We start from the raw sequence: 55,654 nt of genomic DNA, 5'->3' as shown, positions 1-55,654 counted from the left end.
GAACTGCGGCCGATACCCGCTGGAGACCGGAGTCGTACGCCCGCCCTCCCGCGCGGACAGCACATACACCTGCGCGGTGAACCGACGACTGGGCACGACACTCCCCGGCGCGGCGACCACATGCCCCCGCCGGACGACATCCCGTGCCACCCCTCGCAGCAGCAACGCCACGTTGTCCCCGGCCTGCGCCTCCTCCATCGGCCTGCCGAAGGTCTCAAGGCCCGTGACCACCGTCTCGACGGAGGCCCCGAGCACCTCGACCCGGTCCCCGACCCGCACCGTGCCCCGCTCCACCGCACCGGTCACCACGGTCCCCCGCCCGGTGATGGTCAGCACGTTCTCCACGGACAGCAGGAACGGCGCGTCCAGATACCGCTCCGGCATCGGCACATACGTGTCGACCGCGTCGAGCAGCGCCTCGACGGACGCCGTCCAGCGCGGGTCCCCCGCCAGCGCCTTCAGACCCGAGACGCGCACGACGGGTACGGAGTCACCGCCGTAGCCGTGCGCGGTGAGCAGGTCGCGTACCTCCAGCTCGACCAGGTCGGTCAGCTCCTCGTCACCCGCGTCGGCCTTGTTGAGGGCGACGACGATGTGGTCGACGCCCACCTGCCGGGCGAGCAGCACGTGTTCGGCGGTCTGCGGCATGATCCCGTCGAGCGCGGAGACGACGAGGATCGCCCCGTCGAGCTGCGCGGCGCCGGTGACCATGTTCTTGACGTAGTCGGCATGGCCCGGCATGTCGACATGCGCGTAGTGCCGTGTGTCGGTCTCGTACTCCACGTGCGCGATGTTGATGGTGATGCCGCGCGCCGCCTCCTCGGGCGCCCGGTCGATCCGGTCGAACGGCACGAACGCGCCGTTGCCGCGGTCGGCGAGGACCTTGGTGATGGCGGCGGTCAGGGTGGTCTTGCCGTGGTCGACATGACCCATCGTGCCGATGTTGAGATGCGGTTTCGTACGGACGTAGGCCGTCTTGGACATGGCTGTACCTCGAAGCGTCTAGTCATGAAGTGGGACCCCGAGGACCTGCCCGACCCTCCCCTTGCGGGGTCCGACCGGACGAACCGGAGAGGGTCAGCTTCGGGCGCCGTCTGCAACGGCTGTGGGAGCTACGACGGCAGCCTTCGGGGCATCCGTGACCACGGATGCTGCGAGGGTGAAGGCCTGCCGGAACATGACGTCGATCCTTGCCGACGCTTTACCGCACGTCGAATGGTTTTCGGGGGGCCGCACGCAAGGAAGCGTTCAACTGCCTGTGACGCTGGTGAGACGAACCATACGGCGATCACACACATTTGTCGGTTAGTGTCGCCGGATGCTCGATGCCACCACCCGCTCTGGGGGCACCGCCACGGCCTCTCCCCGGGCCAGCACCGCGGAGCTCGCCGTCGCCGCTTCCCCGGCAACGACCGCCTCGTCCGCTGTACCGACCCATTTCGCCGCTCGCTGCACGAGAGTGCTGCTCTCCCCGTGGTCGCGGCTTTCCCTGCTCGTCGCCCTGCTCGCCGGGGGCGCGTGCGCCGTGCTGCTCTTCGAGCCGCAGCGGCTGCTGACGGAGGGCTGGCCGCCGCAGCTCGGCGGAGCCGCGGCGGCGGTGGTGTTCGCGGTGGCGTACGGCGTGTGCACCGTGGCGTTCGTGCCGAGGCCGCTGCTGAACCTCGCCGCGGGTGCGCTGTTCGGCTCCCAGCTGGGCACCGGCACGGCTCTGGCGGGCACGGTGCTGGGCGCCGGCATCGCCTTCTGCCTGGGCCGGGCGCTGGGCCAGGACGCCCTGCGGCCGTTGTTGCGCGGGCGCTGGCTGAAGGCGGTCGACGGCCAGCTCAGCCGGCACGGCTTCCGCTCGATGCTGGCGGTGCGGCTCTTCCCCGGCGTGCCGTTCTGGGCCGCGAACTACTGCGCCTCCTTCTCCCGTATGGGCCTGCTGCCGTTCCTGCTGGCGACGGGCCTCGGCTCGATCCCGAACACCGCCGCCTATGTCGTCGCCGGCGCCCGTGCCTCCACGCCGACGTCCCCCGCCTTCCTGATCGCCCTGGCGTGCATCGCCGTGCCCGCGCTTGCGGGCGTGGTGCTTGCGTGGCGCAAGCGGCACCAGCTGCGCCGCCTCTGACGAACCGTTACGCCGAACCGAACCGAACCGAACCGAGCCGGGGCCGGGCCCCGGTCACACCCGTTCGAGCACCATGGCGTTGGCGAGCCCGCCCGCCTCGCACATCGTCTGGAGCCCGTACCGGGCGCCCCGTTCCCTCATCGCGTGCACGAGCGTCGTCGTCAGACGGGTCCCGCTCGCGCCGAGGGGATGGCCGAGGGCGATGGCGCCGCCGTGCACATTGACCCGGGCGAGGTCGGCGCCGGTCTCCTGCTGCCAGGCCAGTACGACACTGGAGAACGCCTCGTTGACCTCGAACAGGTCGATGTCGTCGAGGGTCAGCGACGCCCTGCGCAGCACCTTCTCGGTCGCCGGTACGACGCCGGTCAGCATCAGCAGCGGGTCGGAGCCGGTGACGGCGAAGCTGTGCAGCCGGGCCAGCGGGCGCAGACCGAGCCGGGCGGCCGTCTCGCTCGACGTGATCAGCACCGCCGAGGCACCGTCGTTGACCGGGCTTGCGTTGCCCGCCGTGACGTTCCACTCGATCTGCGGGAAGCGTTCGGCGAAGCCGGGGTCGTAGTAGGCGGGCTTGAGCCCGGCGAGGATCTCGGTGGTGCTGCCGGGCCGTACGCACTCGTCGCGTGTGACTCCCTCCAGCGGTGCGGTCTCGGCGTCGAAGAGCCCGTTCTCCCAGGCCGCTGCGGCCTTCCGATGGGAGGAGACCGCGAAGGCGTCCATCCGCTCGCGGCCGATCGACCACTTGGCGGCGATCAGCTCGGCGCTGACGCCCTGCGGGACGAGCCCCTCGGGGTAGCGCTCGGCCACGCCGGGGCCGAAGGGATCCTTGCCGGCGGGCACGTTCGACCACATCGGCACCCGGCTCATCGACTCGACCCCGCAGGCCACGACGAGGTCGTAGGCGCCCGAGAGCACGCCCTGCGCCGCGAAGTGCACGGCCTGCTGCGAGGAGCCGCACTGACGGTCCACGGTGGTCGCGGGCACCGACTCCGGGAAGCCCGCCGAGAGGACGGCGTAGCGGGTGGTGTTCATGGCCTGCTCGCCGACCTGGTCGACGGTGCCGCCGATGACGTCGTCGATCAGTGCCGGGTCGACGCCTGACCTTTCGACGAGGGTGCGCAGGGTGTGGGCGAGCAGCTCCACGGGGTGGACGTGCGCGAGGGCGCCGTTCTCCTTGCCCTTGCCGATCGGGGTGCGTACGGCTTCGACGATGACTGCGTCACGCATGGTGCGGGCCTCCATGGCTGCCGGGAACCACCAGGGTCTACTAGTGAGTAGGAAATCCGAACTCACCGTAGCCTGGGGAGTTGGAAAATCCAACCCTCTTCTAGACTGGGCTTCATGGCCGCCAGCAAAGACCCGCGCCCCTGCTCCATCGCCGACACCCTCGCGCTCGTGGGCGAGAAGTACTCCCTGCTCGTACTGCGGGAGGTGTGCCTCGGCAACGGCCGTTTCGACCAGCTGGTGCGCAACATCGGCGCCCCGCGCGACATCCTCGCCACCCGGCTGCGCCGGCTCGTCGACGCCGGGATCCTGACCAAGCAGCCCTACAGCGAGCGCCCGCAGCGCTTCGAGTACCGGCCCACTCAGGCCGGACTGGAGCTGGAGCCCGTGCTGATGACCCTCATGGCGTGGGGCGACCGCCATCTGCGGACGGACGGCGACCGCCCGATGGTCATCGAGCACTCCTGCGGCCGGGCCCTCGCCCCGGCCGTCACCTGCCGGGCCTGCGGAGACGAGGTCCGCCACGAGGACCTAACGGCCCGCCCCCAGGCGCCCGGCTGGACGGTGACCGGCCCGACGGCGGCCTGATCCGGCCACCCCGGGGACCGCCTTCCAAACCCCTGTGTCCCAGGGGTCATCCGGGGACGCTACGCTTCCCCCTCGGCACACCTGATCCCACGGTCATCTCATATGGCGGCCCGGTGTGCCCGTCGTCCGTCCCACACCGGCACTTGGACTCCGCTACCTCATGTCTTGGTTCGAATCACTCATCCTCGGACTCGTCCAGGGGCTGACCGAGTTCCTCCCCGTCTCCTCCAGCGCGCATCTGCGGCTGACAGCGGCCTTCTCGGGCTGGAAGGACCCGGGTGCGGCCTTCACGGCGATCACCCAGATCGGCACCGAGGCCGCCGTGCTGATCTACTTCCGCAAGGACATCGGGCGGATCCTGTCCGCGTGGACGCGCTCGCTGACCGACAAGGCGCTGCGCAGTGACCCCGACGCCCGGATGGGCTGGCTCGTCATCGTCGGCTCGATCCCGATCGGCGTGCTCGGCGTGACGCTGAAGGACCAGATCGAGGGACCGTTCCGCGACCTGCGGCTCACGGCGACGATGCTGATCGGCATGGGCATCGTCCTGGGCGTCGCCGACCGCCTCGCGGCCCGGGACGAGAAGAGCGGCCGCCACCGCGCGCCCAAGCAGCGCAAGGCCCTGGAGGACCTGGGCGTCCGGGACGGACTGATCTACGGCGCCTGCCAGGCCATGGCCCTGATCCCGGGTGTCTCCCGCTCCGGCGCCACCATCAGCGGCGGCCTGTTCATGGGCTACACACGCGAGGCCGCGGCCCGCTACTCCTTCCTGCTGGCCATCCCGGCGGTGCTCGCCTCCGGCCTGTTCGAGCTCAAGGACGCGACGGAGGGCGGCCATGTCTCGTGGGGTCCGACGATCTTCGCGACGATCATCGCCTTCGCGGTCGGTTACGCGGTGATCGCGTGGTTCATGAAGTTCATCACCACCAAGAGCTTCATGCCGTTCGTCTACTACCGCATCGCGCTCGGCATCCTCATCATCGTCCTGGTGTCGATGGGTGAGCTGAGCCCGCACGCGGCCGAGTCGGCGGGCTGACCCCGCGGCCTGTGAGCCGCGTCTCGTGACCAACCGCATAGGGATCCCGTAGCCGTCCGGTAGCGGGCTGTCAGTGGGTGCCCCTAGGCTTGCCCGCATGTCCCCCGATTTCTCGACCCCTGGTTCCGTGCGGTCCGCCGCCGAGGTCAACGAGGAGATCCGTGCGCTCTGGCGGCGCACGGGCGGCAAGCTGTCCGCCGAGGAGCGCGCGGAGTACGAGTTCCTCGTCGTCGAGTGGGCGGCCGCGATCCGCGGCGAGGTCGTCGAAGCGGCCTGACGGCCCCCACCTCCGCCTCTCCTCCTCAACCACCCCTTTGCGTCACACCCCTTGGCTCCGCACCCTCCATGCCCAACACTGAGCCGATGACGCAGCGCGTGGAGCTCGCTACCGTGAGAGACCGGCTGGCCGTCGACGGGCTGATCACCGACTACGCGGTGGCGGTCGACGACGGCGACTGGGAGGCGTACCGGGGCCTGTTCGCCCCGCAGGGGCGGGCGGACTACCGCTCGGCCGGCGGCATCGAAGGGGAGGCCACGACGGTTGCCGCCTGGCTCGCCGAGAGCATGCGGCTGTTCACCATGCGGCAGCACCTGATCGTCAACCGGCGGGTGCGCTTCGGCATCTGGGAACAGGACACCGGCGACACGGCCCAGGTCCAGGCCGACTACGTCAACCCCATGGCCACCGCGGGCCCCGCACCCGACTTCGTGTGCGGCGGCCGGTACGCCTTCGCCCTGCTGCGCACGGACGACGGCTGGCGGCTGAGCGCGGTGGTGGTCCAGGAGAAGTGGCGGCGCCTTCCCGAGCGGCAGAAGGCACCTGTGATCAACTGACCCGGCGTCCTCTGTCCTAGATCGTCCGCAGGGCGCACACTGGAGGCACCCGCGGGGTAGGAGGCGCCTATGAAGACGCTGGGCCACTGGCTCGCCTCCCCGTGGCGGCGCTCGGCCGCCGCCGTGATCGCGGGCGCCCTTCCCGTGCTCGCCTACCCCGCCCCGTCCCTGTGGTGGTGCGCCTGGGTCGCGCTGGTCCCCTGGCTCCTGCTGCTGCGCACCGCACCGACCGGGAAGCGCGCGGCGTACGACGGCTGGTGGGGCGGCTTCGGCTTCATGCTGGCGATGCACCACTGGCTGCTGCCCTTCCTGCACGTCTTCACATTCGTCCTCGCCGCGCTGCTCGGCGCCCTGTGGGCCCTGTGGGGTTGGCTGGCGCACCGGCTGCTGGCAGGCGCGCCCTCGCGGCGGCGGATCGCGGCCGCCCTCCTCGTCCTGCCGTCCGGCTGGCTGGCCGTCGAGCTGATCCGCTCCTGGCAGGGCCTCGGCGGCCCCTGGGGCATGCTCGGCTCCAGCCAGTGGCAGGTGGAACCGGCACTGCGGCTCGCCTCGGTCGGCGGCGTGTGGCTGCTGAGCTTCCTGATCGTCGCCGTCAACGTCGCCGTCGCCGTCCTGGTGGCGATCCGCCGGGCCCGTGTGCCCGCCGTGGCCGGTCTCGTCGCCACGGCCGCCGCCACCTCGGCGGCCTGGGCCTTCTCGCCCCGCCCGGACGTCGACGGCGAGGTCAGGGTCGCCGTGGTCCAGCCGGGCGTCATCGACGGCGGCAAGAGCGCGGACCGCCGCTTCGACCGGGAGGAACAGCTCACCCGCCGGCTCGCCGGGCAGGACGTCGACCTGATCGTCTGGGGCGAGAGCAGCGTCGGCTTCGACCTCGGGGACCGGCCCGATCTCGCCCAGCGGCTCGCGGCACTGTCCCGCGCTACGGACGCCGGCATCCTGGTCAACGTGGACGCCCGGCGCTCCGACAAGCCCGGCATCTACAAGAGCTCGATCCTGGTCGGCCCGGACGGCCTTACCGGCGAGCGCTACGACAAGATGCGGCTCGTGCCGTTCGGCGAGTACATCCCGGCCCGCTCCCTGCTCGGCTGGGCCACCTCCGTCGGCAAGGCGGCGGGCGAGGACCGCAGGCGCGGCTCCCAGCCGGTCGTGATGAACGTGGGCAACGGACTGCGCGTCGGCCCGATGGTGTGCTTCGAGACCGCCTTCCCCGACATGACCCGCCACCTCACCCGGGAAGGCGCGGATGTGCTGGTCGGCCAGTCGTCCACGTCCACCTTCCAGCAGAGCTGGGCGCCCGAGCAGCACGCATCGCTGGCCGCGCTGCGTGCCGCCGAGACCGGCCGTCCCATGGTCCACGCGACGCTGACCGGTGTCTCGGCCGTCTACGGCCCGAGCGGACAGCGGATCGGACCGTGGCTCGGGACGGACGCGTCCGCCGCGCAGGTCTACGAGGTCCCCCTCGCCCACGGCACGACGCCGTACGTCCGCCACGGGGACTGGACGGTGCACGCGGCACTGCTGATCCTCGCCGCCTGGGCCGCCGGCGAGGGCGTACGGACCCTGCGGCTCAGGCGGTCCGCTCCTGAACCGCGCGTACGACCCGCTCGCACAGTTCATGGGTCTCCAGCGCGTCCCGGGCGCTGAGCACCTTCCCCGCACGGACCGCGTCCAGGAACGCCAGCACCGCCTGCTCGATCCCGCGCTGCCGGGCCACCGGCACCCAGTCCCCGCGCCGCCTGACGGTCGGCTGCCCCTTGTGGTCGACCACCTCGGCGAGGTTGATCACCTGTCGCTTGGTGTCCTGTCCGGACACCTCGAGGATCTCCTCGGCCGAACCGCTGAGCCGGTTCATCACACCCAGCGCGGTGAAGCCGTCCCCGGCGAGCTGGAGCACCAGGTGGTGCAGCAGACCGTCCCGGACGCGGGCGCGCACGGTCACGTCGTCGACCGCGCCGGGCGCCAGGAACCGCAGGGTGTCGACGACGTGGATGAAGTCGTCGAGGATCATCATGCGCGGCTCCTCCGGCAGCCCGATGCGGTTCTTCTGCATCAGGATCAGCTCGCGCGGATGGTCGGCGCACTGCGCGTAGCCGGGGGCGTAGCGCCGGTTGAACCCGACGGCGAGGCTCACGTCCCGCTCCTCGGCGAGCGCCACCAGCCGTGCGGAGTCGTCGAGTTCGTAGGCCAGCGGCTTGTCGACGTACGTCGGCACGCCCGCCTCCAGCAGCCGCGTCACGATCTCCGGGTGCACGAGCGTCGGCGCGTGCACGAAGGCGGCGTCGAGGCCCCGGTCCAGGAGGGAGTCGAGGGTGGTGTGCCGCCGCTCGCGCGGGACATGGAGGCCGTCGGCGACGCGGTCGAGCGTGGCGGGCGTACGGGTCTGCAGATGCAGTTCGATCCCGGGCTGGAAGGCGAGAACCGGGAGGTAGGCCTTCTGCGCGATGTCGCCGAGTCCGATGCAGCCGACCTTCACGGGGTACTCCTCCAACGGTTGCCTGCCGGGGTCTGCTCGGAAGCATACGGCCGCTGCGGGGCCACCACTCGGCGAAGCCTCATGAGGTCGAGCCGGGCCGCTGAAAACCCCTGGGCAGTCCGGGCGAGTTGGGAAAGGATGCGGGCATGACCATCGAGCGCACCGAACCCGCCACCGACGCCGCCGAACGCGCCATGCTGGAAGGCTGGCTGGACTACCACCGGCAGACCCTCGCCATGAAGTGCGAGGGCCTGAGCGACGAGCAGCTCAGGACCGCCTCCGTAGAGCCCTCCGTACTGTCCCTGATGGGGCTGGTGCGGCACATGGCGGATGTGGAGCGGGGCTGGTTCCGCAAGGTACTGACGAACGAGGACGCGCCGCCGATCTACTACAGCGACGAGAACCGGGACGGCGAGTTCCACCTGACCGAGGCGGACACCTATCAGGAGGCGTATGCCACCTGGCAGGCCCAGATCGAGACCGCCCGGCGCAACGCCGCCCGCTTCGCCCTGGACGACATCTCCGAGGGCAAGCACCACCGCACCGGCGAGCGGTTCAACCTGCGGTGGCTCTACACCCACATGATCGAGGAGTACGCGCGGCACAACGGCCACGCCGACCTGATCCGCGAGCGCCTCGACGGCTCGACCGGCGACTGACGTCACCCAGGACCCACCGGCGACCTCCGTACGGGGCGGGACATCACCCGTGCGGGGCATCCTCCGCCTTTCCGCTGTCCCACCAGGGGCCGGACGCACCAGAGTTGCGCGGGTGCATCGAACGACGACCACAGCGACGCTCCTGGTGACCGTGGCGGTCTCGGCCCTCTCCGGCTGTGTGACGGTCCAGGATCCCCCCGTTCCCGGACCGCCGGCGGCGCCGTCCCGGCCGCCGGCGCCCCGGCCGGAGGAGCAGGTCGTGCAGGCACCGGCCCGGGAGGCCCTGGAACTCATCGAGGGGTCCCGCCGCCCGCAGCCCACCGCGTCCGTGTCCCGACCGGCCACGCCCCCGGCGGCCTCGCCGCAGCGGGAACGGCAACCGTCCTCCGGCACCGGCCCGGGCGACGCTCGCCCCCGCCCCGCCCGCCCGGAACACCGGGCACCGGCCCCGCGCGGCCCGCAGCGGCCACCCGCGGGCCTTCCGGACGTCCCGGAGTCGGTACGGCAGGACGTCCACCAGAGCGTCCCGAAGAACGCGGATGTGTGCGCGCTCGGCAGGCGCTACGGCGGGTGGCGGCGGGACAGCCCCGAGGCGACGATCTGCCGCGACACGTACCGGCGTTGACCGACCCCTCAGGGCCGTTGCCGCGGCGGTGCCCACGTCCCGCCGCCGCCTTCTCCCAGCCGGGACTCCAGCCGTTCGATGGCGGCCCGTACGCCCTCGCCGTACCTGTCGTCGGCGAGGGCGACGGCGGATCCCCTGGCCCGTCGCAGATGGAGGCGGGCCGCGTCGCGCTGGCCGAGCTTGAGGTAGTCGTCGGCCAGATTCAGGTGGAGAGAGGGATAGAACGCGCGCACCGCCCCGCCCGAGGGGAGCCCGTCCTCGGAGATCTCCTCCGCCGCGGTCAACGCGCGCAGGTCCCAGGCCAGTTCGTCCCCGGGGTCGTCCTGGGTGTCGGCCAGGTAGTGCGCCAGGGTGCAGCGGTGCAGGGGGTCCCCGTGCTCCCCGATCTCCGCCCACAGGTCCAGGAACCGGTGCCGGGCCTCCTCCCGGTCCCCCGCGTGGTGCAGCATGACGACCTGCCCGATCCGCGTCAGCACGGTGTCCGGCGCCGTCTGCTCCCGTCGCTCCATCGCCACGCCCTCCGCGCACTCGCCGGCTGATCTTCCGACGCTAACCGGAGAGGGAGGCGATCCGGCTCAGGCCGGTCCGTACGCACGGGGCCTTCCGGGACGAAGACCCCGCCGTGCGCCGCTCCGTCCTCAGCCCAGGTTCGGAATCGTCCAGTCGATCGGCTCGTGCCCCTGCGCCGCCACCGCCGCGTCGATCCGCGTGAACGGACGCGAGCCGAAGAACTTCTTCGCCGACAGCGGCGACGGATGCGCGCCCTTGACCACCACATGCCGCGACTCGTCGATCAGCGGGAGCTTCTTCTGCGCGTAGTTCCCCCACAGCACGAACACCGCCGGGTCGGGCCGCCCGGCGACCGCGCGGATCACGGCGTCGGTGAACCTCTCCCAGCCCCGGCCCTTGTGCGAGTTGGCCTCGCCGCCCCGGACCGTGAGCACCGCGTTGAGCAGCAGGACGCCCTGCTCGGCCCACGGCATCAGATAGCCGTTGTCCGGGATCGGCGCGCCCAGCTCCTCGTGCATCTCCTTGTAGATGTTCCGCAGGGACGGCGGAGTCCGCACACCGGGCCGGACCGAGAAGCACAGCCCGTGCCCCTGGCCCTCGCCGTGGTACGGGTCCTGGCCGAGGACCAGGACCTTCACCTTCTCGTACGGCGTCGCGTCCAGCGCGGCGAAGACCTCCTCGCGCGGCGGATACACCGGACCCTTCGCCCGCTCCTCCTCGACGAACTCCGTCAGCTCCTTGAAATAGGGCTGCTGCAGCTCGTCGCCCAGAACCCCGCGCCAGGACTCGGGCAGCATGGCGGTGTCGGTCACGTCAACGTCCTCACGATGTGCGGTCACTTCCAGGCCTCAGAACCTACAGGCGACCACTGACAACGTGCCCGGGAAAGCCCGCTGCCCGACCCGGCTACCAGGCGGTCTTGCGGTGCAGCTCCCACAACATCATGATCGTCGACGGGTCCAGGGCGCGCTCAGCGCCCGAGACGTCCCGGCTGGCGGCCACGTACTGCCTGCCCTGCCACAGCGGCAGCAGCCGCGCGTCGTCCACCAGGATCCGCTGGGCCTCCTCGAACTCCTTCTCCACGTTCGCGCGGTCGCTCTCGCGGCGCGACCGGGGCAGCAGGTCGCCGGTGATCTCGGGGGCCGGGTAGGGCGTACCGAGGGCGTTCTGCTCGCCGACGAACGGCGCGATGAAGTTCTCGGCGTCCGGGAAGTCGGGGAACCAGCCACGCCCGAACACCGGGTACTCGCCCTTCTGGTAGCCCTCGACGTAGGTCTTCCAGGGGCGGCTCTTCAGGGTGATCGTGAAGAGGCCGGAGTCCTCGAGCTGGCGCTTGAGCTCCTTGAACTCCTCGGCGGTCTCGGAGCCGTAGCGGTCGCTCGTGTACCAGAAGGTGAGCGGGACCCGCTGGTTGATGCCGGCGCCGTTGAGGATCTCGCGGGCCTTGTCGACGTCGGGGTCGCCGTAGTCGTCGAAGAAGCCCGTGGCGTGGCCGGTGAGGCCCTTGGGGACCATGGAGTACAGCGGGTCGACGGTGTCCTTGTAGACCTTGTGGGTGATCGCCGCCCGGTCGACGACCTGCGCGATGGCCTGGCGCACGGGCTTGCGCTTCGCCCAGGAGTCCTTCGGGTTGAACACCAGGTAGTTGATGTCCGTGCCGGTGCCCTCGACGAGCTGGATCTCCTCCTCGTTGGAGGACTTGCTCTGGAGGTCGACGACGTCGCCGGCGGCCAGACCGCGGTAGGTCACGTCGATCTGCTCGCCTCGCAGGGCCTTGACCATGGCGCCGGAGTCCTGGAAGTAGCGGATGGTCACCGCGTCGTTCCGGCGCTCCGCGTAGCCCTTGTAGCCGTCGTTGCGGACGAGGACGGCTTCCTTGCCGTCGCTGTACGAGTCGAGTGTGTAGGGCCCGGAGCCGACGGCGTCGCTGCCCTTGCGCAGGGAGTTCTCCGGGTAGGCCTCCGGGGAGACGATCGACATGGCGGGGGTGGCGAGCACGAACGGGAACGTGGCGTCGGGCTTGTTCAGGTGGAAGACCACCTCACGCTCGTTCGGCGCCTGGACCCGCTCCAGGCTGCCCAGCAGACCGGCGGGGCCGCCGTTGACGTTGATCTTGCGGATCCGGTCGAACGAGTACTTGACCGCCTGGGCGTTCAGCACGTCGCCGTTGGAGAACTTCAGGCCCTCGCGCAGTTCGCAGCGGTAGACCTGGTTCGAGGAGTCGCTGAAGCCGCACTGCTCGGCGGCGTCCGGCTGGGGCTCGCTCGCGCCCGTCGGATAGCTCAGCAGCGTCTGGTAGACGTTGCGGAACAGCTCCCAGGAGCTGTCCCACGACGCCGCGGGATCGAGCGTGCTGGGCGAACTGGTGGTGCCCACGACGATCGGCCCCTCGTCCTCCGGGGTGTCGGACGACAACACGCCACACCCGGCGAGAAGGGACGATATGGACGCGACGGCCGCCACCTGCCGCAGGCGTCGGTTCCGGTTGAACACGCGCACGCTCCTCGATCTGCCATACCAAGGGTCGGCAGACCATACCGCAGTGCCCGGCCCGCCGGCCCTCCCCGGTGCATGACTCCTTGATCGATAAACCTTTGACGACGTTGTCATCGCCCTTTGCGAGGGTTTTACGTCGGCACGGGCGCCACTCGCGTCCACGGGCGCCCGTGCCGAACCGCGTACGTCAGCCCGTGCCGGCGTTGAGGAAGATGCCGCCGTCCACGACGAGCGTCTGGCCGGTGACCCAGTCGGACTGGCCGGAGGTGAGGAACGCGGCCGCGCCGCCGATGTCGGAGGGCACGCCGAGCCGGCCGAGCGGGTAGGCAGCGGCGGCCTCCTCCTCCCGGCCCTCGTACAGGGCCTTCGCGAACTTGGTCTTCACCACGGCCGGGGCGATCGCGTTGACCCGCACCTTGGGCGCGTACTCGTGCGCGAGCTGCACCGTCAGGTTGATCATCGCCGCCTTGCTGATGCCGTAGGCACCGATGAACGGCGAGGGCGAGAGGCCGGCGACCGAGGCGATGTTGACGATGGCGCCGCCGTTGTCCTTCTGCCAGGCGTGCCAGGTCTTCTGGGCGAAGCCGAGCGCGGAGACCACATTGGTCTCGAAGACCTTGCGCGCGACGTCCAGGTCGAGGTCGGCGATCGGCCCGAACACCGGGTTGGTGCCGGCGTTGTTGACCAGGAAGTCGACGCGGCCGAAGGCCTCCATCGTGCGCGCGACGGTGGCGGCCTGGTGGGCCTCGTCGTGCGCCTTGCCCGCGACGTAGATCGCGCGGTCGGCGCCGAGCTGCTCGACGGCCTCCTTGAGGGAGTCCTCGTTGCGGCCGGTGAGGCACACGCGGTCGCCGCGCGCGACGAGCGCCTCGGCGACGCCGTAGCCGATGCCGCGGCTGCCGCCCGTGACGAGGGCGACCTTGCCGGAGAGTTCCACGGAAGTCATGTCAGTCGTCCTCTAGTCGAGCGGTCCGCCGGCCACGTACAGCACCTGGCCGGAGACGAATCCGGCCGCCTCGCCCGTGAAGAAGGCGATGGCGTTGGCGATGTCGTCCGGCTCGCCGACCCGGGCGACCGGGATCTGGGTGGCGGCGGCGGCCTTGAAGTCCTCGAAGCCCATGCCGACACGGTCGGCGGTGGCCTTGGTCATCTCGGTGGCGATGAAGCCGGGGGCGACGGCGTTGGCGGTCACGCCGAACTTGCCGAGTTCCTTGGCGAGGGTCTTGGTGAAGCCCTGCAGACCCGCCTTGGCCGCGGAGTAGTTCACCTGGCCGCGGTTGCCGAGCGCGGAGGACGAGGACAGGTTGACGATCCTGCCGAAGCCCGCGTCCACCATGTGCTTCTGACAGGCCTTGGACATCAGGAAGGCGCCGCGCAGGTGCACGTTCATGACGGTGTCCCAGTCGGAGACGCTCATCTTGAACAGCAGGTTGTCGCGCAGCACGCCCGCGTTGTTGACCAGGATCGTCGGCGCGCCGAGCTCCGCGGCGACGCGGGCGATCGCGGCCTCGACCTGGGCCTCGTCGGAGACGTCGGCGCCGACCGCGATGGCCTTGCCGCCCGCCGCGGTGATCTTCTCGACGGTGTCCTTGCAGGCGGCCTCGTCGAGGTCGATCACGGCGACCGCGCGGCCCTCTGCGGCCAGTCGTACGGCGGTGGCGGCACCGATACCGCGCGCGGCACCGGTGACTACCGCGACCCGCTGCTCAGTGGTGGACATGGCTGCTTCTCCTCAGGTGAGCGACCGCTTAGTACCTTCAGTGGGTGTGACGCTAGAAGCCCTGGCACGCGGTGTCAACGGCCAGGCGGGGGCATGTGATCCATTACCTGACCAGCAAGTCCAGCAAACGCTCCGTCTCCGCCGCCGGATCCGTGGTGAGCCCCGTGTGCACGGGGCCGGGCCGGACGATCGTCGAGCGGGGGGCGATGAGCCAGCGGAAACGGCGGCCCGGGTCGTCGGTCGCGGCCTGGCCGGCCGCGGGGCCGCCGGCGCAGATGCCCTCCACGGCGCGCAGCGCGGCCCGGACGCCTGCCACGTCCGCCCGGGGGTCGAGTGCCAGCAGCCGTGCCTCGTCGAGGTGGGTGCGCGCGCCGACGTAGGACTCGGCACGGCAGTAGACGAGGACTCCCGCGTTGATGCACTCGCCGCGCTCGACGCGCGGGACGACGCGCAGCACGGCGTACTCGTAGATCTGGCGGTCCCGCGTCCCGCCCCTGATGATGTGCCGGTCGCTCACTGCGCCCCCTGGATGCGGTCGTGGATGACGGCGGCCCGCGCGAGCAGCGGCCGCGCGTAGGCCTGCCTCAGGTCGTCCGGCGTGTCGAAGCCGGGCTCGCCGGCCAGCCAGGTGTCCGGGATCCGCGCGGTGACCTCGGCGAGCAGGTCCTCGGTGACCAGGGGGGCCAACTCGGCCGCGGCGGCGGCGACATCGGGCGTGAAGGGCGCCAGGGCGTGGTCGGAGGCGTCGTAGGGGCGGGCCGCCGAGGCCTGCGCGCCGGGCCAGTTGTGGTGCCAGATCATGGTCGCGCCGTGGTCGACGAGCCATACCTCGCCCCGCCACATCAGCAGGTTGGGGTTGCGCCAGGACCGGTCGACGTTGTTGACCAGCGCGTCGAACCAGACGATCCGCCCGGCCTCCTCGGGGCTCACCCGGAACGCGAGCGGGTCGAAGCCGAGTGCGCCGGAGAGGAAGTCCATGCCGAGGTTGGTGCCGCCGCTGGACCTGAGCAGGTTCTGCACCTCCTGGTCGGGCTCGCCCAGCCCCAGCTCCGGATCGAGCTCGACCGTGACCAGGCGCGGCACCCGCAGCCCCAGCCGGCGGGCGAGCTCCCCGCAGACCACCTCGGCGACGAGCGTCTTGCGGCCCTGTCCCGCGCCGCTGAACTTCAGGACGTACATCCCGTGGTCGTCGGCCTCGACGAGTCCCGGCAGCGAACCGCCCTCGCGCAGCGGCGCGATGAAACGGGTCGCGATCACTTCCTTGAGCATCGCCCCAGGTTACTGACGCGGACGGCGGTACGGACGACGGCCTCGCGGCGGCCGGCCGGAACCCGACAGCGAACCGACAGCTCCGCTTTACCCACGTCCTTCCGCGAACGAGTCAGGATCTCGGCATTGTCTGAACAGCCGGTCCTCAAGGGCCGTACCTCTCCGCAGATCACGAATCCCCGGAAGGAACGTCAGCATGACCAGCGAATCAGTTCAGCCGATGTCCGGACCGAGCCGCCGTGCCGTCGTGGCGGCGGCCGGCGCTGCGGGGCTCACCGTCGCGCTGACGGCGTGCGGATCCGACGACAAGGCGGACGGCTCGTCCACCGGACAGGGCGCCGGCGGGGGCGGCGCGACGAACGAAGGCGGCGGCTCGTCCCCCGAGGCGGGAGCCGGTGGCGCGGCACTCGCGAAGACCGCCGACATCCCCGAGGGAAGCGGCAAGATCTTCAAGGACGAGAAGGTCGTGGTCTCCCAGCCGGCCGCGGGCGACTACAAGGCCTTCTCGACGATCTGTACCCACCAGAACTGTCCGATGGTGGATCTCAAGGACGACATCATCTCCTGCACCTGCCACGGCAGTCAGTTCTCCGTCCTCGACGGCAGTGTGAAGAAGGGACCCGCCGTCAAGCCGCTGGAGGCGAAGCAGGTGACCGTGAACGGCGACTCCATCACGCTCGCCTGACCCCACGCGCACGCTCCAGACACGCCAGCACCTCGTCCGTGGTCGCGACCGTGGCGACCAACGCGAGGGTGTGGCGGATCATCGCGGGGGTGTAGTCGGACGGCACTCCCGCGATGGCGTCCGTCGGGACCACGGCGGTGTAGCCGCGGTTCACGGCGTCGAACACGGCGTTGGGCACGGCCACGTTGGCCGATACGCCGGTGACGATCAGGGTGCGGCAGCCGAGGTTGCGCAGCAGCGGGTCGACATCGGTGCCCTGGAGGGGCGACAGCCCGTGCAGGCGTCGTACGACGAGGTCCTCGTCGGCGACCTCGATCGGGGCGGCGACCCGCACCGCCGGTGTGCCGGACAGCTGCTGGACGGGCAGGCGTGCGGCGGCCCGGAAGAGGCGGGCGTTGCGGTTGGCGCCGCGGCCGTCGGGGCGGCGCTCGGCGACGGCGTGGACGACCTGGACGCCGCCTTCGTGGGCGGCGGCCACCAGGCGGGCGACATTGGCGAGCACACCACCGGAGCGGGCCTCGGCGGCGAGTTCGGGCAGTGCGCTGTCCGTTCCGACGACGCCCTCCTGGCATTCGACGGTGAGCAGCACGGTGGTCCGCGGATCGAGGAGTTCGCTGAGCTGTTCGTACGAGGGCACGGTTCCCCCTGGGCGCCGGCGGCGGGTCGGGCGAGCGTAGCCACCGTTGCTAACGGACGGAAGAGCACTCATTCTTTTCTGACGTGATGTCAGAGGATCTCCTCTGACACGACGTGAGAAGAAGAAAGAGGGGGAGCATGACCGTCACGCAGCAGCGCAGGGGCCGGAAGATCATGATGACGCCCGGCGAGCTGGACGATTTCCTCACCACGCAGCGCACCTGCCGGGTCGCCACGATCTCGGCCGACGGCGCTCCGCACGTGAGCACGCTGTGGTTCGCCTGGGACGGCACCTCGATGTGGCTGTACTCGGTCGTACGCAGCAAGCGGTGGACCGACCTGAGCCGCGACCCCCGGGTGGCGATCGTGGTGGACACCGGCGAGGAGTACGACGAACTGCGCGGCGCCGAGCTGTCGGGCGCCGTCGAGTTCGTGGGCGAGATCCCGCGCACCGGGGAGCTGCGCGCCGAACTCGACGTCCCGGAGACGCTGTTCGCCCGGAAGAACTTCCGCCTTGAGGAGATGCCGCACGACGGCCGGCACGCCTGGATACGCCTGACACCGCAGAAGATCGTCTCCTGGGACTTCCGCAAGCTCGGGCCTGCCTGAGGAGCGCGGTAACCCGCGCGGAGCGCTCAGGCGACGCTCTCCCCCGCTGCCCGCAGGGCCTTGACCGCGGCCCTGATCGACGGGCGGCGGTCGGCGTCCGCACGCCAGACGACGTACACATGCCGCCGGACCCGCTGCCTGACCGGGACGGTCACGACCCCGTCGGGCACCGGGTGGCGGCCGAGCAGCGGGGCGATGCACACCCCGAGGCCCGCGGCGACCAGCCCGAGCTGGGTATGGGTCTCGGCGGCGCGATGGCCGACGATCGGCTCGATGCCCTTCGAGCGGAGTGTGAACATCAGCCACTCGTGGCAGAACTCGCCCTCGCCCCAGGTGATCCACTCGTCTTCGGCGAACTCGGCGAGGTCCACCTCGTCCCGCCCCGCGAGCCGGTGGTCCACCGGCATGGCGACATCGGCGGGGTCGTCCAGGATCGGCGCCTTGACCAGGCCGGCGGGCAGCGCCATCGGCTTGTTGTACCAGTCGAGCACCACGGCGAGGTCGAGGTCCCCGCGGACGACTCCGGCGATGCCGCGCTCCGGTTCCAGCTCACAGGAGCGCAGCCGGAGCGCGGGATGCCGCTCGCGCAGCGCGGACAGGGCCTGGGGGAACAGGCCGCGGGCGGCCGTCGGGAACGCCGACAGCCTGAGCTCGCCGACGACCTCCCCGCGCTGCGCCTCCAGGTCGGACCGGGCGAGTTCCACCTGGGACAGGATGCGCGCGGCGTGCTCGGCGAGCAGCCGGCCCGCGTCGGTGAGCCGCACGCCCCGGCCGTTCTTGGCGAGGAGTTGCCGGCCGACCTCCCGCTCCAGCTTGGACATCTGCTGGGAGACGGCCGAGGTCGTGATGTGCAGGCCCGCGGCCGCGCCGCTGACCGAGCCGTGCCGCGCGAGGGCGTCGAGGGTGCGCAGGCGCTCCAGGTTCAACATATAAGCGATGCTACGCAATATCGCGTGCGAAATCTCGATTGTGCTACGAGGTTCCGCTCCAGCATCGTGGCTGCCATGACCACCGTCACCACCACACCCGGCCGGCTCACCACGGCCTCGCCCGCCCGGCCGCGGCGCCGTCTCGACTGGCGTCTCCGCTTCGCCGCGCTGTCCTTGATCTGGGGCTTCAGCTTCCTGCTCATCAAGGTCGGCACCCAGGGCTACGCGCCGTTCCAGGTCACCCTCGGCCGGCTGGTGTTCGGTACGGCGGTGCTAGCCGCCGCGATGGCGGTGCGCCGCGAGCGGCTGCCGCGCGGGGCACGCACCTGGGGGCATCTGACGGTCGCCGCGTTCCTGCTCAACGCCCTGCCGTTCTCGCTGTTCGCGTACGCCGAGCTGACCATCCCGTCCACTCTGGCGGGCATCTGCAACGCGACCTCGCCCCTGTGGGGCATGGCGCTGTCCCTGGTCGCCCTCTCGGAGGACCGCCCGACCCGGGTGCGGGTCGCGGGCCTCGGGCTCGGCTTCCTGGGGGTGCTCACGGTGCTGGGCGCCTGGCAGGGCTTCCACGGCCTGGACGCCACCGGCACGGCACTGGCCCTGCTGGCCTCCCTCAGCTACCCGATCGGCTGGATCTACATCCGCCGCACCCTGGCCGGCACGAGCCACTCGCACCTGTCGATGACCGGTGCGCAGCTGCTGCTCGCGACGGTCCAACTGGCCGTCGTCACCCCGCTGTTCACCACCCTGCCCAGCGCTCTGCCCATCGTGCCGCTGCTGGCGATCGCCGCCCTCGGCGCACTGGGCACGGGCCTCGCCGTGCTCCTCCAGTACGGCCTGGTCGCCGAGGTCGGCCCGACGACGGCCCAGATGGTCACCTACTTCATCCCGGTCATCGCCACGGCCGCGGGCGTGGCACTCCTCGGCGAGTCGCTCACCTGGTCGACACCGGTCGGCGCGGTGATCGTCCTGACGGGCGCGGCCCTCACGCAGGTCAGGCCGAAGCCCCGGACGCGGCCGGGGCCTCAGACGTAACCGCGCGCCGGGGCGGGGCCGAGCGCCGAGGCGATCGCGTCGGCCAGCATCTCGATCTCGCCCCCGCCCTCGCCGCCGTTCCCGTCCTCGGCGAGCGTCGAGACGGTGACCCGGATGCCGGGCGGTGCGCTCATCCGGAAGCGGGCGCCCGGGGCGACCGCCCAGCCGGCGTGCTGCAGCCGGGCGACGGCTCCGGTCTCGTCCGGGACGGGGACCCACACATTCATTCCGCTGCGCCCGTGTGCCGCGACCCCACGCCGGCCGAGCGCTTCGATCAGTGCGCCCCGGCGCCGTCCGTACGACGCCGCCACCGCGCGCGCGTCCACTGCCCCGTCGGCCCACAGCCGCACCAGGGCCCGCTGCGTCAGCCGGCTCACCCAGCCCGGCCCGAGGCGCTGCCGGCCACGGACCCGGTCGACGGTGACCGTGTCGCCGGTGAGCAGGGCGAGGCGCAGGTCGGGGCCGTAGGCCTTGGCGGCCGAGCGCACGAAGGCCCAGTGCCGGGTGACGCCGGCCAGGGGGTGGAGGGGGAGGTCGACGATGCCGTGGCCGTGGTCGTCCTCGATCAGCAGGGTCTCCCGGTACTCCCCGAGCACGGACCGCAGGGCACGCGCGCGTGCGGCACTCACCGCGGCGCCGGTCGGGTTCTGCGCCCGGTCCGTGACGATCAGGGCCCGGGCCCCGGCCTCCAGCGCCCGGCGCACGTCCTCGGCGTACGGTCCGTCGTCGTCGACGCCGACGGGGACGGTCCGGAGTCCGAGCGCCGGCACCAGGTCGAGGGTGCGACCCCAGCCGGGGTCCTCGACGGCGACGGTGTCGCCGGGCTTGAGGTGGGCCGCCAGCACGCGTTCGACGCCGTCGAGTGCGCCGGAGACCACCGCGAGCGGCCCGTCCGGCACCCCGTCGGCGTCGAGGCCGGCCCGCGCGATCCGGGCCAGCTCCGGCTCCACGGGGACCTCTCCGTAGAGCACGGGCGCTCGGTCGGCCTCGGCGGCCGCCGCCGCGAACGCGGTCGCGAGCGGCGGGAGCAACGCCGGGTCCGGATTGCCGGCCGCCACATCACGCACGCCTTCGGGGACGTCCACCCTGATCTGGTCCCGCCCGGTCGTCGCCGGCGCCGGCCGTACCCGGCTGCCGCGCCGGCCCGCGGTCTCGATGACCCCGCGCTCGCGCAGGGTCCGGTACGCGGCCGCGACCGTATTGGGATTCACCCCCAATCGCTCAGCCAACTCCCTCATGGGCGGCAGCAGTTGACCCGGCCGCAGCTCACCGGCCCCCACCGCCCGCTCGACGCTCGCGGAAATGTCCGCTGCGCGGCGCCCGCTGATCGGATACTCTCCTAGCACAAAGCTGATTATGCACTAGTGCAATGGAGAGCGCCCATGCAGGGGATCGCCCGGACGCCGTCGCAGCCCGCCACCGCCTACACCCCGACCGACCGCACCGTCCCCACGCGCTCCCCGGACCGGGCTTCGTACGACAGGGAGCTGGTGCACTCGATACTCGACGAGGCCTACGTCTGCCACCTCGGGTTCGTCCGGGAGGGCTCGCCGGTCGTGCTGCCCACGTTGTTCGCCCGGGTCGGCGAGCGTCTGTACGTGCACGGCTCGACGGGCTCGCGCCCGCTGCGGGCGGCCGGTCAGGCAGACCCGGGCCTCCCGGTCTGCCTGACCGTCACGCACGTCGACGGACTGGTCCTGGCCCGCTCGGCCTTCCACCACTCCATCAACTACCGCTCCGTGGTGGTGCACGGCGTCGCCCACGACGTGACGGACGCCGAGGAGAAGCGGCAGGCCCTGGACGCGCTGGTCGACCACGTCGTGCCGGGCCGCTCCGCCGACTCCCGCCCGGCCAACAAGAAGGAACTGGCCGCCACCGCCGTGCTCCGCCTGGACCTGGCCGAGGTCTCCGCCAAGCTCCGCACGGGCGGAGTGAACGACGAACCGGAGGACCTCGACCTCCCGCACTGGGCCGGCGTGGTCCCGGTCGCGAAGACCTACGGCACCCCGATCCCCGACCCGGGCTTGGCGCTGGGCACAGACCTTCCTGATTACCTGAAGGGCAACTGACCTTCAGGGGGCGCGGGGAACTGCGCGATCAACCGCGATCAACCAGACACAACCCGCAGCCCCCGTCAGACAAGTACTGGCCGCTCCTTGGGCACCCGCGCCTCCCCCACCGCAAGCCCCGCCACGGAGCCCAACAACAGCAAGGTTCCTGCCACTGTCGCCACCGTGAGCCGCTCCCCGAGCAGCACTACGGCCAGCCCCGCCGCACTCACCGGCTCGAGCAACATGATCACCGAGACGGTGGCCGACCGCACGACGGCCGCTCCGGCGAAGTACAGGCCGTAGGCGAGGGCCGTAGGCACGGCGGCGACATACACCAGCAGCACCAGAAGCCGCCCGGGCTCCTCCGTGTGCGGCAGCAGCCCTTCCGCCCAGGCGAACGGCAGCAGGCACAGGCTCGTGACAGCGAAGGCCCCGACGGTCGTGCGGGACGCGTCGGCCTCGCCGTCGCGTCCCCACCGGCGGGTGAGCAGCGTCATCGCGCTGTACCCGGCCGCCGACAGCAGCGCGAGCAGCACACCCCACGGGCGTACGGCGGTGCCCCCGCCGCCGAGGACGAGGACCGCGAGCCCCGCGAAGGCACCCGCGACGGCGACGGTTCCGCCCCGGCCCAGGCGTTCGGCCAGGGTCAGCCGGGCGCCGAGCGCGATGAGCACGGGCCCGGCGCCCAGGGTGACGACGGTGGCGACGGCGAGGCCGGTGGCGGAGACGGCCGCGAAGTAGGCCGTCTGGAAGACCGCGAGCCCGAGCCCGGTGACCCCGGACCGCAGCGCCCTGCGGCCGAGCGGCTCGCGTACGGCGGTCCCGGGGCGCGGCCGTACGAGGCGGACGGCGAGCAGCAGCACCAGACCGGCAGCGCAGCGCCAGAAGGAGAGGGCGACGGGCCCCATGTCACTGGCCCGGTAGACCAGGGAGGCGGCCGCGCCCGCGGTGCCCCAGGCGACACCGGCGACGATCAGATAGAGGAGGCCTCGCCCGATGGGCAGGCCGGAGGCGGTGTTCGACACGTGTTCTCTCCGCAGACGCGCACGGCGCGCCGCGCGGAACGAGCGGCGGCGGGTGCGCGGAAGTTCGGGAAGGACCCCCGATCAGCGGGGGTCCGCGGACTTCGTCTGCGGGCAGCACCGTCCGTCCCGGCGGCTACAGGCCGGGCACGGATTCCGGAGGGCCCGCCTCAGGCGGCCGGAGGCGGAAGAACGAGTGCGTCGGACGGCATGATCGGCACCCTATGCGGCCGTTCCCGGCCTGGACAACTCCCTTTCCGGGCCGCCGCCGGCCACCGGCCGTTCGGAGCCCTTCGCGGGCGTCGAGGACTGCGCGATGAACGCACCCAGCAGCACGATGACGCCACCGGCGATCTGCGGCGCCGACAGGTGCTCGCCGAGCAGGACCCAGGCCAGCACGGTCGCGATGACCGCTTCGAGGCAGGCCACGACGCCGGCGACCTGCGGGGAGAGCCGGCGCACGGAGACCACGCCGGTGACGTAGGCGACGACCGTGGCGACCAGGACGATCCAGGCCAGCAGGGCGACGGCGGCGACAGGTGTGCCGTCCATGTGCGCGGTGCCCGTGAGCACGGACCAGTCCATGGTCCAGGGCCTGGCGACGACGGTCAGCACGGCCGCGCCGACGAGCAGTCCGTAGGCGATGACGCCGAGCGGGTCGGGGGCCTCCTCGCCGGCGTCACTGCCCTGGTCGGAGAGGACGAAGTAGCCGACCTGGCAGCAGGCCGCGCCGAGCGCGAGCAGCAGCCCCAGGACGTCGAAGTCGAGGCCCGACCACACCTCGACGACGCACGCGAGACCTCCGACCGCGAGAACGACACCGACCGCGGCGGCACGTGTCACCGGCCGCCGCTGCACGAACCGCACCCAGCCGAGCACCAGCGCGGGCGCCAGGTACTCGATGAGCAGCGCCACCCCGACGGGGATACGGGAGAGCGCCGCGAAATAGCAGGCCTGGACACCGGCGACGGCCAGCAGCCCGAATCCCGCGAGGAGTCCGGGGCGGCGGCGCAGCAACCCGCGGTGGCGCACGGCGAGGGGCAGCATCACCAGGGCGGCCCCGGTCACGCGCAGCCACACCACGTGCAGCGGGTCCAGGCCCGCCTCGATCAGTGGCTTGGCCGCGACTCCGGATCCGCCGAAGGCGACCGCGGACAGCAGCGCGAGGCCGAGCCCCATGCCCCTGCCGCGCCTGCTCGGACTGCTCTCAGAGGTACGCACCGGCACATGATGACAGGCCCTGACAGGAGCGTCATCCCTTAAGGCACCTGTCTCACAGCCTGGACGGCGACGAACGCTCCGGGCAGGACCGGTCAGTACGTGGTCCCGCCGCCTCCGGCCCACTCGCCGGGCCTGCCGGGCCAATCGCCGGGGCTGCCGGGCCAGTCGCCGGGGCTGCCGGGCCAGTCGTCGAGCCGGGCGAGCACCTCGTGCGGGTCGATCCCGGCGCGGGCGAGCACCTCGACCGCGCGCGCCTGCGGGTCGACGACGATCGCCGCGAGCAGATCGATGCCGCGGGCCGGTCCGCCACGGCGTGCGGCGCGTTCGCAGGCGTACTCCATCGACGCCGCGGCCAGCGGCGAGAAGCCCGCGCTCTCCGTCACCACGGGGACGGCGCCCGAGTCCTCGACCCCGCTCTGCCAGCGCAGGCCGTAGCCGATGCTGCGCTGGACGAGATAGCCCAGCAGCCGCGCGATCCGCGGTCCCTCACCGAAGACCGCACGCGCCTCGGGGTCGGACTCCAGCAGCGAGTGCAGCAGATGGGCGGTGTCGATCTGCCGGTCCCCGTCCCGGACCGCCCGGCGACGGGCACCACCGAACACCGACGCCAGCTCGTCACTGAGCCTGGCATCGTTCTCTGCGCGGTGGATGCCGTGCTCAGGGGCCGACTGCCGGGGGGTACGGGGTTGCACATCCCCTACCCCATCAGCCCTGCGAGCCCGGGTCATCCACGAGAGGGAGCATTCTCGCGTCCCACGGGAAGTGGACTCCAGTGGCCGGAATCTCCTCCTTACGGAGGACATCAGGCTGTTCTGCCCGCGGACCCACCATGCCTGACTGTTCGTCAGTATTGAACATTGCGGCCCCCGCGGCTACGTTCCGCGACACCCGACACGAAGAGGTGGTCGCATGGCCGAAGTCAGCGCGGAGGCACGCATCGGAGCCCCGGCCGAGAAGGTGTGGGCCAGGCTCACGGACTGGTCCACGTACGGCGAGTGGAACGCGACCCACACCAGCTTCCCGTCGGGCGGCCCCAAGAGCCTGGAGGTGGGCGCGACCTTCCAGGAGAACATGCGGCTGATGAACTTCCCGGCCGAGGTGGAGTGGACCGTCGAGGAACTCGAACCGGCCACGGTCCTCGCCATCCGCGGCCAGGGCCCGATGGGTGTGACCGTCGCGACGCGCTACACCCTCACGCCCGACGGCGACGCGACGAAGGTCCGCATCGACGGCGAGTTCACGGGTGCTGCCGTGTCGTTGATGGCGGGCAAGCTCAGGGACTCGGCGACGGCGGCCCTGAACGAGTCGCTCCGCAAGCTGGACGGGCTGGTGACCTGACACCCCGGCACGAGGAAGCGCCCCCCGGATCACTCCAGGGGGCGCCTGTGCCGCGAAAAGCCGTACCTCAGTCCTCGTCGGCGAGGATCAGATAGAGCTTCTTGCGGGCTTCGTTGATGACGCCGAGCGCCTTCTCCTTCTGCTCCTTGTTGCCGGTCTTCCAGACCTGGCCGAAGGCCTCCATCAGCCCGAAGCCGGCCTGCCGGATCTCGCCGAGGGCCTCCCAGTCGACACCGCGGGAGGCTTCCTCCCAGGGAGCCTCGGGCCCCTCCTCGGCTGCCGTACGGCCCGCCTCGGTGAGCGAGAACAGCTTCTTGCCGCCCTCGGACTCGCTGATGATCAGACCCTCGTCCTCCAGCAGCTGAAGGGTGGGGTACACCGAACCCGGGCTGGGCTTCCACGCCCCGCCGCTGCGCTCGGCGATCTCCTGGATCATCTCGTAGCCGTGCATGGGCCGGTCCCTCAGCAGGGCGAGGATCGAGGCCCGTACGTCACCACGCCGCGCCCTTCCCCTCGGCCCGCCGCGCCCTCGTCCGCCCCAGGGGCCGGGGCCGAAGCCCGGACCACCGGGCCCTCCCCAGCCGGAACCACCAGGACCGCCGGGCCCGAACGGCCCGAAGGCCGCACGCAGTCCCTCGAAGCCGCCCCGGCCGTGACGCGGTCCGCCGTGGCCATGTCCGTGCTCGTAACCGTGGGTACGCATCGCAACCACTCTCCATTCCATCGTTGATCTGTCGCGATGCCTCAACGATATATCGGTAGCGTTCGTATGGCAAGGCCCTGCCGGCCCAGCGGATTCAGCGGGCGTCGCGAATCCCGAGAATGTACGTGGCCGTCAGTGCGACGACGCGGTCCTCGTCACGGGCCAGATCCGCGAGGGCACGGGACGCCGTGGAGCCCGGGATGTCCGCGAGCGCCTGGGCCAGCCGCCGACGCTCGGACGGTCCGGCGGTGCCATGGGCGAGGCGGTCGACGAGCCCGGTGGCGATTCGCTCCGCCGAGGCGGGATCACTCGCCAGCGCGCTCAGCGCATCGGCGGCACCGACGTCGTTCGTCTCCTCGACGACCATGTCGATGAGCGTCGGCACCGCGGCGGCCACTCCACGCGCGCCGAGCTCCAGAGCCGCGTAGCCGCGGACCACCGTGTCGGGATGCGCGAGCGCGTCCGTCAGCAGTGCGGTCGCCGCAGCGTCCGGCATTTCGACGAGGGACTGGACGGCCCGCTTCCGGACCTCGGCCACCGGTGAGCCGAGGCCCTCGGCGAGCAGGGCCGATCCGCCGTCGCCCGATTGCGCCAGAGCCCATCGAAGGGCTCCCGCGACGTTCGGGTCCGTCTCGCTCAACGCCGCCTCGACCAGGGCTTCCACTGGCCACGGAACCTCTTCGGCCGAGGACAGGGCCGCGCGTTGGCGCGTCCCGGCGCTCGTCGATCCCAACGCGTGGAGGAGACCGACGATCTGGAGGACGTCCTCCCAGCCGGCGGGTTCCGCGGCACCGATCCGCCGGAGCCGCGTGAGCAGCTCCGTCTCACTCGCGATGCGCTCTCGCGTCCGGCGGACGAGGTCGTCGACGAGCTCCGAGGGCCGGAAGCCGGGATCGTCCAGCGCACGCCCGACCTCACGCAGCGACAGCCCCAGGGAGCGCAGGCTCTCGATATGGAAGATCCGCCGGATGTCCTCGTCGGAGTAGGCGCGATAGCCGGCGTCGGTTCGGCCCGTCGGCCGCACCAGGCCGAGCGACTCGTAGTGCCTGAGCATGCGGGCACTCACTCCGGACCGTCGTGCCACCTCACCGATCAACACGGTCTGTCATCCCTCCCGGCGGGTCGAGCCGAGCGCCACGACACGCTTCGCCTCCTCGACCGCGAACCCGAATCCGGCATCCGGGTCGCGCCACAGCCGTTCCGTGGCGATCGCGTGCTCACGCACGCGAGGGTCGGGATCCGTCGTCGCGGCGCGCAGGGCCGGCGTGATCGCCTCTCCGAGCGCGATCAACGCCCGGCTGAGGCTCAGCCGCGTCTCGGGCTCGCCGCGTCCGAGCTGTGCCGCCAGCACTCCGGCCAGCCCGGCTTCTTCGCCTTCGGGCACCAGGACGACCGCCGCTCGCCAGGCGCTCCGCGCCACCTCGACGTCGGGGTCGGTCAGCAGCGCCCTGGTGATCGCCGGCCACGCTCGCCGATCCCCGATCTTGGACAGCGTGTGCAACGCCTGGCTTCGTGCTTGCGGACGCTCCGCGCGGAGTTCATCGATCAGCCTGGGGACCGTGAGGGACGACGGGTGGCGGGTGAGCGCCCACGTGAGCATGTCGCGCACGTGGAACTCGGGCTCGATCGCGCAGCGTTCGACGAGCTTGTCGATGAACCGCGGGTCGGGGGCCGTGCCGATCGCCAGCGCCGCTCGCAGCCGGACCGACGAATCACCGTTCTCCAGCTCCTGGAGAGCCCGCGTCGTGGTCGTGTCCTCTTTTTGCATGGTCATCGGAACCACCTCCTCGGCCACAGTGAAGACCTTGTCACCGTGTCAAGGTCAAGGTGAGGCCAGGACTCGTGAATTGGCCTTGGTCCACGGCCTGGAGGGGCCTCTAGCGTCGGGGCATGCGGATTCGAATCGTCGACGCCTTCACCGACCGTCCCTTCACCGGCAACCCGGCCGGGGTCATGCTCCTGAACGACGCGGACGCCTTCCCGGACGACAGTCGGCTGCAGAGCATCGCCCTGGAGGTCAACCACGCCGAGACGGCCTTCGCCCATCCCCTCCCCGAGGGCGGCGAGGCCGACTGGGCGCTGCGCTGGTTCACGCCAGCCGCCGAGGTCGCGATGTGCGGCCACGCGACCCTCGCCACCGCCCATGTCCTGCACACCACCGGCGCCCACGAGGGGCCGGTGCGGTTCGCGACCCGCAGCGGCGTTCTCATCGCCACGCCCGCGGTCGACGGCTCCGTCACGCTGGACTTCCCGACGGCTCCGCTCACCCGGGTCGACCCGCCCCACGGCCTCGCCGAGGCACTGGGTGCCGAGCCGCTGACGATCCTCGACACCGGTCCGAACGTCGGCGATCTGCTCGTCGAGCTCTCCGACGAGAAGACGGTGCACGGCCTCGCCCCCGACCTCAAGGCCCTCGCCGCCCACTCCGCACGCGGCGTCATCGCCACGGCCCGCGCGGAGGACCCGGCCCGGGGCTACGACTTCGTCTCGCGCTGCTTCTTCCCGAACGTCGGCATCGACGAGGACCCGGTGACCGGCAGCGCCCACACCGCGCTCGCCCCGTTCTGGTCCGAGCGCCTGGGCCGCCCCGGCCTCACGGGCCTCCAGGCCTCACGCCGCTCGGGCCGCGTCCGCACGGAACTGCGCGGCGAGCGCACCCTGCTGACGGGCCGGGCGGTGACGGTGATCGAGGGCGAGCTGCTGGCCTGATACGGCGGAGCTGTCCGTCACGCCGTCGGGAGCCACCCCACCTTGCCCGCCAGCAGCGCGTATCCGACGAACGCCCCGATGTCGAGCAGCGAGTGCGCCACCACGAGAGGACCGACACGGCCCCAGCGGCGGTACAGGTAGACGAAGACGACGCCCATGGCCAGGTTCCCGACGAAGCCGCCGATGCCCTGGTAGAGGTGGTACGAGCCGCGCAGCACCGAGCTGCCGACCAGCGCGGCCATCGGGGTCCAGCCCAGCTGCCCCAGGCGGCGCAGCAGATAGCCGACGACGATCACTTCCTCCAGCACCGCGTTCTGGATGGCGGAGAGGATCAGCACCGGGTACTTCCACCACACGCCGGGCAGCGCCTCCGGCACCACGGTGAGGTTGAAGCCGAGGCCACGGGCCGCCAGGTAGAAGGCGATGCCGGTGCTGCCGATGACCGCCGCGATCGCCGCGCCGCGGCCGAGGTCGGGCCAGGGACGGGTGCGGTCGAAGCCGATGGTGCGCAGGCTGGCGCCCTCGCGCAGCAGGAAGTGCGCGACAAGCGCGACGGGCACGAGCGCCGTGGTGATCCCGAAGAGCTGCCACGCCAGGTCGAGCCAGGGACGGCCGGGCGCGGCCGAGGCGTTCATCGTGGCGGCCTGGTCCTTGAGCCCGCCGGGCTTGGTGACGGAGCCGATGAAGCTGATCAGGGCGGAGACTCCGCTCGCCCCCAGCGAGAGCGCCAGCACGAGCAGGGTCTCGTTGCGGAGCATCCGCCGCGAGAGCCCCTGCTGGGGAATGGAATCGTCGGCCACCGGGCTCGCCTCCGCCTGCACACCTGCCTCCACTTCACCGGCCTGCCGAAATCGACCTGTCGTAAACGATCTGCCGTAAACGATCTGCCGTAAACGATCTGTCGTAAACGATCTGTCGTAACGATCTGTCGAAATCGATCTGCCGGATCAGTATGAAGGCAGCAGGATGTCACCCCGGCGGCGCGTCAGCCCAGCGGCACCGGCTCCGGCAGGCCCACCGGCCAGGTGTGGACCGGATCTCCCTGGTGCATCAGCTCGCGGTAGCGCCGCGTGGTGGCGGCCAGCGCGGCCTCCCGCGTGTGACCCGCGTCCAGCGCCTTGTGGAAGGTCGCGGCCTGCCAGCTCGCCCCGTTCACCCGGCGCCGGCACCGCTCCTCGATCACGCCCAGGTACAGGTCGCGGTCGGCCGGCTCGACACCCCACGCGTCCAGCCCCACCTCGGCGAGCGGCAGCAGTTCGTCCCGCACGAGGCTCACCGCGTCGACCTGCGCGGTGCCGCCGTACCGGCCGCGCCGGGGCCAGGTGAAGCGGGCGTCGATGCCGTCCTTGCAGGCGGCGTCGAAGTTGGCGGCGGCCGCCTCGAACGGCAGCCGGGTCCACACCGGCCGGGGCTCCTCGGCGAGGGCGCGGACGACGCCGTAGTAGAACGCCGCGTTGGCGACGACGTCGGTGACGGTGGGCCCGGCGGGCAGGACGCGGTTCTCCACGCGCAGGTGCGGGACGCCCTCGGCGATGCCGTAGACCGGGCGATTCCAGCGGTAGATCGTGCCGTTGTGCAGGACGAGTTCGGCGAGCGAGGGCGTGCCGCCCTGGTCGAGCACCTCGAGCGGGTCCTCGTCGTCGCAGATCGGCAGCAGGGCCGGGTAGTAGCGGAGGTTCTCCTCGAAGAGGTCGTACGCCGAGGTCACCCAGCGCTCGCCGAACCAGGTGCGGGGCCGGACGCCCTGGGCCTGGAGTTCGGGCGGACGGGTGTCGGTGGACTGCTGGAACAGCGGGGGCCGCGACTCGCGCCACAGCTCGCGGCCGAACAGAAAGGGCGAGTTGGCGCCTACGGCGATCTGTGCCGCGGCGACCGCCTGGGCCGCGTTCCACACATCGGCGAACCGGCCCGGGGTGACCTGGAGGTGCAGCTGCACGGAGGTGCAGGCGGCTTCCGGCGCGATGGACTTCGAGGTGCAGGTCAGATGCTCCACGCCGGCGATGTCGAGGGTGAACTCCTCGCCCCGGGCGGCCACGATCTGGTCGTTGAGGAGGGTGTAGCGGTCGACGTCGGAGAGGTTCGACGACACAAGGTCATCCCGGTCGAGGGTCGGCAGAATGCCGATCATCACGATTCCGGCGTCGACTTCCCCTGCTTTTCGGTCGGCATATGCCAGGGACGTACGGAGTTCCTCCCCGAGCCGGTCGAATACCCGGCCCCCCAGACGGTGTGGAGGAATGTTCACTTCCAGGTTGAACATGGCGAGTTCTGTTTGGAAGTCCCGGCTCGCGATACGTTCCAGGACTTGCGCATTCAACATTCTCGGCATGCCGTCGGCGCCCGCGAGATTCAATTCGATCTCCAGCCCCATGAGGTTCTTGGGGCGATCGAACCTCTTCTCCGCCAGGAGCCGCTCCAAGCCCGTCAGACACCGACGGAGCTTGTCGCGGTAGCGCTGGCGATCCGACAGGTCGAACCGCCCTGCCACGACCTTCTCCCCCATCGAAGCGTCCCTCCTCGGATGATGCGGGCCTGCGATCCGGCCGCCGGGGTCACGGTCAGGTGGAGGATGCCCAGCGAAAGCGATCGATAACGTCCCGGACGGGTCCGCCGACCGCTACGCTGGTCGCGTGTGACCAGTGGCACATTCAATCGGCATGTCGCACAGGCCTGGTTTCGGTGTCCGCTCGGTGTCCGCGAACTCGTGAAAAACGCCGACAAGAATGGGCCGACCGGTTCACGGACATTCGCCGAGGTCATCACCGCGCACCCCCGCCTGGAATCGGGATAATTCTCGCGTATCGCCGACCGAATGTACCCTTGTTCTACTCACCGGAAACGGCTAGGCGAAACACAGTCTGACCCCGTGTCGTATAAACTCCGCGAACAAGGCAGAAGGTTGGCGCCCACGGTCGATGGGTCCTGCCGTCGAGTCGATGATCGGCGGACCCCACCCCCCTCTCGCTCATGAGACCCGGCCCTGCCTCTGCCGACCCCTCGTGAGCAGACAGCGCCGTCCGCCCCCGCCCTCGTGCCACCGTGCCTTTGAATGAGAGGCGACCCACCATGCCGCTGCATGTCCCCCCGGCTCCCGCGCCCGCACTCCGTTCCGTCCTGACTGCGCTCTCCTCGCCGACCGCGGTCCGGGAGGCCCGAACCCCCTCCCTGCTCCGCGCCCAGGGACCCGTCGCAGCCGAGCTCCCACTGCCCGTCCACGTCCTCGACCGGGTCACGGCCGAGGGGGTGTCGGCCACCCGGCTGGCCGGGTGGCGCTTCCTGATCCGCTGCGGCGAGCGGGCCGTGGCCGCGGCGGAGACCATGCTGACCCCCGACGGCTGGGCCTTCTCCCACTTCTTCGAAGGCCCGTACATCACCTCCACCGAGCGCGCCCTGCGCCAGGCCGAGACGATGCCGCAGCCGTACCAGCCCCGCCTGCTGTCGGTACCGAGCCTCTACATGCTGACGCTCTGGCTGCACGAGGACTGCACCGCGGACGGCGCCGCCGGCCACCCCGCCGCCACCGACCTGCTCGTCCCACTGGCGCCCGCGCCTCCCGGCATCGCGGCACATCGCCCGCACCGCGTCGCCGAACTCCTCCCGGTGCTGACCCACCGGGCCACTCCCACGCGACTGCTCGGCTCACCCGCCTGAAACACCCCACGTGAAGCGTTCCGCGCCCCGTCACCGAATTCCCGGCGACGGGGTGCGGGACTTTTATCGCTCGTACGAGCACTCAATAGCTCGTACGAGCCGGAAATGACCCTGGACCCGACGTGACTAGCCCTATCCGGCCACTGCGAACCACCCGAAGTGACAGCCCAGTTGGGATGAACCGTCCGCGCGGGTGACGCGTCATGAATCTGTGAGAAGCGGTGCCGCGAAATCCCTGCGGAATGACGCCCGTGGGGCAACACTGGGTTCCGACCACTTATCACGGGGGGCGGCCATGAACGACACTTCTAGCCGCGGAACAGACACGACGACCGACTCAGACAACTCAGTCACCTCACCCATCACGACAGAGCGAAAGATCCCACCCATGTGCCAGCACCAGACAACATGCCCGACAGCCGAATCCGCCGACCGGGAGTCCGCCCGTCTCGTGGCGCACCACCCGGAGCAGGGGTGGAGCCTGCTGTGCAACGGTGTGGTGCTCTTCGAGGACACCGGTGAGCTTCTGCCGGACGGCCGGATCATCGCCCCGCACCGTCCGCTGGCCGGCAGCCAGGTGATGACGGCTGCCTGAGGGCCGCCGGGCGGGGTGACGCCCGTTCACAGATATGAGGGGCCGGCCGCAGGAGACCCTGCGAACCGGCCCCGACGCATGTCCGGGGGTCGTCACTCCCCGTCACCCGCCGCGACTTCCCGTCCCTGGCTCGTACGCCTTCCCACGGATGCCCGTTTTCCGGAAGACTCCTGGAAGTTTCGCGGTCACCCGTCGACGGAGGTGGGGCAAGTGGCAGCACGTGAGGCCGACGCCGAGGGCAGGGTCACGATCACGGAGATCGCCCGGCAGGCCGGCGTGTCCGTGCCGACCGTGTCCCGGGTCGTCAACGGCCGGTCCGACGTGTCGCCGCAGACCCGGGCCCGGGTCGAGGAACTCCTCCGCCGGCACGGCTACCGCAAGCGCCCCGCGGCCCCGGGCACCCGTGCGGCCCTGCTCGACCTGGTCTTCAACGATCTCGACAGTCCGTGGGCCGTGGAGATCATCCGCGGGGTGGAGGAGGTCGCGCACGCGGCCGGGGTCGGCACGGTGGTGTCGGCCATCCACGGGCGGTCGGGCGACGCCCGCGAGTGGATGCGCAACCTCCGGGCCCGTGCCTCCGACGGCGTCATCCTCGTCACGTCGGCGCTGGAGCCGGTGCTCCACGAGGAGCTGCGGATCCTCGGCGTCCCGCTGGTCGTCGTCGACCCGGCAGGCTCCCCCGCCCTGGACGCGCCCACGATCGGCGCCGCGAACTGGTCCGGCGGCATGGCCGCCACCGAGCATCTGCTGTCCCTCGGCCACCGCCGGATCGGCCTGATCGCGGGCCCGCCGCGCCTGCTGTGCTCCCGGGCCCGGCTGGACGGCTACCGGGCGGCCCTCGAAGGCGCCGGTGTCGCGCTGGACGCGTCCCTCGTCGTCCCCGGCGACTTCCGCCCCGAGTCCGGCTTCACCGCCTGCAACACCCTGCTCGACCTGCCCGAGCCGCCGACCGCCGTGTTCGCGGCCAGCGACCAGATGGCACTCGGCGCGATCGAGGCACTGCGGCGGCGCGGGCTGCGGGTGCCGCAGGACATGAGCGTGGTCGGTTTCGACGACCTTCCGGAAGTCCGCTGGTCGGCTCCCCCACTGACCACGATCCGCCAGCCCCTGGCCGACATGGGCAAACTGGCCGCCCGCACGGTCCTCCGCCTGACCCACGACGAACAACCGGACTCCCCACGGGTGGAACTGGGAACGGACCTGGTGGTGCGATCCAGCACGCTGCCACCGCCAGAGCGAGCCTGACGGCCCCCCTGCTACCTCCCCCCAAGCGCCTCACGCAGCGCGAAGTACGCCGGCTTCGGCCTGAGCTGTTCGTCCCACGGCAGGGCCGCGCCCTCGCCCGGGAAGAAAGGCGGGATCCAGGAGTACTTGTCGGTGTAGTCCCAGAGGGTGATGCCGACGCACCGGCGTACCGCCAGACACGCCTCGGTCAGGTCCCGGTACCACTCGGCCTGCTGTGCCAGCTTCTCCTCGGTCGCGGGCAGCAGCATCCGTACGTCGACCTCGGTGAGCGCCGTGTCGAGGCCGAGCCGGGAGAAGCGGCGGAGGTTGTCCTCCAGGGTGGTGGGATAGCCGTACTGGAGGGCGAGGTGGGCCTGGAGGCCGATGCCGTGCAGCGGGACGCCCTTGGCCTTCAGCTCCTTGGCCAGCTTGTAGTAGGCGTCGCTCTTCGGGCCGATCCCCTCGATGTTGTAGTCGTTGAGGTACAGCTTCACTCGCGGGTCGGCCTGGTGCGCCCAGCGCAGCGCGTCGGCGATGTACCCGGGCCCGAGCGTCTTGTAGAAGACCGACTCGCGGTACGTACCGTCCTCGTTGAACGCCTCGTTGACGACGTCCCAGGCGAACACCTTGCCCCGGTAGTGCCGTACCTCGGCCTGGACGTGCTTCTTCAGCACGGCCCTCAGCTCCGGCGCCGTCCACTCCCGCCCCGTGAGCCACCCGGGCAGCTGGCTGTGCCAGACCAGGGTGTGGCCCCGCACCTTCTGCCGGTTGGCGCGGGCGAGGTTCACGATCTCGTCGCCCTCGGAGAAGTCGAACACGCCCTGCTGCGGCTCGGTCGCGTACCACTTCATGCCGTTGCCGGGCGTGATCTGGTCGAACTCGCTGCCGAGCAATGCCTTGTACGGCGCGTCGACGAGCTCGGGGTTGTCGGTCGCGCTGCCGAAGTAGCGCCCGTGCCGCTGGGCGAGGTCGGCGAGGGTGGGCTGCTCGTCCTGAGCCTGGGCGGCCGGGACGGTGACCGCGACCAGGGCGGCGGCGACGACGCCGACAAGTCTGAGACGGTTCATGCGCATGGTGCGACTCCTCACGTTGCGGATATGTGGGTAGCCGTACGTCCGCCAGCGCGTCACCCCTTGGTGGCGCCGGCGGTGAGGCCGCCGACGAGCTGCCGCTCGGCGACCGAGTAGAAGGCGAGTGCGGGGACCATGGCCAGCACCAGATAGGCGAAGACCTTGGCGTACTCCGCGGAGTACTGCCCCTGGAACTGCTGCACTCCGATCGGCAGCGTCCACCACTGAGCGTCGGTGAACACCAGCAGCGGCAGGAAGAAGTTGTTCCAGCTGGTGACGACGGCCAGCACCGAGACCGTGCCGAGCGCGGGCCGCGCCATGGGCAGCAGCACCCGCCAGAAGAAGCCGAACGAACTGCACCCGTCGAGCGTGGCCGCCTCCTCCAGCTCACCGGGGATCTGCCGGAAGAAGCCGCGAAGGATGATGATGGTCATCGGCAGTCCGAAGGCCGCCTGCGGGAGGATCACCCCGAGCGGATTGTCCAGCAGGCCCAGCGAGCGCAGCAGCAGGAACAGCGGCAGGGCCGCGACCGCGAACGGGAACATCAGCCCCATCGTGAACAGCGTGAACAGCACCTCCCGGCCACGGAAGGCGAAGCGCGCGAAGGAGAAGGCCGACAGCGCGGAGACCGCGACGACCAGGACGGTCGTGCCCACCGCGATCAGCGTGCTGTTGCCGATCAGCCGCCAGAAGTCACCCGAGCCGAGGATCTGGGTGTAGTTGGAGGTCACCCACGACTCGGGCAGGCCGACCGGGTTGCGGGACAGCTCATCGGTGGACTTGAAGCCGGAGAGAACGGCGTAGAGCAGGGGGACGGCCATGACCGCGCCGACGACGACCAGAACGAGGTGCAGAGGCACACTCCCGCCCCTGCGGGACTTTCGGCTGGTCGTCACTTTCCATCACCCCGCATGGTCGTGGTGGCCCCTTCCAGATCGCGCCGGAGCACGAACCGCTGGTAGGCGAGGGCGAAGACGAGGCTGATGCCGAACATGACCACGCTGATCGCGCTGGCGTAGCCGACCTGGTAGCGCTTGAAGCCGTACTGGAACATGGTCACGGCCATGGTCTCGGAGTGGTGGTCGGGACCGCCCGCGGTGGTCACCCACACCAGGTCGAAGAGCTGGATGGCCCCGATGACCGACAGGAAGACGCTGATGCGCAGGGTGGGCGCGAGCAGCGGCAGCGTCACGCTGCGGAAGCGCTGCCAGGGACCGGCCCCGTCGATGAGCGCCGCCTCGGTCAGCTCCTTCGGGACGGCCTGGAGTCCGGCGAGGTACAGCATCATGTGGAAGCCGAAGTACTTCCAGGTCATGACCAGGAACAGGGTCGCCATGACCGTGGACGGATCGGCGAACCACTCCCCGCCCAGCCCCTCCAGCCCGACCTTGCCGAGGAGTTGGTCGGCGAAGCCGTCGTCCGGGGCGAAGATCATGCCGAACAGGATCCCGGTGATCGCCTCGGACAGGACGTAGGGAGCGAAGAACAGCATCCGGTAGACCGCCCGGCCGCGCATCCGCTGGTTGAGCAGGACGGCGATGGCGAGCGCGAAGGGCAGTTGCAGGACGAGCGACAGCACCACGAGGACCAGACAGCGCCACAGGTCGCCCAGGAAGATCTCGTCCTGGAAGAGCCGGGTGAAGTTCTCGCCGCCGATGTAGTCGGAGGGCATGCCGAAGCCGCCCCAGCGGAAGAACGCGGCGTACAGCGCGAACAGCATCGGCAGCAGCACGAGCCCCATGAACAGCACCAGGGCGGGCAGCTGGAAGCCGGTCGCGGTCAGCCAGTTCAGCGCGCGTCTGCGGGCCCGGCTCCGGGCCCGGTCCGCGGTCGGGGGCGGAAGCCGCCCGGCATCGGGGCCGGTCCGTTTGTCCGGCAGGAACGTGGAGGTCATCGCCGGCTACTGCTCTTCCTTCGCGGTCCTGGTGATCGACTGAGCGACCTGCCCGGGGGACTTGGAGCCGGCGATGAGCGCGGCGACGCTGTCGTTGACCTCCTGGCCGACGGCGGGCGCGTAAGCCTGGTCGAGATAGAGCTGGAAGCCGGTGGCCTTCTTCAACTGCTCCTGTACGGCCTTGATGTTGGGGTCGGCGATGGCGCTCTCGGCCGCCGGGACCACAGGGAGGACACCGGTCTTCTTGACCAGCTCCAGGTCGGTGGCCTCGGACGCGAAGAACTTCAGGAAGTCGACGGCCGCCTGCGGGGCGCCCCGGCGCAGGGCGTGTCCGCCGCCACCGCCGAACACCTCGGTGAGGGCGCCCTTGCCGCCCTCGACCGCGGGGAACGGGAAGAAGCCGAGGTCCTTGCCAAGGCCCTTGCCCGCGTCGGCCTGCACCACGGGGGCCCACTGCCCCATGAGCTCCATGGCGGCCTTGCCGTTGCCGACGGTCGCGGCCTGGCCGGTGGGCGTGGAGTAGGCGGCGCCGAGGTAGCCCTTCTGGAACGGCTGGAGGCCGACGAGTTCGTCGAGGTGCTCTCCCGCCTCGACGAAGGGGGCGCCGGTGAAGTCCTTGGCCTCGTAGGCCTTCTGCAGCGCGTCGGCACCGGCGGTGCGCATCGCGAGGTAGGCCCAGTAGTACATGCCGGGCCACTTCTCCTTGCCTGCCAGGGCGAGAGGCGTGACCTTGGCGGACTTCAGCTTCCGTACGGCGTCGAGGAAGCCGGCCCACGTGGTCGGGGGCGCGCTGATGCCGGCCTTCTCGAAGAGGGCCTTGTTGTACCAGAAGCCGATCATGCCGATGTCGAACGGGATGCCGTAGACCTGGTCGTCGAGCAGGTACGGCTCCCTGGCGACCGGGAGCAGGGCGTCGCCCCACGGCTTGGTGCTGTCCGTGAGGTTCTCGACGAGTCCGGCGTCGACCTGCTGTTTCAGCACGCCGCCGCCCCAGGTGTGGAAGATGTCGGGCAGCTTCCCGGAGGAGGTCAGAGCCGTCATCTTCGACTTGTAGGCGTCGTTCTCCAGCTGGACGATCTTTACCTTGACCTTGGGGTTCTGTGCCTCGAACTTGCGGGCCAGGGCGGCCCAGACCCCCTTCGCCGGCTCGGTGGTGGAGATGTTCCACCATTCGATCGTGGTCGTCCCCGAGGACCCTCCGTCCGAGTCCCCGCCGCATGCGGTCAGTGCCGTCATCCCCAGACCGGCCACGGCGGAGGCCGCCAGGAAGCCGCGGCGGGACAGTGCCGGGTCGCCCATCATGCTCCTCGAAAGTTTCGGATGAACTACAGAAAGATGCGTCGTTGCCGCACCCTAGAGACAGCAGCCAAAGGGTGACAACCCCTCGTACACGGTGAATCGATCCCCGAGGCGAAGGCGGACGATGAGGGCGAAACATTCGAGCTGCTCAACGAACCTTACGGAACCTAGTCGACCCTCGATCACACAGGGTGTTCGGATACGGGCCGGCCGCGGGCACCGCACCGGCGCACGGACGGGCGGCTCGACAGCCGTCCCACCCGTCCTCAGCTCGCGTTTCACATCCCCGGCACCCCGACCGGCGGCGCCCGACGCAGAGTCTTAACGGAAGCTTGACGCGCTCAGCCGCCTCATCCGAGGGCCATGACGTCACGCTCCGCTTACGCTGATCGGGCCGTCCAGTGATGGCCGGAATCACCCTGCGCCGCCTCTCGGGAGCACCTTCGATGGCCACCACTGAGCACCTGCCACCGAGCCGTACGGAGCCCTCCCCACCCGGTCGCCTGCGCGCCTGGATGCTGGAGGGCCTGTCCGACATGGGCAAGGGCGGCGGCCACACCGGACCCCACGCCGAACCGGAGCCCCCGCACAAGGGCCAGCCCTGGTGGCGGGTGATGTGCCTGACCGGCGTCGACTACTTCTCCACGCTCGGCTACCAGCCGGGCATCGCGGCCCTCGCCGCTGGACTGCTCTCGCCGATCGCGACGATCGTGCTGGTGATCGTCACGCTGGCGGGCGCCCTGCCGGTCTACCGCCGGGTGGCCGAGGAGAGCCCCCACGGCGAGGGCTCGATCGCGATGCTGGAGCGGCTGCTCTCCTTCTGGCAGGGCAAGCTGTTCGTGCTGACCCTGCTGGGCTTCGCCGCCACCGACTTCCTGATCACCATCACCCTGTCGGCCGCCGACGCCTCCACGCACCTGGTGGAGAACCCGCACCTGAACAGCGCCCTGCACGACAAGCAGCTGCTGATCACCCTGATCCTGGTCGCGCTGCTCGGGGCGGTGTTCCTCAAGGGCTTCCTGGAGGCCATCGGCGTGGCGGTCGCCCTGGTGGGCGCCTACCTCGCGCTGAACGCGGTCGTGGTGGTCGTCGGCCTCTACCACGTGGTCACCGCCGGTCATGTGATCACCGACTGGTCCAGCGCGCTCACCACCCAGCACAGCAACATATTCGTCATGATCGGCGTCGCCCTGCTGGTCTTCCCGAAGCTGGCCCTCGGCCTGTCCGGATTCGAGACCGGGGTCGCCGTGATGCCGCACGTCAAGGGCGACGCCGGCGACACGGAGGAGAACCCGAAGGGCCGCATCCGGGACACGAAGAAGCTGCTCACCACGGCCGCTCTCATCATGAGCGTCTTCCTCATCACGACCAGCTTCATCACCACGCTCCTCATCCCGGAGAAGGAGTTCGAGGCGGGCGGCCAGGCCAACGGACGCGCCCTGGCCTATCTGGCGCACGACTACCTGGGCAACGCCTTCGGCACCGTCTACGACGTCTCGACGATCGCCATCCTGTGGTTCGCCGGCGCCTCCGCGATGGCCGGCCTGCTCAACCTGATGCCCCGCTACCTCCCCCGCTACGGCATGGCCCCGCACTGGGCCCGCGCCGTACGCCCCATGGTCATCGTCTTCACCCTGATCGCCTTCCTGGTCACCTGGATCTTCGACGCCGACGTCAACGCGCAGGGCGGCGCCTACGCCACCGGTGTGCTGGTCCTCATCAGCTCCGCCGCGATCGCGGTGACCATCGCCGCTCGCAAGGCCCGGCAGCGGAACTGGACCATCGGCTTCGCGGTCATCTCCGCGGTGTTCCTCTACACGACCGTGCTCAACGTCATCGAGCGCCCGGACGGCGTGAAGATCGGTGCCTGTTTCATCGCCGGGATCATTCTGGTCTCCCTGCTGTCGCGGCTGGCCCGGGCGTTCGAACTGCGCGTGACCAGCGTGTCGCTGGACGCCATGGCGGAACGCTTCGTCCGGGACATGGCCAGCCGCAGGATGCGGTTCATCGCCAACGAGCCCGACCGGCGCGACATCGCGGAGTACCGGGACAAGATCGAGCAGATCCGGCAGGACAACGACGTGCCCGGGCAGGAGGACTTCGTCTTCGTCGAGGTGACGGTCACCGACCCGTCGGAGTTCGAGGCGAGCCTGACCGTCCGCGGCGAGGTGCTCCACGGCCGCTACCGCGTCCTGACCCTGGAGTCCTCCTCCGTCCCCAACGCGCTGGCAGCCCTGCTCCTGCACGCCCGAGACCTGACCGGGTGCACCCCGCACATCTACTTCGAGTGGACCGAGGGCGGACCCTTCACCAACCTCCTGCGCTTCTTCCTGTTCGGCCAGGGCGAGGTCGCCCCGGTGACACGCGAGGTCCTGCGCGAGGCGGAACGCGACCGGAAGCGGCGCCCGAGGGTCCACGTCGGCTGACGATCTGCGCCCCGGTGCACCGGTCTGGGCGACGGTCAAGGCGACGCAAACACCCGCGTACCCGGCGCAGGGGACTCACCGGGCTACCGTGCACCCATGAGCCTGAGCATCCGCAACCAGCTCCCCGGCACCGTCACCGCCGTCACGCCGGGCGAGGCCATGGCGACGGTCAGGGTCCGCCTCACCGGCGGACAGGACCTCACCGCCGCGATCACCCGCCAGGGCGCCGACGACCTCGGTCTCACCCCGGGCACCGCCGTACGCGCCCTGGTGAAGTCGACGGAGGTCGCGCTGGCCACCGCCCCCGTCGCGGGCCTGTCCATCCGCAACCGGCTCCCCGGTACGGTCACGGGCATCGCGGCCGGCGACGCGATGGCCTCCGTCCGGATCACCGTCGAGGGCGGCGAACTGACGGCGGCGATCACTAGGGACGCCGCGGACGATCTCCACCTGTCGGCCGGAACCCCCGTCATCGCCCTGATCAAGTCGACCGAGGTGTCACTCGCGGTCGCATGACGGAGAGAGCCTCCGCACGACGGAGGGGCCCCGCATCAGCGGAGCCCCTCCCTCTGACCGGTCGGTCGATCAGTCCTCGTACGCGTCCAGCGGCGGGCAGGAGCACACCAGGTTCCGGTCGCCGAAGGCCTGGTCGATGCGGCGCACCGGCGGCCAGTACTTGTCGGAGGCCGTGACCCCGGCCGGGAAGACCGCGTCCTCACGGCTGTAGGCGTGCTCCCACTCCCCCGCGAGCGCGCCGGCGGTGTGCGGGGCGCCCCGCAGCGGGTTGTCGTCGGCAGGCCATGCGCCTGAGCCGACCTTCTCGATCTCCGCGCGGATGGCGATCATCGCCTCGCAGAACCGGTCCAGCTCGGCCAGGTCCTCCGACTCGGTCGGCTCGATCATCAGCGTCCCGGCCACCGGGAACGACATCGTCGGCGCGTGGAAGCCGTAGTCGATCAGCCGCTTGGCGACGTCGTCGACGCTCACGCCGGTCGCCTTGTTCAGCGGCCGCAGGTCGATGATGCACTCGTGCGCGACGAGCCCGCCGGGGCCGGTGTAGAGCACCGGGTAGTGCGGCTCGAGGCGCTTGGCGATGTAGTTGGCGCTGAGCACGGCCACCTGCGTGGCCCGCTTCAGCCCCTCGCCGCCCATCAGCCGGACGTACGCCCAGGAGATCGGCAGGATGCCGGCCGAGCCCCACGGCGCCGCGGAGATGGGGCCGACCCCGGTCTCCGGGCCCGCCTCGGGCTGCAGCGGATGGTTCGGCAGATACGGCGCGAGGTGCTCACGCACCGCCACCGGGCCCACGCCGGGCCCGCCGCCGCCGTGCGGGATGCAGAAGGTCTTGTGCAGGTTCAGGTGCGAGACGTCCCCGCCGAAGTGCCCCGGCTTGGCGAGCCCCACGAGCGCGTTGAGGTTGGCCCCGTCGACGTAGACCTGCCCGCCCGCCTCGTGCACCTGCGCGCAGATCTCGGAGACGTGCTCCTCGAACACTCCGTGCGTGGACGGGTAGGTGATCATCAGCACGGCCAGCTCGTCACGGTGCTGCTCGATCTTCGCCCGCAGGTCCTCGACGTCGATCTCGCCGTCCTCCGCGGTCTTCACGACGACGACCTTCATGCCCGCCATCACCGCGCTCGCGGCGTTGGTGCCGTGCGCGGACGACGGGATCAGGCACACGGTGCGCTGCGCTTCCCCGTTGGCCCGGTGGTACCCGCGTACGGCGAGCAGACCGGCCAGCTCGCCCTGCGAGCCGGCGTTCGGCTGGAGGGACACCTTGTCGTACCCGGTGACCTCGGCAAGACGTTCCTCAAGCTCGTGGATGAGCGTGAGGTAGCCCTCGGCCTGCGCCGCGGGGGCGAACGGGTGCAGCTGCCCGAACTCGGGCCAGGTGACCGGCTCCATCTCCGTGGTCGCGTTGAGCTTCATGGTGCAGGAGCCCAGCGGGATCATGCCGCGGTCGAGCGCGTAGTCACGGTCGGCCAGCCGGCGCAGATAGCGCAGCATGGCGGTCTCGGAGCGGTACTGGTGGAAGACCGGGTGCGTCATGTACTCGTCGGACCGCAGCAGGGCGCCCGGAAGCCCGTCCTCCGTTGCGGCGTCCAGCGCCTCGACGACACCCTCGACCCCGAACGCGGCCCATACGGCACGCAGCTGGGCCCGCGTCGTGGTCTCGTCGCAGGAGATCGAGACCAGGTCGGCGTCGACGAGACGCAGGTTGACCCCGTTCCGCTCCGCGGCGGTCACGACCTCTGCGGCCCGGCCCTCGACACGCACGGTCAGGGTGTCGAAGTAGGCGCCGTGCACGACCTCGACACCGCCGTTCGCGAGCCCGGCGGCGAGGACCGTGGCGTACCGGTGGGTGCGCCGCGCGATGCTCCTGAGGCCCTCGGGCCCGTGGTACACGGCGTACATGCCGGCCATCACGGCGAGCAGCACCTGGGCGGTACAGATGTTGCTGGTGGCCTTCTCACGACGGATGTGCTGCTCACGCGTCTGCAGCGCCAGCCGGTAGGCCTTGTTCCCGTCGGCGTCCACGGACACGCCGACGAGCCGCCCGGGCAGGCTGCGCGCCATCTTCTCCCCGACGGCCATGTAACCGGCGTGCGGTCCGCCGAAGCCCATCGGCACACCGAACCGCTGTGTCGTCCCGACCGCGATGTCCGCGCCGAGCTCCCCGGGCGACTTCAGCAGGGCCAGCGCGAGCAGATCGGCGGCGACGGTGACGAGCGCCCCGAGCTCGTGCGCCTGGTCGATGACCGGCTTGATGTCCCGTACGGCTCCGGAGGCGCCCGGGTACTGGATCAGCACGCCGTTGATCTCGCGCTCGGCGATCTCGGCGGGGATGCCGGCACTGAGATCGGCGACGACGACCTCGACTCCGGTCGGCTCGGCCCGGGTCTCGATCACGGCGATGGTCTGCGGCAGCGCGTCCGCGTCGACCAGGAACAGGCCCTTCTTGTTCTTGCCCAGCCGCCGCGACAGGGCCATGGCCTCGGCCGCAGCGGTGCCCTCGTCGAGCAGGGAGGCGCCGGAGGTCGGCAGTCCGGTCAGGTCGGCGACCATGGTCTGGAAGTTGAGCAGCGCCTCGAGCCGGCCCTGCGAGATCTCCGGCTGGTAGGGCGTGTAAGCCGTGTACCAGGACGGGTTCTCCATGACGTTGCGCATGACCACCGGCGGCGTGAACGTGCCGTAGTAGCCGAGCCCGATCATGGAGCCGAGGACCTGGTTGCGGTCGGCGAGGGAGCGCAGCTCGGCGATCACCTCGGCCTCGCTGCGGGCGCCCGGCAGGTCCAGTGCCTCGGCGCTCTTGATCACGGCCGGGACGGCGGCGGCCGTCAGCTCGTCCAGCGAGCCGTAGCCGACGTGCGCGAGCATCTTGGCGCACGCCTCGTGGTCGGGGCCGATGTGGCGCTGCTCGAAGGGGACTGCCTCTTCGAGCTCGGAGAGCGGAATGCGATGGGCGGTCATATGCGGAGGCCTCCTGGTCTGACACGACCTTCGAGGGGCACCACGGCACGGGTACCCGGACGGCCTCCCCCTCTGTCATGTCAACCTGAGAGCTTCACCGGATCGCCCGAAGGCCTCCGGCTTTCACCGTCGGTGAGAGCGGAAGCCGTGACATCCGCCCTGCTTTCCAGAGTGACCTCGTCCGTGCGGTACGTGAGCCTGAGAGATTCCGGGGAGGATTTGCTCCTTCGGCGCCTCCGATGGTGTCTGGAGGACTCTCCCGCACGGGGTCAGCAGCCGTTGTCAGCCTACCAGCGCGTCCCACGCACGAACCTTCGAGTGGCCGCCTCCTCGATTGTGCCGTTTTGTAGTGGTTACGGATGAGTTGCGACCATGTGGAGGGCCCGTGCGAACCGATATCGATCCGCGCAACCTGATCGGCCGCAAGGCGTTCGACCGCAACGGGACCAGGATCGGCACGATCGACGAGGTGTACCTCGACGACGCCACCGGCGTGCCGGAGTGGGCGGCCATACGGACCGGCCTGTTCAGCCGGGACGCCTTCGTCCCCCTCGAGCCCAGCGAACTGATCGACGGCGCCCTCCACGTGCCCTTCGACCGCGCCCTCATCAAGGACGCCCCCGACTTCGGTGTGGGCCGTCACCTCTCCCCGGAGCAGGAACTGCAGCTCTACCACCACTACGGCCTCGACGTCGCCGCCCCTCCCCCGCTCCAGGACCACGACTTCGGCAAACTGGCAGGCACCGACGAGACGGCCTGAAGCCCCTGGCGAGCCGCCTAAGGGGCGGCGGAGCGCAGCCCCACACCCCCGGAGTCACCATCCGGCCCATCGCCCCCCTCCGGCTCTCGTAACACCAGAGGCAACGGATCCGCCGGCTCCAGCTCCGGATCGTCGACCCGGAAGGTCCGCACCCGCCCGGGCTCCGAGTCGGGCGTCTCGAACCGCACGGTGACCCGCCCCAGGCCGCTGCCCTGCACCCACCCGTGCCCGAACCCGGCGTGCCGCACATCGTGCCCGGCGGGCCAACGCCGCTCGGCCGGCGCGGGCTGCTCCTCGACCGGCCCCGCGGCGTGCTCCTCGACCGGGCCCTCCGCGACCGCCCGCTGACCGGCCGCCTGCGCGAACAGGTCCTCCTGTGTGTAGTCGGCGAGCCCGCTCACGCCCACCCCGAGCAGCCGCACACCGCCCGTCGTGTCGACCGAGTCCAACAGTCTGGCCGCCGCCTCACGGATCACCCCGGGATCGTCCGTCGGCCCCCGCAGCGTCTCGGAACGGGTGCGCGTCGAGAAGTCGTACCGCCGCACCTTCAGCACGATGGTCCGCCCGGACAGCCCGGCCTCGCGCAGCCGCCGCACACAGCGGTCGGCGAGCCGCCGCACCTCCAGCCCGACCCGCAGCCGGTCGTGGATGTCCACGTCGTAGGTGTCCTCGACCGACACCGACTTCGCCTCCCGCTCCGCCACCACGGGCCGGTCGTCCCGCGCCAGGGCCATGGCGTAGAGCCCGTGCCCGTGCGCCTTCCCCAGCAGCCGGACCAGCTCGTCCTCACCCGCCTCGGCGATCTCCTCGACCGTGGTGATCCCGGCCCGCCGAAGATGGTCGCCCGTGGCCGGCCCGACCCCCGGCAGGGTCCGCACCGACATCGGCCCCAGCATGGCCCGCTCCGTCCCCGGCTCGATCAACACCAGCCCGTCGGGCTTGGCCTGCTCCGAGGCGATCTTCGCGAGCATCTTGGACGCGGCCAGCCCCACCGACCCCGTGAGTCCCGTGACGGCCCGGATGTCCGCACGCAGTTTCACCCCGGCCAGCCGCGCCGACCGCTCGTCCCAGGCCGCCCCACCGGCCTCCAGGTCCACGAACGCCTCGTCCAGGCTCAACGGCTCCACCAGCGGTGAAAGGGCCCGCAGCAGCTCCATCACCCGCTCGCTGATCGCCCGGTAGAACCCGAAGCGCGGCACGAGATACGCGGCGTTGGGCGCGAGCCGCCGGGCCTGCGCCATGGGCAGCGCCGAGTGCACCCCGAAGACCCGGGCCTCGTACGACGCGGTCGCGACCACACCCCGCGGCCCGAGTCCGCCCACGACCACGGCCTTCCCGCGCAGGCTCGGCTTGGACGCCTGCTCGACCGAGGCGAAGAAGGCATCCATGTCGAGATGCAGGATCGTGGGCGCGGTTCTCACAACTCCGATGCTGCCCTACGCCACTGACAACGCACCGACGACGCCGTGCCGAACCGCCCCGACCAATCCGGCAGACACCGCTTGCGGCCCGGCACGGAAACGTCCCGCCTACTTCCGCGGCACGCACACCGCACCGCCCAGCGGGTCAGACGGCCCGGTTCCGCCGCCGCGCCAGCTCGTCCGCCGGATTGGGCCCGACCAGGGTCTCGCCGGTGTCGATCCGCTCCCCGTGCAGCTGGGACAGCGCGCTCTCGACGTCCCGCCACACGACACCCACGGCGATCCCGAAGACGCCCTGCCCCCCTTGGAGCAGAGCGTGGACCTCGTCCGGCGAGGTGCACTCGTAGACCGTCGCACCGTCACTCATCAGCGTCATCCGCTCCAGGTCGCGGAAACCGCGTTCCCTGAGGTGCTGGACCGCCGTGCGGATGTTCTGCAGCGACACCCCGGTGTCGAGGAACCGCTTGACGATCTTCAGGACGACGACGTCCCGGAAGCTGTACAACCGCTGTGTCCCGGACCCGTAGGCGGGGCGCACACTCGGCTCGACGAGACCGGTGCGGGCCCAGTAGTCCAGCTGCCGGTAGGTGATACCGGCGGCCGCGCAGGCCGTGGGGCCGCGATAGCCGATCTGCTCGGACGCCATGGACGTCGTCCCTCCGCTGCTCGGCACCGCCGACGGTCGCTGCGGAGCGTGCTCGGCCGCACCGTCGGGCTGGGGATACCCCCCGCCCGAAAGGAGCCGAGAGCCGGGGGGAGCGTACGGACCACTCACCCTGAGACTGCGCTCGGGGCCGCCCCCAGCCGTACCGTCGCCGCTGCTTCTCACGCCGACCTCCGTCCTTGACCTGCCTTCTCGACGGTAGGCAGTCACCCGGGGTGCGTCAACGATCGCCACACTCGCCACGCCGAGTGATAATCACCCTAAGAGTGGTTTCCCGTGCCCCACCGCGGGGAAAGGCTAGCCGAATGCCTTCGGCACGGGCCGTGTGACGCTCTCACTCGCCACCGGCACATGCGGGCAATTCACCCCTCACACATACGGCGGCGGCCCTGCCGCGGACTCATCGTCCGCCGGGCCGCCCACGCGTCTCACGACCGCTGCCGCTCCCCGCTCGGCCGGCAGTCACCGGCCTCCGGAGCTCACTGACTGCTGCTCCCGAAGTCCTCCGGGGAGATCTGGTCGAGGAACTCGCGGAACTTCTCCACCTCGTCCTCCTGCTCGTCCGGGATCGCGATACCGGCGTCGTCGAGCACCGTGTCACTCCCGTAGATCGGCGTCCCGGTGCGCAAAGCCAGCGCTATGGCGTCGGACGGACGGGCGCTCACCTCGACGCCGCTGGCGAAGACCAGCTCCGCGTAGAAGACGCCTTCACGCAGGTCCGTGATACGCACTTCCGTGAGCTCCTGACCGACGGCTTCCAGCACGTCCTTGAACAGGTCGTGGGTCAGCGGCCGCGCCGGAGCCATGCCCTGCTGGGCGAAGGCGATCGCCGTCGCCTCGCCCGGCCCGATCCAGATGGGGAGGTAACGGTCGCCTCCCACTTCACGCAGCAGCACGATCGGTTGGTTGGAGGGCATCTCGACCCGGACACCTACGACATCGAGCTCGTTCACACAGCAACCCTAGGCCGTGCTCGGGACGTTTGGGTAGTCGGGCAGGGATCAGGCGCCTGATCCGGCCCCCACGCGTCGGGCGACCTCATGGCAGCCGCACCCCGAGCGCCGTCTGCACCAGAGCGGCGTGCAGCTTCACCGTGAGCCCCGCCAGCTCCTTGGTACGGGCCTCCGCATGAGCCCTGGTCTGCGGGTTCCGGTGGCGCTTCAGCGGGGCCACCACCTGGTCCACGAGCCCTGCCTCACGGTCGGCGGCCGCCTTCATCACCCGCAGGTGCCGCGGCTCGATCCCGAACCGCCCCAGCTCGGCGACGAGCGCGGCCACCGTGACCGCCTCCGCCTCGTACGCCCCGTCCTCCAGTGGAGTGACCAGACCGTACGACTCCCACTCCCTGAGCTCCTCCTCGTCCACCCCGGCGGCGGCGAGCAGCTCCTCACGCCCGACCCTGGCAGCCGTGGGCAGCCCCTCGGGAGGCTCGGGCGCGGAATCGCCCTCACGCTGACGGCCCACGGTCGGCAGCGGGACGGCCTCACCGCGCTCCATGGCCTCCAGGTGCTCGCGAATCACCTTCAGGGGCAGATAGTGGTCCCGCTGCATCCTCAGGACGTGCCCGAGGCGCTCGACATCACGGGCGCTGAACTTGCGATACCCCGAAGGGGTCCGCTGCGGCTCGATGAGCCCCTCCGACTCCAGGAAGCGGATCTTGGAGATGGTGACTTCGGGGAACTCGTCGCGCAGCGCGTTCAGCACCGTGCCGATGCTCATCAGCCCACTGTCCGTGGCGGCGGCGCCGTGCCCGGCACCGCCGCTCGGTGTATGAAGCATGGACCTTCCCTGACGGACGGACCTTCGCTGGGGTTCCCCGGAGGCAGTCCGGGTCAGTAGCCCCGCTGGCTGGCGTAGAAGACCAGCCGGTACTTGCCGATCTGCACCTCGTCACCGTTGCTCACGGCGACCTGGTCGATCCGCTCACGGTTCACGTACGTACCGTTCAGGCTGCCCACGTCGGCCACCGTGAACGAGCCGTCCTGACCACGACGGAACTCCACGTGCCGCCGGGAGACCGTGACGTCGTCCAGGAAGATGTCGCTCTGCGGATGACGGCCGGCCGTGGTCAGATCGCCGTCCAGCAGGAAGCGGCTGCCCGAGTTCGGCCCCCGGCGCACGACCAGGAGCGCGGAGCCCACCGGCAGCGCGTCCACGGCCGCCTGAGCCTCGGGAGACAGCGTCGGCGTAGGCGTCTGGCCGGTGGCCTCGGCGTCATAGGCCTCGAGTCCGGAGATGGAGATCGTGGAGGTCGTCTCGGACGGACGCTCCGGCGTCGCCCCCGCCCGCAGCGGCGCGCCGCAGTTGGAACAGAAGCGGCTGTTCTCCGCGTTGCGGTTGCCGCACCTCGTACACACCAGGGCCGACATGGGATCCTCCTGCCGCGGCTGCCCACCGGGTGCATTGGACGCATACGGGTCGGAAAACCCTCCACCCGCACTTGAGGGTTGCCCGAAACCTATGCCGCCGGGCTGCGCAGGGTCAACCGACGGCGCGCCCTGACCTCCGGGAACGTCACCGCCCGGACCGCCGACCTGGTCCCGGAACAGCGGCCGCTGGCCCTCCGCGTCAGGCTGTGCGCGATGACGGGCGGTCGCATTGTCGCTGCCCTCTCGCGGGCTCTTGCCGAACAACTTCGCAAACAACTTCACGGGCGATTCCCCTTGACCGAAACAGACCCGCCCGTGGGGCAGGACGAACCCTGACTGAACACTCTGGCCGACCCGGACATCCTGACAACGTCCGTCTGCACCAGACAGTTTCCACCACGCACCACCCATTCGGTGCGCCGACCCCCCGCAACCTCATGCCCTCGCCGGACGCCGCCCATGCACCGCCGGTTCACTGGGAGGACGACCGAGCGTAGTCAGGCCGCTTCGCTGCTCGCAAGGCGTCCACGACGATCTTGGTCGACCGCTCCACGGTGACGATGGCCTGTTCCTTCTCGAGAGTCTGCACCACGCCTCCGGGGATGTTGAGCGCCGGCTCGAGGTCCTGCGACCTGCCGATGACCTTGAAACGATAGGGCGCGTTGATCTTGTTCCCGTCGACGCTCACCCCCTTGCCGGAATCCGTGAGATACGTGCCGGCGACGACCCGAACGCCGTTCACCTGGATCGCCTCGGCACCCGCCGCACGCAGTTCCTGGACCGCGTCGAGCAGCATGTCCGACTCGACTGTCCCCTTCGTGTCCTCGATGGTCATGGTGATGCCGGGCCCCTGCGCGGCCACCGTGCCCGCCAGGATGCCGAGTTGCCGCTCCTTCTCGATCGTCTGCTTCCGGGCCTCCTCGGCCTGGTCCGAGCTGTTCTCCAGCTCGTCCCGCTGCTTCTCGAGCCCTTGCTTCTCGTCCTCAAGACGCTGGGTTCGGTCATCCAGTTCATCGAGGATGCGGACAAGATCTTCCTGACGCGCACCGCGCAGGGCGCTGTCGCTGTCGCTGTTCGAGGCCACCTGCACGGCCAGCCCGAAGCCCAGGCCGAACAGCAGCAGCGCGACGATGAGTTGGGCCCGGCTGACCCGAGGCGGCCACAACCCCTGCACCAGCCGCTGCCGACCGGTCAGCCGCGGCTCCGGCGCCACCTCCGGCTCCGGGTCAGGATCCGGAGCGGCCACGGGCTCGGGCTCGGGCCTCGGCTCACGTTCCGGGGTGTCCTGGGTGGCGGGCTCCGCCGCGGCCACCTCCTGAGGCAGCTCCTTGCGAAGCCGGTTCCCGCCCTCGCCGCTGCCGCCGCGCTGCTCCCCGCGCGTGTCGCCGTTGTCCTCGGCGCGCTTCTCGTCCTTCTCGCTCATCGGCCTCACGCCCGGAACACGTGCCGGCGGATCGCCGCGGCATTCGAGAAGATCCGGATACCGAGGACGACCACCACACCGGTGGACAGCTGGGCACCCACGCCCAGCTTGTCGCCCAGGAACACGATCAACGCGGCCACGACCACGTTCGACAGGAACGACACCACGAAGACCTTGTCGTCGAAGATGCCGTCGAGCATGGCGCGCAGACCGCCGAAGACGGCGTCGAGCGCCGCCACGACGGCGATCGGCAGATAAGGCTCGACCACCGCCGGAACCTCAGGCCGGACCAACAGGCCGGCCACGACTCCCACGACGAGGCCCAGTACGGCGATCACGATGTGCCCTTCTCGCTTTTCTCAGTGCTCGGCTGTGCTGTACGTACGATCACACTCGGTGCCGCGGGCAGCCGGAGGTCGTCCTCCGCGGAGATGGCTGTCCTGACGCCGTAGCTTTCCTGGAGCGCGTTCAGATACAACCCGTCCGCGCTGTTCTGGAACCGCGTGCTCAGCCGCTGCCCGTCCCCCACCGCGAGCACCGTGTACGGCGGCACCAGCGGTTTGTTGTCGACCAGTATCGCGTCCCCCGCGGCCCTGATCGCGGACAGCGCCGTCAGCCGCTGTCCGTTGATGGAGACGGCCTCGGCGCCCGACTCCCACAGCCCGTTGACCACGCGCTGCATGTCCCGGTCACGCACCCGGCCGGTGTCCGAGAACCCGGAGGCCTCGCGCGGGTCGCCGTTACCGCCCGCACCGGTGTCCTTGGCGTCGTTCACCACGAGCTTCACACCGGGACCGTGCACCGCGGCGGCGCCCGACATGATGCCCACCAGATCGGACCCGGCGCTGCCGCTGTGCTTGAGCGCCTCGCGCTGCCGGGCGCTGACGTCCGCGCGCAGCTCGTCGACGGAGTCCTCCAGCTTGTCCGCCGCCTCGCTCTCCCGGTCGATCCGGTCGACCAGCTCTTCCCGCTCCTTGGCGACGACCGGTGCGACGACCCGCGCCTGTGCCGCTCCCACGGTCACGACCAGGGCCGCGAGCACCAGGCCCGCCGCGAGCCCCAGCTTCGCCCTGAGGGTCTTCGGCAGGCCGGCGTCGCCCGCGGCCTTCTTGCGCTCGGCGGCCTGGGCATATCCGTCATCAAGGCTGTGGTCCATGACGTTGGTGAGCAACGACATGGACGCATCCGGGCGCCGGGGCCGCGTCGGTGTGCTCCGAATGGGGGGTTGCTGCGGCATGCCGCACATCGTCGCACGTCGCGGCCACTACCTCCGAACGGCCCCACCGGCGTGCCGGACAGGCCCCGTTGGGGACACTTGTCCGGCACGCACGCGTGCAGCTCGTTCTACCGGCCGGCGCTGTCCACGACCGCCGACCACTCGTCCAGCAGGGCCTGCGCGGAGGCGTCGTCCGGCCCCTCGGCCCACAGGTGCGTGACGGCCTCCGCCGGATCGGGCAGCACCATCACCCAGCGTCCGTCGGTCTCCACCACACGCACGCCGTCCGTGGTGTCCACGAAGCGATCTCCGGCCTCTTCGACGACCCGCCGCATCACGAGACCCTTGACAGCCCACGGGGTCGCCAGGTCCCGCTTCAGGACGTGCGCCCGCGGGATCCGGGCGTCGATCTGGCTGAGCGTGAGCTGTGTCCGCGCCACGAGCCCGATGAGCCGTACGAAGGCCGCGGTGGCGTCGTACACGCTGCTGAACTCCGGGACGATGAACCCGCCCTTGCCGTCACCGCCGAAGATCGTCCCTTCCTCGCCACCGACGCGCGTGAGATCGTCGGGAGAGGTAGTCGTCCACTCGACCTGGGTCCCGTGGTACGCCGCCACCTGCTCGGCGATCCGGGTCGTGGTCACCGGGAGCGCGACCCTGCCACTACGCCGCTCGGCGGCCACGAGGTCCAGCATCACGAGGAGCGCCCGGTCGTCCTCGATGATGCGCCCCTTCTCGTCGACGAGGGACAGCCGCTCACCGACCGGGTCGAACCGCACCCCGAAGGCGGCACCGGAGGACGCCACAATCTCCCCGAGACGCACCATCCCCGACCGCCGCATGTCGGCCGTCTCCGTCGGCCTCGACTCGTCCAGACCTGGATTGATCGTCAGCGAGTCGACACCGAGCTTCCCCAGCAGAGACGGCAGCACGAGTCCCGCGCTGCCGTTGGACGCGTCCACGACGACCTTCAGCCCGGACTCGGAGATGCCCGTCGTGTCGACATTCCGCAGCAACGACCCGGTGTACGAGTCGAAGACGCTGGCCGGGAAATGCAGATCCCCGATCTCACCGGGGAAGGCCCGACGGTACTCCTGCCGCGCGAACACGCGGTCCAGCTTTCGCTGACTGCCCTGCGACAGGTCGGCACCGTTCCCGTCGAAGAACATGATGTCCACGGAGTCCGGCACCCCGGGCGTCGTACGGATCATGATCCCGCCCGCACTGCCCCGCGCGGTCTGCTGCCGGGCCACGGGCAGCGGAACATTCTCCAGATCCCGTACGTCGATGGCGCTGGCCTGCAGCGCGGAGATCACCGCCCGCTTCAGCGCCCGGGCGCCACGCGAATGGTCCCGGGCCGTGGTGACGGTCGACCCCTTCTTCAGAGTGGTCGCATACGCACCGGCGAGCCGCACGGCCAGCTCCGGCGTGATCTCGACGTTCAGGATTCCGGACACCCCGCGGGCGCCGAAGAGGTGCGCCTGCCCCCTGGACTCCCAGATGACCGACGTGTTGACGAATGCACCGGCCTCGATGGTCTTGAACGGATAGACCCGCACATTGCCCTGAACGATCGATTCTTCACCGATCAGACACTCATCACCGATGACCGCCCCGTCCTCGATCCGCGCGGCGCGCATGATGTCGGTGTTCTTCCCGACGACGCAGCCGCGCAGATTGCTGTGCGGCCCCACGTAAACGTTGTCGTGAACGACGGACTTGTGCAGAAAGGCGCCGCTCTTGACCACCACGTTGGAACCCACGACGGAGTGCTCACGGAGCTCCGCGCCGGCTTCGACCTTGGCGTAGTCCCCGATGTAAAGAGGACCGCGGAGCACGGCGTCAGGATGCACCTCCGCGCCCTCGGCAACCCAGACGCCTGCCGAGATCTCGAACCCGTCGATGTCGACGTCGACCTTGCCCTCCAGGACGTCGGCCTGCGCCTTCACATAGCTCTCGTGCGTGCCGACGTCCTCCCAGTACCCCTCGGCGATGTAGCCGTAGACGGGCTTGCCTTCCTTCATCAACTGCGGGAAGACATCGCCGGACCAGTCGACGGGCACATCGGGCTCGACATAGTCGAAGACCTCGGGCTCCATCACGTAGATGCCGGTGTTGACCGTGTCGGAGAAGACCTGGCCCCAGGTGGGCTTCTCGAGGAAGCGCTCCACCTTGCCTTCCTCGTCGACAATGGTGATGCCGAATTCCAGCGGATTGGGAACACGCGTCAGGCAAACCGTGACCAGCGCACCCTTTTCCTTGTGGAAATTGATGAGCTCCGTGAGGTCGAAATCCGTCAGAGCATCGCCGGAGATGACGAGGAAGGCATCGTCCTTCAATGCCTCTTCGGCGTTCTTGACGCTTCCGGCGGTACCGAGTGGCTTCTCCTCATTGGCATAGGTCAGCTCCATGCCGAGCTCTTCGCCGTCACCGAAGTAGTTCTTGACGAGCGAGGCCAGGAACTGGACAGTAACAACTGTTTCATTGAGCCCATGCCTTTTGAGCAGCCGCAGAACGTGCTCCATGATCGGGCGGTTGGCCACGGGCAGGAGCGGCTTGGGCATGCTTGAGGTCATGGGGCGAAGACGCGTGCCTTCGCCTCCGGCCATCACGACGGCCTTCATGTCGGAAGCGTCCTCCTCTAAGAGACGACGGTCTAGCCGACTTCCCCCGCGAGGATTGTCCCCCACTTTTCGACCACGGGCCATCGGACAGCCACGGTGGGACCAATCCGCAAGTTCAGTCGGCCATGGCGTCCGCACGGACCAGGCGGCGGACTTGTACCACGTAGAGGACTCCTGCCCACCAGTACAGCGTTGTACCCCATCCAGCGAACGCCCATCCGAAAATAGCAGCGAGTGACGAGATCCACCCGCTTCCGTCACTGAGCAGGAGCAGCGGGAAGGCATACATCAGGTTGAAGGTGGCGGCCTTGCCCAGGAAGTTCACCTGGGGCGGCGGATAGCCATGACGGCGGAGGATACCCACCATCACCAGCAGAACCAGCTCTCGCAGCAGAAGTGCAGCGGTCAACCAAAGGGGCAGAATCTCACGCCAGGTGAGACCGACCAAAGTCGAGAGAATGTAGAGCCGGTCGGCCGCGGGGTCGAGAAGCCGGCCGAGGCTGCTGATCTGGTTCCAGCGCCGGGCGAGCTTGCCGTCCAGGTAGTCGCTGATGCCGCTCAGGGCCAGTACCAGAAGGGCCCAGCCGTCACTCTTGGGCCCACCGAACTCAGGCCTCAGAATCAGCCACAGGAAGAGGGGCACGCCGACGAGCCGAGCCATGCTGAGGATGTTCGGGATGGTGAGCACACGGTCCGTCTGGACGCGAGTCTCCTGAACCTCCACCCGGGGGCCTCCTGTGGGAAACGTGCCAACGATGCTCACTGACCTTACCTCAACGCAAAAAAGCTCTGGCTCTCGGGCTGTGTGCCCAAGAGCCAGAGCTCTAAAAGGAGTTCGGCGGCGTCCTACTCTCCCACAGGGTCCCCCTGCAGTACCATCGGCGCTGAAAGGCTTAGCTTCCGGGTTCGGAATGTAACCGGGCGTTTCCCTAACGCTAAAACCACCGAAACACTATGAAACTGTGAACGCCACACCACCCAAAACGGGTGGGGCTGTTCGTGGTTTCAGAACCAACACAGTGGACGCGAGCAACTGAGGACAAGCCCTCGGCCTATTAGTACCGGTCA

Annotated in this window: 55 protein-coding genes, 1 rRNA gene, 1 pseudogene and 1 riboswitch (1 of these 58 cut by a window edge); of the genes and pseudogenes, 20 read left to right on the top strand and 37 right to left on the bottom strand. The window is 70.4% G+C overall.

What is annotated here, in order from left to right; translation table 11 throughout:
* Positions 1-984, bottom strand: the 5' portion of a protein-coding gene (tuf, locus tag ACWIF2_RS03470) for an elongation factor Tu (protein WP_454358347.1). The gene continues 186 nt to the left of window position 1, outside the view; only the first 984 of its 1,170 coding nucleotides appear in the window; its start codon is at positions 982-984; the stop codon falls past the left edge of the window.
* 334 nt (positions 985-1,318) lie between these two features.
* Between tuf and ACWIF2_RS03465 the strand changes: the two genes are divergently transcribed.
* Positions 1,319-2,110, top strand: coding sequence for a TVP38/TMEM64 family protein (locus tag ACWIF2_RS03465; protein ID WP_454358346.1), 792 nt, complete (start codon positions 1,319-1,321; stop codon positions 2,108-2,110).
* 54 nt (positions 2,111-2,164) lie between these two features.
* Here the strand turns inward: ACWIF2_RS03465 and ACWIF2_RS03460 are convergent, their stop codons facing one another.
* A complete protein-coding gene (locus ACWIF2_RS03460; protein WP_454358345.1) occupies positions 2,165-3,334 on the bottom strand; it encodes a thiolase family protein in 1,170 nt (389 codons plus the stop codon).
* 114 nt (positions 3,335-3,448) lie between these two features.
* Between ACWIF2_RS03460 and ACWIF2_RS03455 the strand changes: the two genes are divergently transcribed.
* The 5 genes from ACWIF2_RS03455 to lnt all read left to right on the top strand — a co-directional run bounded on the left by ACWIF2_RS03455 (position 3,449) and on the right by lnt (position 7,433).
* Complete coding sequence (locus ACWIF2_RS03455; protein WP_454358344.1) at positions 3,449-3,919, top strand: winged helix-turn-helix transcriptional regulator; 471 nt, start codon at positions 3,449-3,451, stop codon at positions 3,917-3,919.
* 160 nt (positions 3,920-4,079) lie between these two features.
* Positions 4,080-4,955, top strand: a complete 876-nt coding sequence (locus ACWIF2_RS03450) for an undecaprenyl-diphosphate phosphatase (RefSeq protein WP_454358343.1) — start codon at positions 4,080-4,082, stop codon at positions 4,953-4,955.
* Positions 4,956-5,052: 97 nt separating this feature from the next.
* Positions 5,053-5,232: a hypothetical protein gene (locus tag ACWIF2_RS03445; RefSeq protein ID WP_184599516.1), complete on the top strand. Its 180-nt coding sequence runs from the start codon at positions 5,053-5,055 to the stop codon at positions 5,230-5,232.
* Positions 5,233-5,318: 86 nt separating this feature from the next.
* Positions 5,319-5,789, top strand: coding sequence for a nuclear transport factor 2 family protein (locus tag ACWIF2_RS03440; protein ID WP_454358342.1), 471 nt, complete (start codon positions 5,319-5,321; stop codon positions 5,787-5,789).
* A gap of 69 nt (positions 5,790-5,858) precedes the next feature.
* On the top strand, positions 5,859-7,433 hold the full coding sequence (lnt, locus tag ACWIF2_RS03435) for an apolipoprotein N-acyltransferase (protein ID WP_454358341.1): 1,575 nt from the start codon (positions 5,859-5,861) through the stop codon (positions 7,431-7,433).
* Here the strand turns inward: lnt and ACWIF2_RS03430 are convergent.
* Entirely contained in the window at positions 7,357-8,262 is a 906-nt protein-coding gene (locus ACWIF2_RS03430; protein WP_454358340.1) for a Gfo/Idh/MocA family protein, read from the bottom strand. The two genes, lnt and ACWIF2_RS03430, sit on opposite strands and share 77 nt — an antisense overlap.
* Positions 8,263-8,408: 146 nt before the next feature.
* On the opposite strand from ACWIF2_RS03430, the gene ACWIF2_RS03425 reads away from it, so the two are divergent.
* On the top strand, positions 8,409-8,921 hold the full coding sequence (locus tag ACWIF2_RS03425) for a DinB family protein (RefSeq protein WP_454358339.1): 513 nt from the start codon (positions 8,409-8,411) through the stop codon (positions 8,919-8,921).
* Between the two features lie 112 nt (positions 8,922-9,033).
* Positions 9,034-9,546, top strand: coding sequence for a hypothetical protein (locus ACWIF2_RS03420; RefSeq protein WP_454358338.1), 513 nt, complete (start codon positions 9,034-9,036; stop codon positions 9,544-9,546).
* 8 nt (positions 9,547-9,554) lie between these two features.
* On the opposite strand, the gene ACWIF2_RS03415 is transcribed toward ACWIF2_RS03420, so the two are convergent.
* The 7 genes from ACWIF2_RS03415 to ACWIF2_RS03385 all read right to left on the bottom strand — a co-directional run bounded on the left by ACWIF2_RS03415 (position 9,555) and on the right by ACWIF2_RS03385 (position 15,541).
* Complete coding sequence (locus ACWIF2_RS03415; protein WP_454358337.1) at positions 9,555-10,055, bottom strand: hypothetical protein; 501 nt, start codon at positions 10,053-10,055, stop codon at positions 9,555-9,557.
* 129 nt (positions 10,056-10,184) lie between these two features.
* Positions 10,185-10,868, bottom strand: a complete 684-nt coding sequence (locus ACWIF2_RS03410) for a uracil-DNA glycosylase (RefSeq protein WP_454358336.1) — start codon at positions 10,866-10,868, stop codon at positions 10,185-10,187.
* Between the two features lie 94 nt (positions 10,869-10,962).
* Positions 10,963-12,549, bottom strand: coding sequence for an ABC transporter substrate-binding protein (locus ACWIF2_RS03405; protein WP_454358335.1), 1,587 nt, complete (start codon positions 12,547-12,549; stop codon positions 10,963-10,965).
* Between the two features lie 190 nt (positions 12,550-12,739).
* Positions 12,740-13,498 carry an SDR family oxidoreductase gene (locus ACWIF2_RS03400; protein WP_454358334.1) on the bottom strand — a complete coding sequence of 253 codons (759 nt, stop codon included), beginning with the start codon at positions 13,496-13,498 and terminating at the stop codon, positions 12,740-12,742.
* A gap of 12 nt (positions 13,499-13,510) precedes the next feature.
* Positions 13,511-14,272, bottom strand: coding sequence for a 3-oxoacyl-ACP reductase FabG (fabG, locus tag ACWIF2_RS03395; protein WP_382500130.1), 762 nt, complete (start codon positions 14,270-14,272; stop codon positions 13,511-13,513).
* 103 nt (positions 14,273-14,375) lie between these two features.
* The gene (locus ACWIF2_RS03390; protein WP_454358333.1) at positions 14,376-14,789 is read right to left on the bottom strand and encodes a DUF3037 domain-containing protein; all 414 of its coding nucleotides are present in this window, start codon (positions 14,787-14,789) and stop codon (positions 14,376-14,378) included.
* Positions 14,786-15,541, bottom strand: a complete 756-nt coding sequence (locus tag ACWIF2_RS03385) for a HipA family kinase (protein ID WP_454358332.1) — start codon at positions 15,539-15,541, stop codon at positions 14,786-14,788. Before ACWIF2_RS03385 ends, ACWIF2_RS03390 begins: the two co-directional genes overlap by 4 nt.
* Positions 15,542-15,737: 196 nt before the next feature.
* Between ACWIF2_RS03385 and ACWIF2_RS03380 the strand changes: the two genes are divergently transcribed.
* Positions 15,738-16,226: a Rieske (2Fe-2S) protein gene (locus tag ACWIF2_RS03380; RefSeq protein WP_454358331.1), complete on the top strand. Its 489-nt coding sequence runs from the start codon at positions 15,738-15,740 to the stop codon at positions 16,224-16,226.
* Here the strand turns inward: ACWIF2_RS03380 and ACWIF2_RS03375 are convergent.
* Positions 16,213-16,863, bottom strand: coding sequence for a cysteine hydrolase family protein (locus ACWIF2_RS03375; RefSeq protein WP_454358330.1), 651 nt, complete (start codon positions 16,861-16,863; stop codon positions 16,213-16,215). The genes ACWIF2_RS03380 and ACWIF2_RS03375 overlap by 14 nt on opposite strands.
* Before the next feature lie 137 nt (positions 16,864-17,000).
* On the opposite strand from ACWIF2_RS03375, the gene ACWIF2_RS03370 reads away from it, so the two are divergent.
* Complete coding sequence (locus ACWIF2_RS03370) at positions 17,001-17,471, top strand: pyridoxamine 5'-phosphate oxidase family protein (RefSeq protein ID WP_454358329.1); 471 nt, start codon at positions 17,001-17,003, stop codon at positions 17,469-17,471.
* A 26-nt stretch (positions 17,472-17,497) separates the two neighbouring features.
* On the opposite strand, the gene ACWIF2_RS03365 is transcribed toward ACWIF2_RS03370, so the two are convergent.
* Positions 17,498-18,400: a LysR family transcriptional regulator gene (locus tag ACWIF2_RS03365; RefSeq protein WP_454358328.1), complete on the bottom strand. Its 903-nt coding sequence runs from the start codon at positions 18,398-18,400 to the stop codon at positions 17,498-17,500.
* Between the two features lie 75 nt (positions 18,401-18,475).
* Here ACWIF2_RS03365 and ACWIF2_RS03360 point away from each other — a divergent pair, with 75 nt between their 5' ends.
* The gene (locus ACWIF2_RS03360; protein ID WP_454358327.1) at positions 18,476-19,435 is read left to right on the top strand and encodes a DMT family transporter; all 960 of its coding nucleotides are present in this window, start codon (positions 18,476-18,478) and stop codon (positions 19,433-19,435) included.
* Here the strand turns inward: ACWIF2_RS03360 and ACWIF2_RS03355 are convergent.
* Positions 19,426-20,781 (bottom strand): aminotransferase class I/II-fold pyridoxal phosphate-dependent enzyme, encoded by a 1,356-nt coding sequence (locus tag ACWIF2_RS03355; protein ID WP_454358326.1) that lies wholly within the window; start codon positions 20,779-20,781, stop codon positions 19,426-19,428. The two genes, ACWIF2_RS03360 and ACWIF2_RS03355, sit on opposite strands and share 10 nt — an antisense overlap.
* 36 nt (positions 20,782-20,817) lie before the next feature.
* Between ACWIF2_RS03355 and ACWIF2_RS03350 the strand changes: the two genes are divergently transcribed.
* A complete protein-coding gene (locus ACWIF2_RS03350; RefSeq protein WP_454358325.1) occupies positions 20,818-21,504 on the top strand; it encodes a pyridoxamine 5'-phosphate oxidase family protein in 687 nt (228 codons plus the stop codon).
* A gap of 65 nt (positions 21,505-21,569) precedes the next feature.
* Here the strand turns inward: ACWIF2_RS03350 and ACWIF2_RS03345 are convergent, their stop codons facing one another.
* The 3 genes from ACWIF2_RS03345 to ACWIF2_RS03335 all read right to left on the bottom strand — a co-directional run bounded on the left by ACWIF2_RS03345 (position 21,570) and on the right by ACWIF2_RS03335 (position 24,421).
* Positions 21,570-22,511: a DMT family transporter gene (locus ACWIF2_RS03345; protein WP_454358323.1), complete on the bottom strand. Its 942-nt coding sequence runs from the start codon at positions 22,509-22,511 to the stop codon at positions 21,570-21,572.
* A 219-nt stretch (positions 22,512-22,730) separates the two neighbouring features.
* Positions 22,731-23,735: an EamA family transporter gene (locus ACWIF2_RS03340; protein ID WP_454358322.1), complete on the bottom strand. Its 1,005-nt coding sequence runs from the start codon at positions 23,733-23,735 to the stop codon at positions 22,731-22,733.
* A gap of 86 nt (positions 23,736-23,821) precedes the next feature.
* Positions 23,822-24,421, bottom strand: coding sequence for a Clp protease N-terminal domain-containing protein (locus ACWIF2_RS03335; RefSeq protein ID WP_454358321.1), 600 nt, complete (start codon positions 24,419-24,421; stop codon positions 23,822-23,824).
* A 217-nt stretch (positions 24,422-24,638) separates the two neighbouring features.
* Between ACWIF2_RS03335 and ACWIF2_RS03330 the strand changes: the two genes are divergently transcribed.
* A complete protein-coding gene (locus tag ACWIF2_RS03330; protein ID WP_454358320.1) occupies positions 24,639-25,067 on the top strand; it encodes a type II toxin-antitoxin system Rv0910 family toxin in 429 nt (142 codons plus the stop codon).
* A gap of 67 nt (positions 25,068-25,134) precedes the next feature.
* Here ACWIF2_RS03330 and ACWIF2_RS03325 read toward each other — a convergent pair whose 3' ends face one another.
* From ACWIF2_RS03325 to ACWIF2_RS03315, 3 genes are all read right to left on the bottom strand, one after another.
* The gene (locus ACWIF2_RS03325; RefSeq protein WP_454358319.1) at positions 25,135-25,770 is read right to left on the bottom strand and encodes a PadR family transcriptional regulator; all 636 of its coding nucleotides are present in this window, start codon (positions 25,768-25,770) and stop codon (positions 25,135-25,137) included.
* Positions 25,771-25,864: 94 nt separating this feature from the next.
* Positions 25,865-26,869, bottom strand: a complete 1,005-nt coding sequence (locus ACWIF2_RS03320; protein ID WP_454358318.1) for a MerR family transcriptional regulator — start codon at positions 26,867-26,869, stop codon at positions 25,865-25,867.
* Between the two features lie 6 nt (positions 26,870-26,875).
* Entirely contained in the window at positions 26,876-27,544 is a 669-nt protein-coding gene (locus tag ACWIF2_RS03315) for a HEAT repeat domain-containing protein (RefSeq protein ID WP_454358433.1), read from the bottom strand.
* A gap of 116 nt (positions 27,545-27,660) precedes the next feature.
* Here ACWIF2_RS03315 and ACWIF2_RS03310 point away from each other — a divergent pair, with 116 nt between their 5' ends.
* Positions 27,661-28,479: a PhzF family phenazine biosynthesis protein gene (locus tag ACWIF2_RS03310; protein WP_454358317.1), complete on the top strand. Its 819-nt coding sequence runs from the start codon at positions 27,661-27,663 to the stop codon at positions 28,477-28,479.
* Between the two features lie 17 nt (positions 28,480-28,496).
* Here the strand turns inward: ACWIF2_RS03310 and ACWIF2_RS03305 are convergent, their stop codons facing one another.
* A complete protein-coding gene (locus ACWIF2_RS03305; RefSeq protein WP_454358316.1) occupies positions 28,497-29,300 on the bottom strand; it encodes a CPBP family intramembrane glutamic endopeptidase in 804 nt (267 codons plus the stop codon).
* A 164-nt stretch (positions 29,301-29,464) separates the two neighbouring features.
* Complete coding sequence (locus ACWIF2_RS03300) at positions 29,465-30,982, bottom strand: glutamate-cysteine ligase family protein (protein WP_454358315.1); 1,518 nt, start codon at positions 30,980-30,982, stop codon at positions 29,465-29,467.
* Between the two features lie 563 nt (positions 30,983-31,545).
* Between ACWIF2_RS03300 and ACWIF2_RS03295 the strand changes: the two genes are divergently transcribed.
* The 3 genes from ACWIF2_RS03295 to ACWIF2_RS03285 all read left to right on the top strand — a co-directional run bounded on the left by ACWIF2_RS03295 (position 31,546) and on the right by ACWIF2_RS03285 (position 33,970).
* Positions 31,546-32,130 carry a hypothetical protein gene (locus ACWIF2_RS03295; protein ID WP_382500175.1) on the top strand — a complete coding sequence of 195 codons (585 nt, stop codon included), beginning with the start codon at positions 31,546-31,548 and terminating at the stop codon, positions 32,128-32,130.
* A 388-nt stretch (positions 32,131-32,518) separates the two neighbouring features.
* Positions 32,519-32,725 carry a DUF5999 family protein gene (locus ACWIF2_RS03290; RefSeq protein ID WP_454358314.1) on the top strand — a complete coding sequence of 69 codons (207 nt, stop codon included), beginning with the start codon at positions 32,519-32,521 and terminating at the stop codon, positions 32,723-32,725.
* 210 nt (positions 32,726-32,935) lie between these two features.
* On the top strand, positions 32,936-33,970 hold the full coding sequence (locus ACWIF2_RS03285) for a LacI family DNA-binding transcriptional regulator (RefSeq protein WP_454358312.1): 1,035 nt from the start codon (positions 32,936-32,938) through the stop codon (positions 33,968-33,970).
* Positions 33,971-33,981: 11 nt separating this feature from the next.
* On the opposite strand, the gene ACWIF2_RS03280 is transcribed toward ACWIF2_RS03285, so the two are convergent.
* From ACWIF2_RS03280 to ACWIF2_RS03265, 4 genes are read right to left on the bottom strand one after another with little or no spacing between them, the layout of a single operon-like run.
* Positions 33,982-35,022 carry an endo-1,4-beta-xylanase gene (locus ACWIF2_RS03280; RefSeq protein ID WP_454358310.1) on the bottom strand — a complete coding sequence of 347 codons (1,041 nt, stop codon included), beginning with the start codon at positions 35,020-35,022 and terminating at the stop codon, positions 33,982-33,984.
* Between the two features lie 53 nt (positions 35,023-35,075).
* Positions 35,076-35,915: a carbohydrate ABC transporter permease gene (locus tag ACWIF2_RS03275; protein ID WP_454358309.1), complete on the bottom strand. Its 840-nt coding sequence runs from the start codon at positions 35,913-35,915 to the stop codon at positions 35,076-35,078.
* Complete coding sequence (locus ACWIF2_RS03270) at positions 35,912-36,913, bottom strand: carbohydrate ABC transporter permease (RefSeq protein ID WP_454358308.1); 1,002 nt, start codon at positions 36,911-36,913, stop codon at positions 35,912-35,914. Before ACWIF2_RS03270 ends, ACWIF2_RS03275 begins: the two co-directional genes overlap by 4 nt.
* Positions 36,914-36,919: 6 nt before the next feature.
* Entirely contained in the window at positions 36,920-38,212 is a 1,293-nt protein-coding gene (locus ACWIF2_RS03265) for an extracellular solute-binding protein (protein ID WP_454358432.1), read from the bottom strand.
* Between the two features lie 446 nt (positions 38,213-38,658).
* On the opposite strand from ACWIF2_RS03265, the gene ACWIF2_RS03260 reads away from it, so the two are divergent.
* Positions 38,659-40,638, top strand: coding sequence for an amino acid transporter (locus tag ACWIF2_RS03260; RefSeq protein ID WP_454358306.1), 1,980 nt, complete (start codon positions 38,659-38,661; stop codon positions 40,636-40,638).
* Positions 40,639-40,734: 96 nt separating this feature from the next.
* A complete protein-coding gene (locus ACWIF2_RS03255; RefSeq protein ID WP_454358305.1) occupies positions 40,735-41,154 on the top strand; it encodes a TOBE domain-containing protein in 420 nt (139 codons plus the stop codon).
* A 69-nt stretch (positions 41,155-41,223) separates the two neighbouring features.
* On the opposite strand, the gene gcvP is transcribed toward ACWIF2_RS03255, so the two are convergent.
* Positions 41,224-44,109, bottom strand: a complete 2,886-nt coding sequence (gcvP, locus tag ACWIF2_RS03250) for an aminomethyl-transferring glycine dehydrogenase (RefSeq protein WP_454358304.1) — start codon at positions 44,107-44,109, stop codon at positions 41,224-41,226.
* A 176-nt stretch (positions 44,110-44,285) separates the two neighbouring features.
* Positions 44,286-44,381: riboswitch (glycine riboswitch) on the bottom strand.
* Positions 44,382-44,494: 113 nt separating this feature from the next.
* Between gcvP and ACWIF2_RS03245 the strand changes: the two genes are divergently transcribed.
* Positions 44,495-44,869: a PRC-barrel domain-containing protein gene (locus ACWIF2_RS03245; RefSeq protein WP_382500199.1), complete on the top strand. Its 375-nt coding sequence runs from the start codon at positions 44,495-44,497 to the stop codon at positions 44,867-44,869.
* Here the strand turns inward: ACWIF2_RS03245 and ACWIF2_RS03240 are convergent.
* The 11 genes and pseudogenes from ACWIF2_RS03240 to rrf form a co-directional block, all read right to left on the bottom strand.
* A pseudogene (locus ACWIF2_RS03240) lies at positions 44,788-46,290 on the bottom strand (DNA polymerase IV). The gene ACWIF2_RS03245 and the pseudogene ACWIF2_RS03240 overlap by 82 nt on opposite strands.
* Positions 46,291-46,435: 145 nt before the next feature.
* The gene (locus tag ACWIF2_RS03235; RefSeq protein WP_454358303.1) at positions 46,436-47,119 is read right to left on the bottom strand and encodes a MerR family transcriptional regulator; all 684 of its coding nucleotides are present in this window, start codon (positions 47,117-47,119) and stop codon (positions 46,436-46,438) included.
* A 314-nt stretch (positions 47,120-47,433) separates the two neighbouring features.
* Positions 47,434-47,907, bottom strand: a complete 474-nt coding sequence (locus ACWIF2_RS03230; RefSeq protein WP_003988851.1) for a bifunctional nuclease family protein — start codon at positions 47,905-47,907, stop codon at positions 47,434-47,436.
* Positions 47,908-47,992: 85 nt separating this feature from the next.
* Complete coding sequence (ftsR, locus tag ACWIF2_RS03225; protein ID WP_454358302.1) at positions 47,993-48,733, bottom strand: transcriptional regulator FtsR; 741 nt, start codon at positions 48,731-48,733, stop codon at positions 47,993-47,995.
* Positions 48,734-48,786: 53 nt separating this feature from the next.
* Complete coding sequence (locus tag ACWIF2_RS03220) at positions 48,787-49,734, bottom strand: FHA domain-containing protein (protein WP_454358301.1); 948 nt, start codon at positions 49,732-49,734, stop codon at positions 48,787-48,789.
* A 61-nt stretch (positions 49,735-49,795) separates the two neighbouring features.
* On the bottom strand, positions 49,796-50,746 hold the full coding sequence (locus tag ACWIF2_RS03215) for a DUF881 domain-containing protein (RefSeq protein WP_454358300.1): 951 nt from the start codon (positions 50,744-50,746) through the stop codon (positions 49,796-49,798).
* A 5-nt stretch (positions 50,747-50,751) separates the two neighbouring features.
* Entirely contained in the window at positions 50,752-51,084 is a 333-nt protein-coding gene (locus tag ACWIF2_RS03210) for a small basic family protein (protein ID WP_003988855.1), read from the bottom strand.
* Positions 51,081-51,992, bottom strand: coding sequence for a DUF881 domain-containing protein (locus ACWIF2_RS03205; RefSeq protein WP_454358299.1), 912 nt, complete (start codon positions 51,990-51,992; stop codon positions 51,081-51,083). The genes ACWIF2_RS03210 and ACWIF2_RS03205 overlap by 4 nt, the downstream gene beginning before the upstream one ends.
* Positions 51,993-52,090: 98 nt before the next feature.
* Complete coding sequence (locus tag ACWIF2_RS03200) at positions 52,091-54,586, bottom strand: mannose-1-phosphate guanyltransferase (RefSeq protein ID WP_328415863.1); 2,496 nt, start codon at positions 54,584-54,586, stop codon at positions 52,091-52,093.
* Between the two features lie 115 nt (positions 54,587-54,701).
* The gene (locus ACWIF2_RS03195; RefSeq protein ID WP_382500215.1) at positions 54,702-55,310 is read right to left on the bottom strand and encodes a CDP-alcohol phosphatidyltransferase family protein; all 609 of its coding nucleotides are present in this window, start codon (positions 55,308-55,310) and stop codon (positions 54,702-54,704) included.
* Positions 55,311-55,419: 109 nt separating this feature from the next.
* Positions 55,420-55,535: ribosomal RNA gene (gene rrf, locus ACWIF2_RS03190) — 5S ribosomal RNA — on the bottom strand.
* Between the last annotated feature and the right edge of the window lie 119 nt (positions 55,536-55,654).

The sequence above is a fragment of the Streptomyces sp. NPDC055506 genome (assembly GCF_053643595.1).
Note: the sequence above shows the minus strand (reverse complement) of the source record. Positions and strands in the feature narration are given on the sequence as shown.

Coding starts and splice junctions, on each gene's coding strand:
- ACWIF2_RS03465 (WP_454358346.1), top strand. CDS start 1,319: ATGCTCGATGCCACCACCCGCTCTGGGGGCACCGCCACGGCCTCTCCC.
- ACWIF2_RS03460 (WP_454358345.1), bottom strand. CDS start 3,334: ATGCGTGACGCAGTCATCGTCGAAGCCGTACGCACCCCGATCGGCAAG.
- ACWIF2_RS03455 (WP_454358344.1), top strand. CDS start 3,449: ATGGCCGCCAGCAAAGACCCGCGCCCCTGCTCCATCGCCGACACCCTC.
- ACWIF2_RS03450 (WP_454358343.1), top strand. CDS start 4,080: ATGTCTTGGTTCGAATCACTCATCCTCGGACTCGTCCAGGGGCTGACC.
- ACWIF2_RS03445 (WP_184599516.1), top strand. CDS start 5,053: ATGTCCCCCGATTTCTCGACCCCTGGTTCCGTGCGGTCCGCCGCCGAG.
- ACWIF2_RS03440 (WP_454358342.1), top strand. CDS start 5,319: ATGACGCAGCGCGTGGAGCTCGCTACCGTGAGAGACCGGCTGGCCGTC.
- lnt (WP_454358341.1), top strand. CDS start 5,859: ATGAAGACGCTGGGCCACTGGCTCGCCTCCCCGTGGCGGCGCTCGGCC.
- ACWIF2_RS03425 (WP_454358339.1), top strand. CDS start 8,409: ATGACCATCGAGCGCACCGAACCCGCCACCGACGCCGCCGAACGCGCC.
- ACWIF2_RS03415 (WP_454358337.1), bottom strand. CDS start 10,055: ATGGAGCGACGGGAGCAGACGGCGCCGGACACCGTGCTGACGCGGATC.
- ACWIF2_RS03400 (WP_454358334.1), bottom strand. CDS start 13,498: ATGACTTCCGTGGAACTCTCCGGCAAGGTCGCCCTCGTCACGGGCGGC.
- fabG (WP_382500130.1), bottom strand. CDS start 14,272: ATGTCCACCACTGAGCAGCGGGTCGCGGTAGTCACCGGTGCCGCGCGC.
- ACWIF2_RS03385 (WP_454358332.1), bottom strand. CDS start 15,541: ATGCTCAAGGAAGTGATCGCGACCCGTTTCATCGCGCCGCTGCGCGAG.
- ACWIF2_RS03380 (WP_454358331.1), top strand. CDS start 15,738: ATGACCAGCGAATCAGTTCAGCCGATGTCCGGACCGAGCCGCCGTGCC.
- ACWIF2_RS03370 (WP_454358329.1), top strand. CDS start 17,001: ATGACCGTCACGCAGCAGCGCAGGGGCCGGAAGATCATGATGACGCCC.
- ACWIF2_RS03365 (WP_454358328.1), bottom strand. CDS start 18,400: ATGTTGAACCTGGAGCGCCTGCGCACCCTCGACGCCCTCGCGCGGCAC.
- ACWIF2_RS03360 (WP_454358327.1), top strand. CDS start 18,476: ATGACCACCGTCACCACCACACCCGGCCGGCTCACCACGGCCTCGCCC.
- ACWIF2_RS03350 (WP_454358325.1), top strand. CDS start 20,818: ATGCAGGGGATCGCCCGGACGCCGTCGCAGCCCGCCACCGCCTACACC.
- ACWIF2_RS03330 (WP_454358320.1), top strand. CDS start 24,639: ATGGCCGAAGTCAGCGCGGAGGCACGCATCGGAGCCCCGGCCGAGAAG.
- ACWIF2_RS03325 (WP_454358319.1), bottom strand. CDS start 25,770: ATGCGTACCCACGGTTACGAGCACGGACATGGCCACGGCGGACCGCGT.
- ACWIF2_RS03315 (WP_454358433.1), bottom strand. CDS start 27,544: ATGACCATGCAAAAAGAGGACACGACCACGACGCGGGCTCTCCAGGAG.
- ACWIF2_RS03310 (WP_454358317.1), top strand. CDS start 27,661: ATGCGGATTCGAATCGTCGACGCCTTCACCGACCGTCCCTTCACCGGC.
- ACWIF2_RS03300 (WP_454358315.1), bottom strand. CDS start 30,982: ATGGGGGAGAAGGTCGTGGCAGGGCGGTTCGACCTGTCGGATCGCCAG.
- ACWIF2_RS03295 (WP_382500175.1), top strand. CDS start 31,546: ATGCCGCTGCATGTCCCCCCGGCTCCCGCGCCCGCACTCCGTTCCGTC.
- ACWIF2_RS03290 (WP_454358314.1), top strand. CDS start 32,519: ATGTGCCAGCACCAGACAACATGCCCGACAGCCGAATCCGCCGACCGG.
- ACWIF2_RS03280 (WP_454358310.1), bottom strand. CDS start 35,022: ATGCGCATGAACCGTCTCAGACTTGTCGGCGTCGTCGCCGCCGCCCTG.
- ACWIF2_RS03270 (WP_454358308.1), bottom strand. CDS start 36,913: ATGACCTCCACGTTCCTGCCGGACAAACGGACCGGCCCCGATGCCGGG.
- ACWIF2_RS03265 (WP_454358432.1), bottom strand. CDS start 38,212: ATGGGCGACCCGGCACTGTCCCGCCGCGGCTTCCTGGCGGCCTCCGCC.
- ACWIF2_RS03260 (WP_454358306.1), top strand. CDS start 38,659: ATGGCCACCACTGAGCACCTGCCACCGAGCCGTACGGAGCCCTCCCCA.
- ACWIF2_RS03255 (WP_454358305.1), top strand. CDS start 40,735: ATGAGCCTGAGCATCCGCAACCAGCTCCCCGGCACCGTCACCGCCGTC.
- gcvP (WP_454358304.1), bottom strand. CDS start 44,109: ATGACCGCCCATCGCATTCCGCTCTCCGAGCTCGAAGAGGCAGTCCCC.
- ftsR (WP_454358302.1), bottom strand. CDS start 48,733: ATGCTTCATACACCGAGCGGCGGTGCCGGGCACGGCGCCGCCGCCACG.
- ACWIF2_RS03220 (WP_454358301.1), bottom strand. CDS start 49,734: ATGGGTGGTGCGTGGTGGAAACTGTCTGGTGCAGACGGACGTTGTCAG.
- ACWIF2_RS03215 (WP_454358300.1), bottom strand. CDS start 50,746: ATGAGCGAGAAGGACGAGAAGCGCGCCGAGGACAACGGCGACACGCGC.
- ACWIF2_RS03205 (WP_454358299.1), bottom strand. CDS start 51,992: ATGTGCGGCATGCCGCAGCAACCCCCCATTCGGAGCACACCGACGCGG.
- ACWIF2_RS03200 (WP_328415863.1), bottom strand. CDS start 54,586: ATGAAGGCCGTCGTGATGGCCGGAGGCGAAGGCACGCGTCTTCGCCCC.